Genomic DNA, 56466 nt, shown 5'->3' with positions numbered 1-56466 from the left:
GGTCTCGGGGAACAGTTCGTCCGTGCGGGTGGTGACGGCCAGGTCCCGGGAGGCGAGGGCGGGCAGGAGCGACGGGGCCTCGGCGGCGACGCGGCGGGACGTCGACGCGAGGCGGGCGCCCAGCCGGTTGGCGTACGCGAGCAGGAAGGACTGCCGGAAGGACTTGGTGCGCTTGCGGCCGCCCGCCCGCTGTTCCGCCTCCGCCCGCGTCATCGCCGCCGTGCCCTGGACGAGCAGCGACGTGTAGAGCAGCTCCACCGGATCGAGGTCCGCCTCGAAGCCGATCACGGTCGAGAAGCCGTACGTCTCGTTCCACACGGCCCGGCAGTGGTTCGCCGTGGCGACCGCGTCCAGCAGGATCGCCTTCGCCTGCTCGTACGGCGGCTCCACCCCGATCCGGATCGCGCCGGGCGTCTCCGGCGTCGGCGCACCCGCGGCGAGCGTCGCCTCGTCGAGGCTGTGGCGGGCCATGAGCTCCTGGGCCTTCGCCGTGAGCGCCTCCGCCTCCTCGGGGTAGCCGGTCGCCTCCGCCTTGGCGAGGAGCGCCCTGATCCGGGTGAGCATGCGGGGCTCCCCGGCGGCCGCCGGCGGCAGCGCGTCGCCCGGGGCGGGGCCGACGGCGTCGAGCCGGGGCAGCCGGACCAGCAGGCGGTACAGCTCCAGGACGGTCGTCGCGTACGAGAACCGGTCCGTCGGCCGGGCGGCCGTGTCGTCCAGCTCGTCGAGCTGCGCCCGCCAGCGGTGCGGCAGCCTGGCGTACCCGGCCGTCTCCGTCCTGACGAGGGCGGACAGGAGGCGGACGTGTTCGTCCGCCAGCTCGCGGCGGACGGTCCGGGCGAGGTCGGCGGGCTGCCAGCCGCGGCCCCAGAGGGTGCGGAGGAACTCCTCGCCGCGCCGGGCCAGTTCCCCGTCCGCGCCCCGGTCGGCGGCGAGCAGCGACGCCGCCGTGTCGAGCGATCCGTCGTCGCTCGCGTACAGCGCCTCGAAGGCCCTGTCGATCGTGGTGCTCATGCCGTCCTCGCGTCCCATTCCTCGCGCGACCGGGCGATGACCGCACGGTGGTCGAGCGACCAGTCGACCAGCCGCTTGATGAGGTGGGTCATGCTGTGGCCGGTCTCCGTCAGCGCGTACTCCACCTGCGGCGGGGCAGTCGGGTACACCGTCCGCGAGACGAGGCCGTCGCGTTCGAGGCGGCGCAGGGTCAGGGTCAGCATCCGCTGCGAGATGCCGGTGACCAGGCGCTGGAGTTCCCTGAACCGCCGCGGCCCCGAGGCGAGTTCGACGACCACGTGCACGGTCCACTTGTCGCCGAGACGGTCCTGCACGTCCCGCACGCCACAGTCCTCCGCGCAGCTCACCAAGGGCTCGGTGGTTACCTCCGTGTGCCCCTCCGACATCGATGTGCCTCCTTCCGCGATTCCGTCCGTCCCCCCACGATGATCTCAGCCGTCACGACCTCTGGGGGAAAACATGCTGCTCGTCACCGGTGTCTCCGGCGCCCTGGGCGCGCTCGTCGCCGAACGGCTGGCCGGCCGCGACGACGTCGTCCTGGGGACCCGCGCCGGGCTGCCCGGCACCCGCCGGCTCGACTTCGACGCGCCGGAGACCCTGCCGGACGCCTTCGCCGGGGTGGACACGCTGCTCCTGATCTCCGCCGGGTACGGCGAGGACGACACGGTCGTCGCCCGCCACGAGGCCGCGATCTCGGCCGCCGAGCGGGCGGGCGTCCGGCACGTGGTCTACACGAGCCTCTCCGGCGACGGCGACCATCTCGCGTACGCCCTCGCCCACCGCTGGACCGAGCGGCGGCTTCGCCGGTCGGCCACGCTCGACTGGACGATCCTCCGCAACGGCCTGTACGCCGAGTTCCTCACCTGGATCGCCGCGCCCGACGCCGGGAACCGGATCACCGGGCCCCTCGGCGAGGGACGGCTCGCCGCCGTCGCCCGCGCGGACCTCGCCGACGTCGCCGTCTCGGTCGCCACCGATCCCGCCGCGCACCGCGGCCGGGTCTACGAGCTCGTGGGCGAGCGCCCCCTCGGCGGCGCCGACCTGGCGGAGGCCCTGGGCGCCGTCTACGCCCCCGGGACGCTCGCGGACGCCCGTGCCGCCGTCGCCGCGTCCGGGGCCGTCCCCTTCCAGGTCCCGATGCTGGCGAGCACGTACTCGGCGATCGCCCACGGCTTCCTCGACGGCACGGGGGTCGAGAGCGACCTGCGCGCGCTGCTCGGCGGGCGCGAACCCCTCGACGCGCTCGACGTGTTCGTGAAGGCCGTACGGAAGGGGTAGGGCCAGGCATACCCCGGGGACGCCCCTCAGCGGTCGTGATCCGAGCGGGCCGAAACGGTTCGCTTGAGCCATGACCACGACTACCGCCGCCACCGCCGCCGTACGGCTCCGCGGGCTCACCCGGCACCACCGGGACGTCCGCGCCCTCGACGGCGTCGACCTCGACTTCGCCGCCGGGACCTTCACCGCCGTCATGGGCCCCTCGGGCTCGGGCAAGTCCACGCTCCTCCAGTGCGCCGCCGGTCTCGACCGGCCCACCGCCGGCAGCGTGGCGGTCGGCGGCGTCGCCCTGGACGGGCTGAGCGAACGGCGCCTGACCCTGCTGCGGCGCGAGCGCATCGGCTTCGTCTTCCAGTCCTTCAACCTGCTGCCCTCCCTGACGGCCGCGCAGAACGTCGCCCTGCCGCTCCGGCTGGCGGGCCGCCGCCCGGCCCGTACGGAGGTCCGGGAGGCACTCGCGCGCGTGGGGCTCGCCGGGCGGGAACGCCACCGGCCCGGCGAGCTCTCCGGCGGGCAGCAGCAACGGGTCGCCATCGCACGGGCGTTGATCACCCGGCCGGCCGTCCTCTTCGGCGACGAACCGACCGGCGCGCTCGACTCGACGACGAGCCGCGAGGTGCTCGGCATGCTGCGGGAGCTCGTCGACCGGGACGGACAGACGATCGTCATGGTCACCCACGACCCGGTGGCCGCGTCCCGCGCCGACCGCGTCGTCTTCCTCGTCGACGGGCGCGTGGCGGGCGAACTGCAGGCCCCGACGGTGGAGGCGGTCGCGGCCCGGATGGCGGGCCTGGAGGACGGCGACGGGGCGGGAGCGCCGCCGGGGCCGGGCGCCCGCGCCGGGTCGGACGCGGAGACGGATACGGAGGCCGAGGCGGAGGCCGAGGCTCGGGCGGGAGCGGTGACGACGGCGGGTGCCGGTGCCGGCGCGGTCGTGGGGGGTCCGGCGTGCTGACCGTCGTGCTGACCGGGCTGCGGGCCCGCTGGGCCTCCTTCCTCGGGGGATTCGTTGCGCTGGCCCTCGGGGTGGGGCTGCTCACCACGATGGGGCTCGGGCTGGCCGCGACGCTTCACGCGCCCCCGCGTTCTCCCGAACGGTTCGCCTCGTCGCCCGTCGTCGTCCTGGGCCACGACCGGCTGGTGCTCGACGTACGGCGCGGGCCCGACACCGTGCCCGTGGCGCGGCCGCTCGACCGTCCACAGCCTGTGGACAGTGGATTGCTGCGCGAGCTCCGGGCCCGCTGGACCGTCACCGCTCCCCCGGGCGACGGCGCCCCCGACGCCGTCGGCGTGGACGCCCCCGCCGACGAGGTCCGGGCCCTCGTCGGCCGGCGAGCGCAGGTCCTCACCGGCGCGGAGCGGGTACGCGCCGACCCCGACCCCGAGCGGGACACCCGGGCGCTCACCGCGCTCAACGCCCTGCTCGGCACCTCCGGCGGTGTCACCGCCTTCGTCTCCGTCTTCGTCGTGGCCTCCACGTTCGCGTTCGCCGTGGCCCTGCGCCGCCGCGAGTTCGGGCTGCTGCGGACCGCCGGGGCCACCCCCGGACAGGTCCGGCGACTCCTCCTCGGCGAGGCGGCGGCGCTCGGCGTGCTCGCCTCGGCCGCCGGGTGCGCGCTCGGCGGCCTGGGAGCGCCGGTGCTGGCGCGAACCCTGGTCGACGGCGGCCTCGCCCCCGCGTGGTTCACGATCGGCGAGGCCGCCTGGCCGTTCCACGCCGCCTTCTGGACAGGAGTGACGGTCGCCCTCACCGGGGCCGTCGCCGCCTCGCGGCGGGCCGGAAGGGTGGGCCCGACGGCCGCGCTGCGCGACGCGGACGTCGACACCGACGTCCTGCCCCTGGGCCGGGCCGTCCTCGGGACCGGACTGCTCCTGGCCGGGGCCGGGATGCTCGCCTGGACGTACGCCACCGAACCGTCCGAGCTGCTCAAGCGGAAAACGTACACGACCCTGCCGATGCTGCTCACCGGGGGCGTCGCCCTGCTCTCCCCGCTCCTGGTGCGGCCGGTGGCCCGGCTGCTGCGGCTCCGGGGGGCCGTGGGGACGCTCGTACGGGAGAACAGCGCGGCCTCCGTGCGCCGTACCGCCGCCATCGCCGCGCCCGTCCTGGTGACCGTGGCGCTCGCCGGGACCCTCTTCGGCTCGGCGACGAGCGTCACGCGCACGCGTGAGGCCGAGGCACGGGAACAGACGACCGCTCAGTACGTGGTGACCGGGGAGAAGTTGCGGGCGGTGACGGCGCCGGCCGGGGCCCTCGTGTCCGCCACCGGGGCGACCTCCGTCTTCGTACGGGACGGGGCCGAGGCCGTGGTGAAGTACGGGGCGCGGGCGGTCGCCGACCCGGCGGCCTTCGCGGAGCTGGCCCGGCTGCCGGTGGTCGCCGGGGACCTGCGGGACCTGGACGACCGGTCGATCGTCATCAACGAGGAGTTCGAGCGGCACCGGGTCGGCGAGACCGTCGAGGTCTGGCGGGCCGACGGCAGCGGGCCGGTGCGGCTGCGGGTCGCGGCCGTCCTCGCCCTCGGCACCGGCGACAACGGGCCCTACGTCACCCGGGCGAACGCTCCGGGCGCAGCCCTCGACCGGATCGACGCGAGCGGCGGCGGCGCGGCGACGGCACGGGCCCTGGAGGCGAGCGGCGGGACCGTCAGGACCGCCGACGCCTGGGCCGACGCCGGCCACCGGGCGGGCAACCCGCAGAACCGGCTCGGCATGATCCTCGTCCTCGGCATCGCGCTCGTCTACACGGTGATCGGTCTCGCCAACACCCTGCTGATGGCGACCTCCGTGCGGGGCGGCGAGCTGGCCTCGCTCCGGCTCGCCGGAGCCACCCGCGCCCAGATCCTGCGGGTGGTGGCGGGCGAGGCGGCGCTCGCCGTCGCCGTCGGCGGCCTCCTCGGCCTCGCCGTCACGGCCGCCGTCCTCGGCACCCTGGGCGCGGGCCTCGCCGCCCTCTCCGCCCCCGTCGCCCTGGCCCTGCCGTGGGCCCCCGTCGGCGCGGCGGCGGCCGTGTGCGCGGTGGTCGCCGTCGCCTCTTCGGCCCTCCCCGCGTGGCGCCTCACGCGCTGAGCGGCCATGGTGGGAGACGGGGCGGTGACAAGGGTCGGAGCCGGGTCACCGCCCCGTCCCACCACGCCCGCGCGCCCCCAGACCCGCCTCAGGCCCACGGGGCGTCACGCGGGCACGGCCTCATACCCACCCGGCCTCACGCGCGCGCGTGAGGCCGGGTGCCGTCTAGGCGCCGGCCCCCTTGCGCCACTCCGGCGCGAGGACCGACCAGACCTCCTGGTCGTGGAGGGTGCCGCGGCAGGGGTAACTCTGGCGGAGGACACCGTCCTTCGTCATGCCGAGACGCCGGGCCACGGCGATGCTGGGCTCGTTGTCGGAGTTGACCACCCACTCGACGCGGTGGATCCCGCGCACCTCGATCGCCCAGCCGATGAGGGCGCGGGCCGCCCGGGTCACCAGGCCCCTGCCGACCGCCGCCGGCTCCAGCCAGCAGCCGGCCTCGGCGTTGCCGTTCTTGACGTCGAGCGTGCGGAGGATGACGGCGCCGACCAAGGTGCCGTCCGACCAGATGCCGTGGATGCGGCCCGTGTCGGCCGCCACCTTCTCCGCGTACAGGCGGAGGAACGCCCGGCTCGACTGCAGGTCGGTCACGACGTCGGGGAGCCCGTTGCGGGCCCCGATGAACTCCCGTCCCCGGTCGATGTGCGCCAGGAACTCGTCGGCCTGCCACGGTTCCAGCGGGCGCAGCTCCGCGCCGTCGTCTCCCAGGGACATCGCGTACATCGTCGCCGCCTTCCACGTCGCACAGCACTCACGGTCGGGAGGGATCCTCTCACCCGGCGGCGCCCGTGGAGCGGGCCCTACGGGACGAGGACCAGCTTGCCCCGTACGTGGCCCGTCTCGCTCAACTCCTGCGCGCGGGCGGCCTCCTTGAGGGGGAGGGTGTCGGCCAGGCGGACCGTGAGGGCGCCCTCCGCCGCCAGGCGGGCCTGGGCTGCGAGCCCGCGCCGCACGTCGTCCGGGTCCCCCGAGACGCCGGAGAAGACGATCCCGAACTCGGCGGCGTCCGTGGCGGCGATGGTCGCGATCCGCGCCTTGTCCGCCGTCCCCTCTCCGCCGAGGAGCTCGATGGCCACCGGCAGCACGCCGTGGCCGGCCGCGTCGAAGACCGCGTCGACACCGCCCGGTGCTGCCGTCCTGACCCGGTCGGCCAGGCCGTCCCCGTACGCCACGGGGATCGCGCCGAGTTCGCGCAGGTAGGCGTGGTTGGACTCCGAGGCGCTGCCGACGACCGTGATCCCGGCCGCGACCGCGAGCTGGACGGCCACCGAGCCGACGACGCCGGCCGCGCCGTGGAGGAACAGCGTCTCGCCCTTGCGTACGCCGATCAGGTCCAGGACCCGCTGCGCGGTCTCCCCGGCCACCGGGAGGCTCGCGGCGCTCGCCCAGGAGAGGCCGGCGGGCTTGGGGGCGACGATGCCGGCGATGGCGTACTCGGCGTAGGCGCCGGTCTTCGTCCAGCCGAGGACCTCGTCGCCGACGGCCAGGCCGGTGACGCCCTCGCCGAGCGCGTCGACGGTGCCGGCGAACTCCAGGCCGGGCACGGCGGGGAAGGTCGTCGGGTAGAACTCCTCTACCCAGCCGTGACGGCGCTTCCAGTCCACCGGGTTGAGACCGGCCGCCGCCACCTTGACCCGGACCTCGCCGGGGCCGGGCTCGGGCACGGCGACGCCGGTCGCGTGGCGCAGCACCTCGGGCCCGCCGAACTCCTCGTACACGATCGCTTCCATACCGGCCATCTCTGCCTCCAGCGCTGCCTGTTCGGTGATCCCGCTCTTCGATGTGCTCCAGCCTGCCTCCCCCGTCACGGGCTCCCCGCCCTCCCAACGGCCAGTCCCACCTGTCCGAAAGACCGGCCGCCGGCCGTCCTCCCGCGATTACGCTGCACGGCATGGACGCGCTCACGCTGACCACCGTGTACGAGATCCTCCGGCAGCCGCTCGGGGAGATCCTCCCCAAGGTCTCGGCCGCCCTCGCCCCGCTGGTCCCGCACGTGGACGCGGCCGAACTCTCCACCCACTGCGCCCATTCGCCCTTCAAGACGACCGGCGGAACGGAGGGGCCGACCGCCGCCGAACTGGCGCCGCTGCTCGCGGCGGGCGTGCCCGGCAGCCCCTGGCAGGGCGTGGCGACGATCGGCGGCCGGGAGCGCGAGGTCGTCGCCGTCAGCAGTCACGCGACCCGGCGCGGCGCGCTCCTCGTGCTCGTCCGGGAGGACGGCGCGGACCCGGACGCCGCGGACCCGGCCGGACTGGCCGTCGCCCAGGCGCTCTGGGACCTGGTGACCAGCCACTTCGACCGGTTCGCCGCCGAGGCGATGCCGGGCGCCCTGGCCCGCTCGCGGGCCGCCGCCGACACCCGGGCCCGGGTGATCGCCGAGCTCACGGCCTCGCACACGGCCGCGCTCTCCGGGGTCCTCGGGGTGCTGCGCAGCCGCGCCCTCGATGACACGACGGCCCGGGCGACCGCGACCGACCTGGCCGCCTCGGCGCTGATCGAGATGCGGGCGGCGCAACGCCGGGACCGGGCGCTCGCGGAGGAGCCCGCCCAGGACGCCTTCGAGCGTCTCGCCGGCGAACTGCGGCCGATGCTGCGCCACAGCCCCGTCCGCCTCGACCTCGGCGCACCCGACTCGGACCGCTCCCTCGCGGCGGACGTCGCCCACAGCGCCCGGGCGATCGTCCGGGCGCTCCTCCTCGTCGTCCTGGAGCAGGACTCGGTGCGGCGGGTCCACGTCGGCTGGCAGCTGACCGAGCACGAGCTGCGCGCCTCGGTGCGCGACGACGGCGCCGGCGCGCTGGCCCCCTGCGACCTCGGGGCCGGCACGGTCCGCGACCGCGTCGACGTCCTCGGCGGCCGCCTCGACATGGACATCGTGCCGGGCTGGGGCACGACCATCACCGCGGTCATCCCGCTCGCCACCCCCGAGGCGCCCGTCGAGGCCGCCCACCCGCTCACCGGGCTCGGCGAACGCGAGGTCGAGGTGCTCCGCCACCTCGCCCTGGGCCACCGCAACCGACGCATCGCCGAGGAGCTCCACATCAGCGAGTCGACCGTCAAGTTCCACGTCGCCAACATCCTCGCCAAGCTCGGCGTGGACTCCCGGGGCGAGGCGGCGGCCCTCTTCCACGCGGCCGCGTAGCGCCCGTCTCCGGGGCCGCCGGGGCGGCTTCCGGGGTTTGTCAGTGGCGGGTGCCAGACTCGGACGCATGAGCGAGAGATGGGCGCTGGCGGCCGAGGCGGAGGGGGACGGGGCGCTGCTCGTCCCCCTCCGCCCGGACGGCGCGCCCGTGGGGCCGGTGCGGCGCGAGCCGGACCTGGTGGCGGCCGTCCGGGACCGGCCGGAGGTGGCCCGCTGGGTGTGGCGGTCGACGGCCGAGGTGTATCCGCGGCTGCTCGCCGCGGGTGTGCGCGTCGAGCGGTGCTACGACGTGGAGGACGCCGAGCAGCTGCTCCTGGGGCACGAGGGACGGCTCGGGGAGCCCCGGTCGGCGGCGGCGGCCTGGGCGCGCCTGCGCGACGCCCCGGTGCCGCCCGATCCGCCGCAGCGCAGCGCCGAGCCGGGTTCGCAGGACTCGCTCTTCGAGCCGCGCCCGGTGGTCTCGGTGCCGTTCGAGGGCTTCCTCGCGGTCTACGCGGAGCAGCTGCGCCGGCACGAGCGGGCCGAGCATCCGGGTCGGATGCGGCTGCTCACGGCCGCCGAGTCGGCCGGGATGCTGGTGGCCGCGGAGATGCACCGGGACGGGCTGCCGTGGCGGGCGGACGTGCACCGGGAGCTGCTGCACGAGCTGCTCGGCGAGCGGTACGCGGGCGGGGGCGAGCCGCGCCGGCTCGCCGAGCTGGCGGACGAGGTGTCCGCCGCCTTCGGCCGCCGGGTCCGGCCCGATCTGCCGGCGGACGTGGTGCGGGCCTTCGCGCAGGCCGGGGTGCGGCTGAAGTCGACCCGCCGCTGGGAGCTGGAGGAGGTCGACCATCCGGCGGTGGAGCCGTTGATCGCGTACAAGAAGCTGTACCGGATCTGGACGGCGCACGGCTGGTCGTGGCTGTCCGACTGGGTCAGGGACGGTCGTTTCCGGCCGGAGTACCTGCCGGGTGGCACGGTCAGCGGTCGCTGGACGACCAACGGCGGCGGGGCCCTGCAGATCCCGAAGGTGATCCGGCGGGCGGTGGTCGCCGACGAGGGCTGGCGGCTCGTGGTCGCCGACGCCGACCAGATGGAGCCGCGGGTGCTCGCCGCGATCTCCCGTGACCCGGGGCTGATGGAGGTCGCGGGGCATCCCGACGACCTGTACACCCGTCTCTCGGACCGGGCCTTCTCCGGCGACCGCGATCACGCCAAGATCGCGCTGCTCGGCGCGATCTACGGGCAGACGAGCGGTGACGGCCTGAAGAACCTGGCGGCGCTGCGGCGCCGCTTCCCGCGCGCGGTGGCCTATGTCGACGAGGCGGCGAAGGCGGGCGAGGAGGGCCGGCTCGTGCGGACGTGGCTGGGCAGGACCAGTCCGCGGGCGGTCGGCTCGGGCGACGACGGCGAGGCGGGACTTCCGCAGGAGTCCGGCGAACCGGAGCCGGAGAGCGGCGAGTTCGTCCCGGGGTACGCCTCCGGGAACGCCCGGGCGCGCGGCCGGTTCACCCGTAACTTCGTCGTGCAGGGCAGTGCCGCGGACTGGGCGCTGCTGATGCTGGCGGCGTTGCGGCGGTCCCTCGCGGGGATGCGGGCGGAGCTGGTGTTCTTCCAGCACGACGAGGTGATCGTGCACTGTCCGGCGCAGGAGGCCGAGGCGGTCACGGCGGCGATCCGGGCGGCCGGGGACGAGGCGGGGCGGATCGCGTTCGGCGAGACGCCGGTGCGCTTCCCGTTCACGACGGCCACGGTCGAGCGGTACGCGGACGCCAAGTAGACGCGCGGCGAGGGGCGGCGGGTCGGCCCGCCACCCCTCTCCCCCGTGCGGAGCGGACTACTTCACGGGCAGCTTCTGCCACTTGGGGCTGAGCGCGATGGCCTTCAGCTGCGCCAGCGTCAGCGCGGGCTCGGCGCGTGAGGCGTCCTCGTGCTGGGCGCCGGTGTTGAAGGCGGAGACGACGACCCGGAAGCCCTCGGGCGTGATGGTGTCGGCGGTCCACCAGACGACGCCGGCGCCGCCCTTCTCACCGGGCTGCTGGGTGAGCTTGACCTTGCGGCCGTCGGGCAGCGTGGTGACGTTCCCGCTGCCGAACAGCTGGCCTGCCACGTCGCCCATGTTCGGCTGGACGTTGATCTGGACGAGGCTCTTGCCCTTGCCGTCGTCGACGACGAGGAAGCCGCCCTCGCCCTCGCCGCCCTTGTCCGTGACCTTCAGGCCCTTGGGGAGCAGCGCGTGCAGGGTCGTCCGGACCGAGGTGCCGGCCGGCTCGGCGGGCTGCTGGGGCTCGTTGCCCGGGGTGACCTTCGACGGCGACAGCTGGGGCAGCTGCTTGAGCAGCGGACGCCAGGCGTCGGCCGTGACGAGGGCCTTCAGCTGGGCCGGGGTGAAGGGCGGGTTCTCACGGCTGACGGGGGAACCCTTCTCGGCGGCGGCGTTGTACTCGCTCGCGTCGACCAGGAAGCCGTCCTTGGTGAGCAGGACCGCCCGCCACGCCTTGGTCTCCTCGCGCTTGTCGGGGTACTCGTACCCCTGGAGGATCATCAGCCGGGCGCCGTTCGGCAGCCGCTCGGTGGTGCAGTCGTCGTAGGGGACGTAGACCTTGCTCGGGCACTCGACCTGGTCCGAGCCCGCCTCGCCGCCGGTGCCGGCGCGGTAGAGGCCGACGGAGACGGCCGACTTGCCGTGGCCGTCGTCGTACACGCCGGCGACGGACTGGCCCGTGCCGTCCAGGTCGGCGAACTCCCACCGGCCGGCCGGGGTGCGGGCCTTGAGGACGGCCGCGAGGTCCTTGACCGGGATCTGCGCCTGGCCCGGCTTCTGGGGGGTGGCGGTGCCGGAGGCAGGGCGGGGCTTCGGGGCCGCGGCGACGCTGGTGGGCTTCGTCTTGCCTTCGGAGCCGATCAGGGACCCTCCGTAGGCGCCGCCGATGCCGACGGCGGCGAGCGCGAACGCTCCGCCGGCCACCGCGAGGCGGCGGCGCACGAGGCGGCGGCGGCCGCGGGAGAGTCCACCGGCGACGAGCTCGCGCCGGCCGTCGACGGAGAAGCCGTCGCCGGTGCGGCGCAGGACCGCGCCGAGCTCTTCCTCGAATCCCCCGCCCTGGGGGTCCTCGTACGGGAGACCTTCGTTCTGGGGCATGCCGAAACCACCGTTTCCGGTTCGTGGGTGGGAAGTCTGTCAGGGGAGTACGAGCTCGGGTCGCGGGCTCAGCGGGCGGCGAACTCCGTGATGCTGCCGCCGAGCCGTTCCCGGAGCTTCGCCAGCGCGCGCACGGAGCGGGTGCGCACCGCGGCGGAGCTGACGTGCAGGGCGTCGGCGGTCTCCTCGATGCTGCGGTCCTCCCAGTACCGCAGCACCACGACCGCCCGGTCCTTGGGTGCGAGGCCGGCCAGCGCGTCGAGCAGCGCGATCCGGAGCGCGGGGTCCTCGCCGTTGTCGGGCGCGCGGTCGGGGAGCTCTCCGAGCGGCCGCTCGGTGGCGGACCGGCGCCGCTGGTGGCTGAGGAACGTGCGCACCAGCACGGTCTGGGCGTAGGCGGCGGGGTTGCCGACGCGGGCCATGCGCCCCCACAGCGCGTACATCCGGCCCAGCGTCTCCTGGGTGAGGTCCTCGGCGAGATGGGTGTCGCCGCTGGTCAGCAGGCAGGCAGACCGGAAAAGGTGCCCCGTGCGTGCGGAGGCGAACTCCAGGAACTCGTCCGCGCGGGACTTTCTCATGCCCCTCCCTTCCCTCTCGGTCACATGGCGTGGTCGCCGTACACCTCATTGACGCGATGGGAGTGCGGAAATGTTTCAGATGGTCCCGGGTATTTCCGAGGGGATTGCCGCCCGACGTATCCGAAGAAGCGGAATCGGGTAATCCTGAAGGTATGAACACTCTCAGCGCAGCAGAGATCCTGGCCGCTGGGGTTTGGCAGTCAGGGCTTGGACAGGTTCTCGGCGGGCTCGTCATCGTCGGCGTGCTCATCGGCGCGGTCTGGCTCGGCTTCCGCGTCCGCGACCGCGAATCCGAGACACCCAAGCCGGAGGAGCAGCCGCACCGGCCCGACACCGGAGCGCTGCCCGGCGAATCGTCCGAATACCGCAGGGCGGCCGAGATGCCGCACACCGACGGCGAGCACCGGCTCATGCCGTACCAGCTCAAGGGCTCCGGGACGGAGACCTCCCCCGACCCGCCCAGCGAGGAGAAGCGCAAGTGGGGCGGGATCTCCAGCGGCGGCTTCGGCAGCGGGGGCACCGGACACGGCGACTGACGCCGGACGATCCCAGGGCCGTCGTCGGGACGGTCCCCCAGGGCACCCCGACGGCGGCCGCATCCCGCGTCACGGAGGTCACGCCCCGTGGATCACGACAACCACGACAGGGACGACCGGGCCGTCGCCGCCCGCTTCGACGAGGAGCGGCAGCGGCTGCGGGCCGTCGCGTACCGCCTGCTCGGCACGTTCGACGAGGCCGACGACGCCGTACGGGAGGCGGTGCTGCGCGCGGCACGGGAGGCCGTACGGGCCTCGGTGCGGCGGGGGGACCCGCCGACCGAGGTCGTCGGCCGGGTCTGCCTGGAGCGGCTCCGGGCCCGCGAGAGCCACTGGGGGAAACCATGGAACCCCTGGGACCCCTGGGCCGCCGGCGCACCGAACCGGCCGCGCCGGCCCGAGGAGGTCTCCGACCCCGGCCGGCGGGCGCTGCTCGCCGCCGACGCCGACACCGACGGTGCGGACCTCGCGCTGGTCCTGGACGGCCTGACGCCGTCCGAACGGCTGGCGTACGTCCTCCACGACCTGTTCTCCGAGCCCTACGAGGAGATCGCCGGCATCCTGGACCGCTCCCCGGCCGCCGCCCGACAGCTGGCCGGCCGCGCCCGGCACCGGGTGGGCGGCGCGGAGGAGATGCCGCACCCCGATCCCGCACGCGGACGCGAGATCGTCGCGGCCCTCCTGACGGCCGCGCGCAACGGCGACCTCGACGCCCTCCTCGCGCTGCTCGACCCGGACGTCGTGCTCCGGGCCGACGCCGCCGCCGTACGCGCCGGGACGGCCGCCGCGCACGGAGCCCCGGCGGTCGCCCGGCCGGTCGCCCGGCACGCGAGGGCGGCCCGCCCCGCCCTCGTGGACGGCATGGCGGGCCTGGTGGAGGGCGACCCCGCGGGCAGCGGCGACGCCACGACCGTCCTCGGCTTCACCGTCCTCCACGACCTGATCACCTCCGTCGACCTCCTGGCCGACGCGGACCACCTCAGCCGCCTGGACCTCCGGCTCCTCGACGGGAGGAACGCGGCCTGAGGACGGGACCGCCCCGCCCCGCCCCGGCAGGGTCTACGCGGCGTCCGTCGGGCGGCCCGCGCGGGAGGCGATGTGGGCCGGCGGGGCGAGTTCCGCCGGGAGGACGGGGTCGGCGACCGGCTCGCCGAAGGTCGTCACCACCGGGAGGACCCCCGCCCACAGGCCGAGCGCCGCGTCCTCGGAGTCGCCGTCGTCCGGCGGGCCGCTGCGGGTCTTCACGGACGCCTCGGTGAGGTCGAGCACGAGCACGGACGTCGCGGCCAGCTCCTTGCGGCTGGGCTGCCGTGCGTACTCCCACTGCCCCGGGGAGCTCTGCTCGGTGAGGGCCCGCAGGCCGCGCAGCTTCTCCTCCGGGTCGGTCACGATCCGCGGAACGCCGTAGACCATCGCGCAGCGGTAGTTGACGCCGTGCTCGAAGACGGACCGGGCCAGGACCAGGCCGTCGACGTGGGTGACGGTGACGCAGACGGTGGTGTCCGGGGCCTGGACCAGGCTGCGGCTGGCGACGGAACCGTGCAGGTAGAGCCGGTCGCCGTCCACTCCGTACACGGTCGGCACCACCATCGTCGTCCCGTCGACGGTGACCCCGAGGTGGCAGAGGAAGCCCGCGGCGAGCACGGCGTCCAGGTCGGCGCGGCGGTGGCTGCCCTTCTCCCGCATGCGGCGCAGCCGGGTCCGCTCGGTGACGGCCGGCCCGCCGTCGGGGGTGGCGGTGGTGGTGCTCATGGTTCCCTCTCGCTCCGCGTATCGGTGTGCAGGTGTTGTACGGGGTCTCAGCCCGTCACCGCCACCGGCGCCCGCCTGTCGGAACGGCGGTGCTCCGCGAGGGAGTCGCAGATCTCGCCGGCCCGGACGGCGGCCATCGACAGCAGGTTGGCCGTGATGCCGTGGGAGTGCTCGGTGCCTCCCATCAGGTAGATCCCGGCCTCCACGCCCGGCGCGGTCTCCACCCGGTAGTCGCGGCGCACCCGCAGCCGGCCGTCCTCGTCGCGCAGGCACGCGGAGTCCAGCTCGCCGAGGAGCCGGGTCGGGTCGGGCTCGCTGTAGCCGGTGGCGTACACGACGGCGTCGGCCGTCATCGTCTCCGTCTCGTCCGTCGCCAGGTTCCGCACCTCGACACGGACGCCGTCGGGGCCCTCCTCGACCCCGGTGAGCCGGGTGACGCCGAGGATCCGCAGCCGCTGCTCGCCGCGCACCTTCTCCTGGTACGAGCGGCGGTAGAGCTCCTCGATGAGGTCCATGTCGACCACGCCGTAGTTGGTGTTGCGGTGGTAGTCCATCAGCGTGCGGCGGACGGACGGGTCGGCGCCGTGGTAGAGGTCCACGGCCTCCGGGTCGAAGATCCGGTTCGCGTACGGGCTGTCGTCGGCCGGGCTGTACCCGTACCGGGTGTGCACGGCCACGACCTCGGCGTCCTCGTACGTGCGGTGCAGGTGGTCGGCGATCTCGGCGGCGCTCTGCCCGGCCCCGGCCACCACGAACCGGCGCGGGGCGCCCCCCGGCAGTGCGGCGAGCCGGTGCAGGAACTCACTGCTGTGCCACAGGCGTTCGGAGGACTCGACGCCCTCGGGGAGCCGGGGCACGAGGCCCGTGCCGATGACCAGGTTCCGCGCCCGGTAGGTGACGGCCTCCGCCTCGGAGCCGCTGCCGGCACCGCCCAGGGCGGCGACGTCGACCTCGACGACGGGGCCGTCCTGGCCCGCCCGGTCCGCCGGCCGGACGGCGGTCACCTCCAGGCCGTAACGGACCATGTGGTCCACGCCGTTGGCGGCCCACTGGAGATAGTCGTGGAACTCCTCGCGGGTCGGGAACAGGGCCTTGTGGTTGATGAAGTCGACCAGCCTGCCCCGGTCGTGCAGATACGGCACGAAGCCGAAGCGGCTCACCGGGTTGCGCAGCGTGGCGAGGTCCTTGAGGAACGAGACCTGCATGGTGGCGTCCGGGATGAGCATGCCCCGGTGCCAGCCGAAGCTCGGCTGCTTCTCCAGGAAGACGGCCGTCAGCTCCTCGCCGGGCGCGGCCCCCTCGTTGTACTCCTCGATGGCGATCGCGAGGGCGAGGTTGGCGGGCCCGAAGCCGACACCGACGACGTCGTAGACGGGGGTGGTGGTCTCGTTCATGGCGGAAACCTTTCGGGGAATCGGAGAGTGGTTCAGGAGGTACGGGCCCGGGTCGCCGTCAGCGCGACGCAGAGGGCGGCGAGCGCCAGGGCGAACAGCAGCCCCGTACCGGCGAAGGAGAGGAACACGGCGGCGATCAGCAGCGTCACGGCGGCCGTCACGCGCAGCGCGCGCCCGGTGCCGCGCGCCCTCAGCGCGGCCGCGGCGGCGGCCACGTACAGCAGCAGGAAGGCGCTGCTGGTGACGACGAGCACCAGCTCCTCGCCGGTGCCGGCGAGGGTCAGGCCGCCGAGCACGGCCGCGTAGGCGAGGGCCAGCGCGACCGTGGCGGGCACCGGGCGGGCGGCCAGGCGCCGCGGCAGGATCCGCTCGCGGGCGGCGGCCCGGACCACCCGCGTCGCGCCGAGGACCCACGCGTTGGTCGCGACCACCGCGAGCCCCAGGGCCAGCAGGTCGCCGGCGATCGCGCCGCCCTCGCCGAGCGAGGCGCCCAGCAGGGCGGTGATGACGACGGGCTCGTTCCCGGGCACGGCGAGATAGGCGGCCGTCACCGCCGCGTACAGCAGACCCACGATCGGGACCGCCCAGCGGATCGCCCGCCGGTAACTCCGGGCCGGGTCGTCGACCTGCTCGGCGAGCGTGGAGACGTTCTCCCAGCCGAGGAAGGAGAAGAAGGCGGTCACGACGGCGATGCCGACCCCGCCCCAGCCGTGCGTGACGAACGGCGTGTACTGGCCCGCGTCGAAGCGCGGCACCGCGAGGACCACGGCCCCGCCGAGCCCGAGCAGCAGCACGACCAGCGCGGCGGCCTGGACGCGGGCACCGGCCGTGAGACCCAGCAGGGTGAACGCGGCGGACAGCGCCATGAAGCCGATGGCGAGCGGGTACACCGGGCCGTCGGGCGCGCCGAGCAGGCCCAGCAGGCAGCGGGCCGACACGATGCCCATCACCGGGTTCCCGATGACGTACGTCGCCACCAGCAGCAGCGCCGCCGCCCGCCCCGGCCGCCGGCCGAACCCGGCCTCCACCATCGCGGCCAGCCCCGAGGCGTCCGGCCGCCACGCCGACATCTCCGCGAAGAAACGCGCGAACGGGTACGAGCTGAGCGCCAGCGCCAGCCACGCGAGCAGTGCGGCGGGGCCCGCCTGCCGCTCCGTCAGCCCCGGGACCAGCAGAATCCCCGTCCCCACCAGACTGCTGACGTAGAACACCACCAGAGCCCGCACCCCGAGCCCCGAGCCCTTCCCGACCGCCTCCGGCCGAGCCACGACATCCGTCACAACGTCACCTCCATACCGCCCCACACCGACACCGGACCTTCCGCGGCCCCCTGGGGCCGCACCGCCACCCCGCCTCCCGGCACCGCCGCTGCGGGCGGGCACGGGGGCGGGGACTCACACACCCGTCAGCACCTCCATGGCTTCGGCGGCGGCGAGTTCCGCCGCGGCGGGGGCGGTCTTGAAGCCGGCGCCGGACCAGCCGGTCGCGAGGACGACACGGCTGCCGGCGTGTTCCCGGCCGAGGTGGGGCCGGGAGTGCGGGGTGTAGAGGTCGACGCCCTGCCGGCCGGCGAGGAAGCGGGTGGCGGGATCGGCGAGCCAGGGCCAGCGCACGGCGGCCCCCTGGCGGATGTACGCCACCTGCTCGTCGGTGAGCGTCTCGTCGCCACCGGGGGGTACGTCCCACTCGTCGACGGGCCGCCCGGCCATGTACCCGCCGGCCGCCTCCCCGCTGAGCTGGGGCCTGCCCCACACGCCGGTCACGAGGTCGACGACGGTCGGCAGGCCGGCCGTGGCGGGGTGGTGGAAGAAGCCGTACCGGATGCTCTTGGTGCGCCCGGCGTCCGCACCGCTGAGCCGGTGCCCCGCGATGTCCCCGGTGCCGCCGCCGGCGGCCAGGACGATCGCGCGGGCCTCGACGGGACCCCCGGGTTCGAGCAGCACCCGGACCCGGTCCGCCCCGGGCGGGGCGACCAGTTCCCGGACCCGCGCGGGCAGCAGCCGGGCCCCGTGGGCGAGAGCCCGGTCGCGGTAGGCGCGGGCGGTGCGGGGCGGATCGGCGTAACCGGCCTCGGGCTCCCAGACGGCGGCGGTGACCCCGTCGACGGCGAGGCCGGGGAAGCGGGCCGCGATCTCGTCGGGCGCGAGGAGTTCGGCGGGCACGCCCGCGCCGTTGATCTCCGCGACGCCCTTGCGGGCCTGCTCCAGGTCCGCGTCGCCGCACAGGACGAGCGACCCGGTGGTCATGAAGCCGTACGGCCCCGACGCCGGCGCGGCCGGCCCCCAGGCGAGCTGGTGGCTGCGCAGGGCGAGCCCCCGCAGATACGGATCGGGCTCGTAGGACCGCACGAGCCCGCCCGACATCGCGGTGGCGTGGTCCTGGCTGCCGTCCATGGGCGCGACCAGCGCGACCCGGGCCCCGTGCCGGGCGAGCACCGACGCGGTGGCGGCGCCGACGACCCCGGCGCCCACGATGATGACGTCGTAGGCACGGCCGCGGCCGTGTCCCGGCGCCCGGACGTCCGGCGCCGCCGGTACGGGCACGAGGTCCCATCCGACGCTCCCGGGCTCCGGCTCCCCGCGCGCGGTGAACCCCCGGTCGGCGTGGGCCCGTACGGCGGCGACCAGGGTCCGGCCGGTCCGCCCCGGCTCCTCGGCGAGGGCCGCGGTGGCGGCGGCGAACGCGGCGTCCACATGGGTCTCCGGGCCTCCGCGCATCCGCGCCACATGGGCGGCACGCCTGCCGGGCGGCTCGGCGAGCAGAGCGGCGAACTCGTCCACCGCGCAGTCGTCGGTGAAGTAGAACGCCCCGGCGAACCCGGCGGCCCGCCACTGCCTCCCCACCCGCGCCGCCCCGGCGTGGGTGCCGCACACGACGAGCGCGGTGATCCGGGCGGCGACCTCGGCGTCGAGCCCCTCGACGCCCTCGGGAACGGCATCGGCGGCGGCACCGGCCGGCCGGCCTTCCGGGCCTCCGGAGACGGCGGCCGAGGCCGCCCCCATCAGTGCCGCCGGCACCGCGCCCGCCCCCGTCGCGGGCCCGCTGCCGTCCGAGACCACCGCGCCCGACGGCAGCACGGGGCTTCCCGCCGCCGGGAACCGGGGTTCGCGTACGAGCCCGGCGAGGCGCTCCCCGTAGACGGAGCCGTCGTGGGCGACGGCGATCCGGGTGTGCCCCGCGTCCCGTACGGCCGCCAGCAGGTCGACGGCCTGCGCACGGTCGTCCGGGCACCAGCGCAGGATGGTGCCGGTGCTGTCCGCGAGCAGGTCGGGCGTGGTGGCCAGAGGCAGCAGGACGGGGAGCCCGGCCGCCCGATAGACGGGCAGGGCCACCCGCGCGCCGGCGCTGTTGAAGTGTCCGACGACCAGCGTGTGCCGGCCTTCGGCGACGACGGCCTCGGCGATCTGCAGGGCGGTCTCCGTCTCGCCCCGGTCGTCGTACAGCTCCCAGGTGACGGCGGACCCGTAGTGGGCGGCCGCCCGCTCCAGATGCTCGCCCCAGGCGGCCCGCTCGCCGGAGAACGGCCCGACGACGGCCCCGTGGGGCAGCGCGTCCGCCGCGGCCTCGGCCGCCGCGGACCGCAGGCCGGTCACGGCGCCGGCCCAGGTGCCGAGCGCCGACACGACACCGCCCGGAGTGACGACCGCCGAGGCGTCCCCGGCCACGGCCTCGGTCTCGATCGGGCCCGGAACCTCCGCCCCCGGCCCGATGTCCCACAGGAACTCAGGCACTGAAGACCGCCCCGGGCCAGGCCGCCACCCGCGTGCCCGGGACCAGGGGCGCGAGGGCGTCCGCGTCCACCCGCCGGGGCCCGGGCGCGAGACCGAGGAGGGCGGCGAGACGGGCGGAGCCGTACGGCAGGGCGGGCGCGGCCCAGGCGGACAGGGCCGCCGCGACGGCGAGCTGCGCGGCGAGGGCGGCGCGGTGGGCGGGACCGCCGGACGGACGCTCCCGCTCGAATCCGGTCACGTACCCGAAGTCCTCGGCGAGGCCGACGATCTCGTCGAGCAGCGCGATCGCGCGCCGCGCGTCGTACCCCTCGACGCCGTACGCGTCCCTCAGCTGGCCGACGGTCCCGGCGAGCCGGTCGCGCAGCCGCTCCCACTCCCGGCCCTGCGGCGCCTCGGCGGGGGCGAGGCCGTCGGTGTCCTCGGCGACGGCGGCGAGGAGGCGGCCGAGCCAGCCGTCCCAGCGGTCGGCGAGGCGGGCGCGGCTCACTTCGAGGGCGGCCGAACTGAAGCTGGTCTGGCGGCCGTTGGGCCGATCGGCCAGCACGTGGTAGCGGAGCACGTCCGCGCTCGTGCGGGCGAGCTCCTCGTGCGCCCAGATGGCGTGGCGCCGGCTGGTGGAGAACTTGAGCCCTTCCAGCCGGTAGAACTCGTTGACGACGAAGGCCCGCGGCAGCGCGATCTCGGGGTCGTACGCCCGGAAGGCGGCGGGGAACAGGAGAGCGTGGAAGTAGCCGTTGTCGAAGCCGAAGAACTGGACGGGCGCGGGCGCGGGCCCGGTGCCGCCGGCGCCGGTCCACTCCAGGAGGTAGCCGGGGGCCATCTCGAACCAGACGTAGATCCGCTGGTCGGTGAAGCCGGCGACCGGGACCGGCACGCCCCACTCGGAGGGGTGGCTGACGGCGATCTCGGGGAGCCCCTCGGCCCGCATCCACTCGCACAGGGACCGCAGGTGCGGCGGCATGTCGACCTGCTCCCAGAAGTCGGCGAGCTGCTGCTCCCAGGGGGCGAGGGGGAAGTAGAGCCGTTCGCAGTCCCGGAGTTCGGGCGTGGCGCCGCAGCCGGTGCAGACGGGGTTCGCCAGGTCGGCGCAGTCGTTCGGGCGGCCGCAGGGCTCGCAGGCGTTGCCGTTGGAGCCGGAGCCGCAGTGCGGGCAGTCGCCCTTGAGGTACGCCTCGTACAGCCAGCGCTCGCAGCCGGTGCAGTACGGCAGCGGTGTCGTGCGGGCGACGATGTGCCCGGCGTCGTACAGGCGCTGGAAGAACTCCTGGACGGCCGTCAGGTATCCGACGTCGCGGCGCGGGCGGACGATCGCGTCGAACTCGGCGCCGGCGCGGCTCCACACGGACTCGATGGAGGCGCCGTAGCCGTCGGCGACCTCCTCGCCCTTGCGGCCGCCGTCGTTGATGCCGCGGACGGGGACGTAGCTCTGGTGGTCGTCGAGGCCGGTCGTGTAGCGGACCGGTCCGGTGCCCTCGGCGGCGAGGAAGCGGCGCAGGACGTCACCGGCGAGGTAGGGGCCGGCGAGGTGGCCGATGTGCAGGTCGCCGTTGGGGGTGGGCGGGGTGGCGGTGATCCACTGGGTCGTCACGTTGTCGCTCATGCGGCAACCTCCTTGTTCTCGTCGGTGTCGTCGGTGCTGTCGTCACGGTCGGTGCCGTCGGTGCCGCCGGTGGGCAGGCCGGGCTCGCGCAGCGGCCAGTAGAGGGAGACCCAGCTCAGCTCGGCGTCGCCGGTGTTGTGGACGACGTGCTCCTGGTTGCGCGGCAGGACGACGATGTCGCCGGCGCGGAACGGCGGCTCCAGCACGCCGTCGAGGGCCACGGCACCGGAGCCGGCCAGGATGATCATGACCTCGTCCTGGTTGTGGCAGTCGGGGTCGGAATCCCCGCCGGGCCGCAGGAAACAGGCCATCGCCCCCACGGGCGTCTCCTCGCCGCCCGGCCACGGGATAAGGCGCTGGCACGCCAGCCCGAACTCCTCCGTGGCGGAACTGCGGTCGATGCGGAAGCGGTTGGCCATGGCGGCGGCTCCGGGGGTTCGGGGGAGATCGCGGTACGGGGTCGGTGCGAGGGGCTGTTCTCCCGGCGGCGGGATGGGCGCGGTGAAGGGCATACGGGTCTCCTCGGACGGGCGACGGGCGGCGGGCGGCGGGCGGCGGGCAGGGCGAATCGCGGCACGGCGGCATGGCGACGCGACCGGGAGGGGCTTGGGACTCGAGCCGGGGGCTTCGGGCTTCGGGCCACGGGCTTCGGCTGGGGCTACGGCCGGGGCTTCGGGCTGGGGGCTTCTGGCCTGGGGAGCCGGTCGGCTCAGGGGCCGGTGTGCGGGTCCAGGCCCCGCACCGCGGAGACCGGGATGCGGGCGAGACCCGCCATGACCTGGCGGGGCCCGGCCCCCCACCCGTACCGCTGCTTCAGCGGAGCGACATGGGTGGCGATGAGGGCGAGCAGAGGGGTGAGGTCGGCGGGTGCGGCGCCGAGGAGGGCGAGCAGTTGTTCGGTCCGGGTCAGCCCGGCGCCCGGACCGATCCCGTGCACGGCGCTGTCCTGCCAGGTGGCGCCCGCGCTTCCGGCGACGGCCGTGTTGTGCAGGGCGAACCCCTGGTTGTCGTGGGCGTGGATGCCGACGGGGGCGGTGACGGCGGCGCGGGCGGACTGGACGAGTTCGATGACCCGCTCCGGGCGGAACGAGCCGAGCGAGTCGACGAGGAACACGGCGTCGAGGGGGCCGAGCGCCGCGGCCTCGCCGAGACAGCGGTCGAGTTCGCGGTAGGAGGCGAGGTCGATGTCGGTGAGGAACAGACAGACGCCGAGCCCGGCCTCCCGCAGGCGGTGCAGCGGGGCGGCGACGCGGGCCACCCGGTCGTACCGGACGGCGAGCCGCACCAGACCGACGGGCACGGAGCCGGCGGCCAGCGCCTCGGCGATCCGGCCCGCGGCGGCCGCCGCGGCGGTGTCCGTGACGGGCAGGAGGGCGGTGTCGAGCAGGACGGAGAAGCGCGGACCGTACCGCTCGTCGTGGTCGTCGGGCAGCGCGACCGGCAGCAGTTCGCCGAACGGCGCTCCGGGGCCGGCGGGGTCGTGGACGGTGCCCAGCTCGACGATGTCGACGCCGATCCGCGCGCAGACCGCGAGGTAGTCGGCGGCCAGCGCGGGGGGTACGGAGCCGCCGGTGAGCTGTCCGCCGGTGCGCAGGGTGCAGTCGAGCAGGGTCATGCTCATCCCCAGCCGGTGTCGTTCGTGCCCGGACCGGCGACCGGCGCGCCCCGTCCGGTGCCGTCGATGCCGTACGTACCGCTCAGCACGCCCGCGCCCCACCCGGTGTCGTGGGCGCCGGTACCGCCAGCGACCTGGGCCACGGTGACGGTGGTCAGGCCCGCGAGGCCGGTGATCAGCGTGGTGGCGAGGAGGCTGCTGCGGATCCGCCGCTTCATGTCGGGATGTCTCTTTCCGGGAGGGGACGTCGCGAGGACGCCGCGAGGAGGGCACGAGGAGGTCGTGTTGGTCTGTAACGGCTTGCGAGCTTCACGGGCTGTGCGAGCTTTGGTGAGCTTTGACCTTGCGGGCGGTGGGATGAACGTATCCCGCGAGTGCATGCCCAGGGGCTCGACCGCATGGCTCATGAGGCTGCATGGCAGCAAGAGGACGCCATGACAAACGGGGGACAAGGTGTCGATAACCGACAATCGGCAGGCCGTCAGGACCAACCGAGGAGCCCGGGAGGCCCCACCGGGGACCGCCCTCACCGCACCGCCCGCCGCCGGACCGGCCGCCGGACCGACCGCCGCGGAGGACCCGCTGACCCGCGTCTACGGCTGCGTCCTCGACCGCGATCCGGCACGGCCCGCAGCCCACCCCACGGAGCTCGCGGAGGAACTGCGCCTTCCTCTCGCCCGGGTGGAATCGGCCGTCTCCGCCCTCCTCGACATGGGCCTGCTGCGCCGCACCCCGGAACGGACCGTGCTGCCCGTCGCACCCGACGAGGCGGTCCAGCGCACCCTCGGCCCCCTCGAACGCGAGATGCGCGCCCGCCGCCGGCACATGGAGCACAGCCGGGAGCAGCTCATGGCCTTCATGCCGCTCTACGAATCACACCTGCGGCGGCTGACCCACCTGCGGCAGGCGGAGTACGTCGAGGTGCTCACCGACCTCCGTTCGGTACGGGAGGCCATCACCGAACTCGGCCGCACCTGCGAACGCGAGGTCCTCACCGCCCAGCCCGGCGGAGGCCGGCGCGCCGAGGTCCTCGAAGAGGCCGTGGCCCGCGACGAGGAACTCCTGCGCCGCGGCGTCCGCATGCGCATGCTCTACCAGCACACCGCGCGCTTCTCCGCGGGCACCTGCGCCTACGTCGAGCGCGTCGGCCGGCTCGGCGCCCAGGTCCGCACCCTGGACGACGAGTTCATGCGCATGCTCGTCTTCGACCGCTCCACCGCCGTCGTCCCGGTGCCCGACGACCCCCAGGCGGCCGTCCTCATCCGCGAACCGCACGTCGTCGCCTTCATGGTCGGCGCCTACGAACGCCTCTGGCTCGAAGCCCTGCCGTTCGAGACCGAGTGGGACCGGCAGACCATCATGGACATCTCCGACGAGCTCAAGCAGACCATCATCCGCCTCCTCACCGAGGGCCTCACCGACGCCGCCATCGCCCGCCGCCTCGGCCTCTCCGTCCGCAGCTGCCGCCGCCACGTCGCCGACGTCATGTCCGCCCTCGGCGCCGAAAGCCGCTTCCAGGCCGGCTACCTCCTCGCCCAGCAGGACCGCGAACACCCCGCCCCCGCCCCCCATCCGGGCATGAAAAAGCCCCAGGTCACGGCGAGTGAGTCCTGAGGCTAATCCGAGCCGCCTTCGGGATTCGAACCCGAGACCTACGCATTACGAGTGCGTTGCTCTGGCCAGCTGAGCTAAGGCGGCGTGCTGTGCAGACCCATCGTGGGTGCAGCAGCGCGGCCAAGTCTACACAGTTTCCGGGGGTGCTCCGACCAGGGGCGGTTCGGGCCGGGGCGGGGGCTATGAGCAGCGCTTTCCGTCGTTCGGAGGGGTGCCTTCCAGGAGGTAGGCGTTGATCGCGGTGTCGATGCAGTCGCTGCCGCGGCCGTAGGCGGTGTGGCCGTCGCCCTCGTAGGTGAGGAGGGTGCCGGAGGAGAGCTGGTCGGCGAGGGAGACGGCCCACTGGTACGGGGTGGCGGGGTCGCGGGTGGTGCCGACGACGAGGATGGGGGCGGCGCCGTCGGCGGCGATGCGGTGGGGGGTGCCGGTGGGCGGGGTGGGCCAGTAGGTGCAGTTGAGGGCGGCCCAGGCGAGGCTCTCGCCGAAGACCGGGGACGCCTTCTCGAAGGACGGGACGGCCTGACGGGCGCCGGCGGGGCCGGTGTAGGCGGGCGGCAGGTCGAGGCAGTTCACGGCGGCGTTGGCGAACATCAGGTTGGCGTAGGTGCCGTCGGCCTCGCGCTCGTAGTAGCCGTCGGCCAGGGCCAGGAGGCCCGAGCCCTCGCCGCCGATGGCGCGGGTGAGGGCTTCGCGCAGCTGGGGCCAGGCACTCTCGTCGTACATCGCGGCGATCACGCCGGTGGTGGCGAGGGACTCGCCGAGCTCGCGGCCTTCGTCGGTGGGCACGGGCTTGGCGTCGACGTCGCGGAAGAAGCGCTTCAGCGCCGCGCCGGCCGCCGGGACCGACTCGGTGCCGAGGGGGCAGTCCGGCATGCGGACGCAGTCGGCGGCGAAGGCCCGGAAGGCGGTCTCGAAGCCCGCGGTCTGATCGCGGTTGAGGTCGACGGCGGGGAGGGAGGGGTCCATCGCGCCGTCGAGGACGAGGCGGCCGACCCGGTCGGGGAAGAGTTCGGCGTAGGTGGCGCCCAGGAAGGTGCCGTACGACGCGCCCACGTAGGTGAGCTTCCGGTCGCCGAGCACCGCCCGCAGGACGTCCATGTCGCGGGCCGTCTCGACGGTGGAGACATGGGGAAGGGCCGTGCCGGACTTCTTCGCGCAGCCCGCCGCGAACTCCTTGAAGGAGGCGCTGAGCGCGTTGATCTCCGCCGTGTCGTCGGGAGTCTGGTCGACCTGGGTGTACGCGTCCATCTGCGGGCCCGTCAGGCACTCGACCGGCTCGCTGCGGGCGACCCCGCGCGGGTCGACGGCCACCATGTCGTACCGGGCGCGGACGGGCGCGGGGTAGCCGATGCCCGCGTACCCCTGGAGGTAGCCGACGGCGGAGCCGCCCGGCCCGCCGGGGTTGACCAGGAGTGATCCGAGCCGCTTGCCGGGGCCGGTGGCCCGGATCCGCGAGACGGCCAGTTTGACGTCGCCGGCCTCCGGCTTCGCGTAGTCGAGCGGGGCCAGCAGGGTCGCGCACTGGAAACCCGGGACTCCGCAGTCGCGCCAGGCGAGCTTCTGCGCGTAGTACTTCTTCAGCGCCGCGGCTCCGGGCGAGGCGGCGGAACCCACCGCCGGGCGCGCGGACGGGGTGGTGCGGGACGCGGCGGCGTCGCCTCCGCCCGTGCAGCCGGAGAGGATCAGTCCGGCGGCCGCGAGGGCCGTGGCGGACGTGCGGAGCAAACGCCTGGAGTCCATCCCCGGAGCGTATCGGGACGAGTACGGAGCGTGTCCAATCGCCCGAGCCGGGCGGGACGGGCCGAACACCCTGACAGGCCCTAGCCGCGCAGTGCCATCGTCATCGCCTCGACCGCGAGCAGCGGGGCGACGTTCCGGTCGAGGGCCTCGCGGCAGGCGAGGATCGCCTCGATGCGGCGCAGGGTCCGCTCGGGGGTGGTGTCGCGGGCGATGCGCTCGATCGCGTCCTGGACGTCGATGTTGGCCAGGGCCGAGCGGGAGCGGAGCTGGAGGGCCAGGACGTCGCGGTAGAAGCCGGTCAGGTCGGTGAGGGCGAGGTCCAGGCTGTCGATCTGGGTGCGCCTGCGGCGGCGCTTCTGCTGCTCCTCCAGGTCCTTCATGACGCCGGCGGTGCCCCGGGGCATGCGGCCGCCCTGGACGGCGCCGAGGGCCGCCTTCAGCTCCTCGGTCTCCCGGGTGTCGACCTCCTCGGCGACCTGCTTGGCGTCCTCCGCGGCGGTGTCGATCAGCTCCTGGGCCGCCTTGAGGCAGCCGCCGATGTCGTCGGTCCGGAGCGGCAGCCTGAGGACGGCGGCCCGGCGCGCGCGGGCCGACGCGTCGGTGGCGAGCCGCCGGGCCCGGTCGATGTGACCCTGGGTGGCGCGGGCGGCGGCGTGGGCCACCTCCGGCTCGACGCCGTCGCGCCGGACGAGGACGTCGGCGACCGCCTCCACCGACGGCGTGCTGAGGTTCAGGTGGCGGCAGCGGGAGCGGATCGTGGGGAGCACGTCCTCCAGAGAGGGCGCGCAGAGCAGCCAGACCGTGCGCGGGGCCGGTTCCTCGACGGCCTTCAGGACGGCGTTGGCCGACTTCTCGTTCAGCCGCTCGGCGTCGGTGACCAGGATGATCTGCCAGCGGCCGTTCGCGGGGGACGTGTACGACTTGCGGACGGTGTCGCGCATGTCGCGGACGAGGATCTCGGTGCCGACGGCGGAGATCGTGTTGACGTCGGCGTGGGTGCCGACCAGTGCCGTGTGGCAGCCCGTGCAGAACCCGCAGCCCGGCACGCCGCCCATCGCCCGGTCGGGGCTCACGCACTGGAGCGCGGCGGCGAACGCCCGCGCGGCGGTCTCCCGCCCGGACCCCGGCGGGCCGGTGAAGAGCCAGGCGTGGGTCATCTTCGAGGCCGCGGGGTCGGGCTCTCCGGCGGCATGGGCGGTCACGAGCGCGTCGGCGTCGCGCGCGGCGGCGGCGAGCTGCTCCTCGACCCGTGTCTGTCCGACCAGGTCGTCCCATACGGCCATGTCTGCCCCTCCTCAGGTACGCCTTCCATTGTGGGGCAGTCCTCTGACAACCCCGCCAACCCCGCCCGGCACCCGGGCGGCCGCGGGGCGGGCCGCGGGGTTGTCAGACCGCGTCGCGGGCGCGGGTCAGCCACAGGCCGACCGCGGAGCCGAGGACGGCCACACCGGAGCAGGCGCTGGCGACGACGTGGGCGGCGCCGGTGAAGTCGGCGAAGGTGTTGACGTAGGCATTGCCGAGGACGGCCGCCGCGAGCAGAAGCCAGAGCAGGAACCTCATGGGGAACCTCCGGGGGTAGCGGGAAAAAGAAGCGAAGGGGGGCGGGAGCGGTACGGATTCGATCTTCGTCGCCGGGCCGCCCGCGCACAGCGGTGCCCGCCCCCGGACCGATGGTGGAGCCTGCTCCACCGTGCCGGTCGGGCCTCCCGCCTAACCTGGCCGCATGCGTGAAGCGATCAAGGAAGCGACCCGGGCGTGGTTCCGGCTCCTCACCGGGGCCGGGATCGCGGTCGTCTGCATGCTGCTCGCGGGGCTCGCCGTCTTCACCGCCTTCCTCACCCTCACGGTGATCGGCGCCGGGGTGCTGCCCGAGAGCGTGCTGGTGCTGCGCCGGATCGCCGGGTGGGAACGGCGGCGGGTGGGCGCGTGGACCGGGACGCCCGTCCCCGAGGCGTACCTGCCGCTCGACGGGCCGCTCCCCGCGCGCGTGCGGACGGCCGTCACCGACCCGGGCACGCACCGGGACCTCGTCTGGGCCGCCGCGTACGCGGTGTACGGCATGGCGCTGTGGTGCGCCTCGCTGGTGCCGGCGGTGTGCGCGGTGGCGGTCGACGGGGTGTGGACGGGGCTCGCGGGGCAGCGGCCGGTGGCCCTCCCGCTCCTGGGGCGCCTCGCCGACCTGGGGTGCGACTGGTCGCGCGCGCTGCTCACCCCCGCCCCCTCGGCCGCCCGGGACGCCGCGCTGGCCGCCCGTATCGAGCAGCTGACCGCCACCCGGGCGGGCGCGGTCGCCGCGCACGGCGCCGAGCTGCGCCGGATCGAACGCGACCTGCACGACGGGGCGCAGGCCCGTCTGGTGGCGCTCTCCATGAGGATCGGGCTGGCCAGAAGGGCGTACGAAACCGATCCCGCGACCGCCCGCAAGCTCCTCGACGACGCCCAGACGCAGGCCGAGGAGGCGCTGGCCGAGCTGCGGCACGTGGTGCGCGGCATCCACCCGCCGATCCTCACCGACCGCGGGCTGACCGGCGCGGTCCGGGCCCTCGCCGCCGGCAGCGGGCTGGACGTGGCGGTGACCGTGACGGGCCCGGAGGAGCACGGCCCGGACGGCCACGGCCCGCGCGCGCCCGCCGCCGTGGAGGCCGCCGCGTACTTCGTCGTCGCCGAGGCCCTGACCAACGCCGCCAAGCACAGCGGGGCGGACCGCGCCTCCGTCGCCCTCACCCGCGAACGGGCCGCGCTCCGCGTGCGCGTGCGGGACGAGGGCCGGGGCGGGGCCGAGGCGGGCGAGAGCGGCGGTTCCGGGCTGACGGGCATGCGCCGCCGGGTCGCCGCGCTCGACGGCACCGTACGACTGACCAGCCCCGAAGGGGGCCCGACCGTGATCGAAGTGGAGCTTCCGTGCGTGTGGTGATCGCCGAGGACAACGCCCTCCTGCGGGAGGGCCTGGTGCTGCTGCTGGCCTCCTCCGGCCACGAGGTCGCCGGGGTCGCGGCCACCGGGCCCGAGATCCTGCCGCTGCTCCTGGAGCACCGTCCGGACGTCGCCGTCCTCGACGTACGGCTGCCGCCCGGCTTCCGCGACGAGGGGCTGCGGGCGGCGCTCGCGGCCCGCGAGCGGCTGCCGGACCTGCCGGTGCTCGTCCTGTCCCAGTACGTGGAGGAGACGTACGCGGCCGAGCTGCTGGGCGGCGGCGCGCGGGGCGTCGGCTATCTCCTGAAGGACCGGGTGGGGCGGGTCGACGAGTTCCTGGACGCCCTGGAGCGCGTCGCCTCCGGGGGTACGGCCCTGGATCCGGAGGTCGTCACCGAGCTGCTGGCCCGCCGCCGCGACGACCCGCTGGACTCCCTCACGCCCCGGGAACGCGAGGTCCTGGAACTGATGGCGCAGGGCCACGACAACGGCACGATCGCCCGCTCGATGGTGGTCACCGAGCGGGCCGTGCACAAGCACATCGGCAATGTCTTCGCGAAGCTCGGCCTGCCGCCGAGCGACAGCGGCGGCCACCGTCGGGTCCTCGCCGTCCTCGCCTATCTCGACGCCTGACGGGCCCCCCGGATCACCGGCCGGCGGGCCCCCGCCGCCCGGGTCAGGGCCGACCGGTCCACGGCGCCCGGGTCACCGGTTCGGCCGCCGCCCCGAGGCCGGCAGGAACACTCCGGCGGCCACCGTGACCACCACCGTCCCGGCGATCAGCCCCGCCTGCGCGGGCGCCAGACCGGGCAGTCCGCCGGTGAGGGCCCAGGCGAAGGCGGTGAGCGGCAGGGCGGCCACCACTGCCCCGATGAGCAGCCCGGTGGCGGTCAGGAAGCCCGCCTCCAGGCCGAGCATCCGGCGCAGCTGACCGGCCGAGGCGCCCACCTGGGCCAGCAGAGCCAGCTCGCCGCGCCGTCCGGCGCCGATGAGGGAGAGGGTGCTGAGGACGGAGAGGACGGTGAGCCCGCCGATGGCGCCGACGACGGCGACCGAGACGATCCCGTTCAACTCGGCCCCGGGGAGCGCCACCTGTTCGGGGAGGACGGGGGCCCGACCGTCGGGGGCCCGACCGTCGAGAGTCTGACCGGCGGGCGTCTGACCGGCGGGGGACGGGCCTCTCGCGGCCAGTACGCGCACGGGGTACGGATCGCTCATGTGCGGGGCCAGTTCGGCCTTCGGCAGCAGGAACTCGCCGAGGGCGAGGGAGCGTTCGTAGACGGCCACCACCCGCAGCCGCTTCGGGGTCCCGTCGCCGAGCCGCAGCTCGACGGTCGAACCGGGCCCGGCGTCCAGGGAGTCGGCCATGTCCGCGCCGACCGCGACCGTGCCGGGACGGGCGAGGCCGGACAGGTCGCCCGAGAGCACACCCGGGTCGAGCGTGCCCGCCAGGCCGGCGGCGTCCACACCGAGGACGGGGAGCCGGTCGAGGCGCGGCGTGCCGGCCTGCGTCCGGGCGACGACGACCGTCGAACGCAGCACGTCCGTGGCCGACTTCACCCCCGGCAGCCGCCGTACCCGCTCCGCCGTCGTGCCGGAGAACGCGAGGTCGGCGGTGGTGGCGGTCCGGGCCTGCGCCGCCGCGGCGCGTTCCATGGTCGTGCCCGCCGAGAGCTGCACCAGCGCGAAGGCGGTGACGAGGACGACCGGGACGAGAGCGGCGCCGAGGCGGCGCGAGTGCGCGGTCGCACCGGCGGCCGTGAGCCGTCCGGGCGCGCCGCCGAACCAGCGCAGCGGTCGGTCGAGGACCGTCATCGCGGCCCGCGCGATCCACGGGCCGAGCAGCGCGCACCCGGCGACCAGCGTCACCGTGGCCGCTCCGGCGGCGGCACCGGCCGCTTCGCCGCCCTGGGTCGTGGCGGTGCCGGCCGCGGCCGTGCCGGCCACGAGCAGCGCGATCCCGGAGACCCGCCGGACGACACCCTTCCCCGGGCGTCCGGACCGCCGGGTCGCCCCGAGGGCCACGAGCCGGGCGAGGCCCACGACGACGGCGGCGATCACGAGCGTGCCGGCGAACAGCCAGGGAGGCGAGGGAAGTTCGAGGCCGTCGGGGACGACTCCGGTACGCCCCTTCAGCGCCGACCACAGCCCCAGGAACGCCGGTACGGCCGTGAGCGCGCCGAGCAGCGCCGCCGCACCCGCGACCCGGCTCACCTCCCGGCCCGCCGCGGCCCGCACCTGACGGGGCGTCGCACCGGCCGAGAGCAGCAGTTCCCGCTCGGCCGCGCGCTGGTGGAGCGCCTGGGCGACCAGTGAGGCGAGCACCAGGACGGCGACGAGGACGACGGTCCCCGAGACGGCGGCGAGCAGCTGGAGGAGGTCGGCGCGCGCGGGCCGCGCGGCGAGGTGTTCGGCATCGCCCCGGCCGTCGCCGGTGAACGCCCGGAGCGACTGCCCCGCGGCGGTGTCCTTCAGGCCCGCGGTGTCCAGCGCCGCCCGCACGCGCGCGTGGAGGGTGTCCGCGGGCACGCCGGGCTCGGCGAGGACTCCGACGGCGTCCACGGCCCCGGGATGCCCGGCGAGCTTCCGCGCCTCCCCCTCGGTGAAGTACAGCGCGGCCGGCCCTTCGGCCACGCCGACGACCGTCCGCCCGGCGACGGTGTCCCCGACCCGGACGCGGCTCCCGGCAGCGGCCCCGACGCCGGCGACCACCTCTCCGGCCCGGCGCGGCTCCCGCCCGTCGACCAGCCGGTACGGGGCGAGCGCGGCGGCCTCCCAGGACCGCCCGGTGCGGGTCCGCGCACCGGCGCCCGGCTCCCCTCCGGAGGCATCGGCGACGGCGCCCGCCTGCGCCCCGGAAACGACGCCTCCCTGCTCCCGGACGACGAACGTGTCGTCCGGTACGGCGGCCCGGACGCCCGGGACCTCGCGGATGACGTCGACGGCCGCGCGCGGGACGCGCACCCGCTCGGTGAGGGCCGCGGTCTGGGTGGTGGGCTCGCCGCCCCACGGGGTGGCCGTCCAGCGGATCTCCTGGTCGCCGGCGACGACGACGGGCGCGGCCGCGTACCGCTCCACGCGCGCGTGGCCCAGCCCGGCCGAGCCGAGGGCGAGGGCGAGGGTGCCGAGCAGCGCGGAGGTGACGGCGACGGCCGCGAACACGGCCGCCCATGCCGTGCGGTGCGCCCGCAGCGACCGTGCGGCGAGCAGCGCCACGGCCGGGTCGCCGAGCCGGCTCATCGCGTCACCGCCAGGGGGCGCCGGGCCTCGGCGCGGGCGCCCAGGGCCTCTCGGACGCCGGCCTCGTCCGGGCGGTCGAGGCGGCCGACGAGCCGGCCGCGCTCCAGGAACACGGCCTCGTCCGTCCAGGCGGCGGCCACCGGGTCGTGGGTGACGAGGACGACCGTGCGCCCCCGTTCGTCGACGGCGCGGCGCAGCAGGGCCAGGACCCCGGCGGCCGTGACCGGGTCGAGCGCGGCGGTCGGCTCGTCGGCGAAGACGACCTCGGGCTCGTTGACGAGGGCCCGGGCGATCGCCACCCGCTGGCGCTGGCCGCCGGAGAGGTGCTCGGGGGTGTCCTCGGCCCGGTCGGCCAGCCCCACGGCGGCGAGGCCGTCCAGGGCGCGGGCGTCGAGCGCGCGGCCGCCGCGGGCCCCGGCGAGGAGCAGCGGCAGGGTGACGTTCTCGCGGACGTTCAGGGCGGAGACGAGGTTGAGCGACTGGAAGACGAAGCCGATCCGGTCCCGTCGGAGCCGGGTGAGCCCGGCCGTCTTCAGCGTGGCGAGGTCGGTGCCCCCGATCCGTACCGTCCCGGCCGTCGGCCGTTCGAGCCCGGCCGCGCAGCGCAGCAGCGTGGACTTGCCGGAGCCCGACCGGCCCATCACCGCCACGAACCGGCCGTGCGGCACGGTCAGGCTCACGCCGTCGAGCGCGGGGGCGCCGTCTCCGTACGTCCGGCTCACCCCGTCCAGGGCGAGGGCGGGACCGCTCTCCGTCACTGCTGTCGTCATCATGCCGACAACGCTAGAAAAGCGCAGGTCACAACGGTATGGGGCTGGCTGCCCGGTGGAAGGTGGAGCTGGCTACACCTTCCACCGGGACACCTCAGCGGCGGCGGCCGTCGCTCTCGTCCTCGTGGGGGCCGAACAGCTCGTCCGCGAGGGTCGGCAGGTCGTCGAGCGGGGTCTCCTCGGCCCAGTCGGAGCGGCGGCGCGGCCGGCCGTGCTCGTCGAGCTGGGGCAGCTCGCGGGTGCGCTCGTTCGCCCCGTGCGGCTCGTTCTGGCCGCCGTGCCCGGCGGCCTCGTCGCGGAAGATGTCCTGCGGCACCCGGTCGGCGGGGTCGGACGCGCGGGCGCCGCGGGCGGGAGCGGTGTCCCGTACGGGCGGCAGGACGGCGGTCTCGTCGGCGGCCCGGTCCTCCCGGATCGTCGGCAGGACGGCCGTCGCGTCGGTCTCGGGCCGCACGATCGGGGTGGCCACGGTGATCTCCTCGGGCGAGACCTCCGGGACGTCCGGCTTCACGACCGGCGTCGCCACGGTGACCTCGTTCGCCGACACCTCGGCGGAACGGGCCACCCGCTCGGCGGCAACCTTCTCCGCGGCGGCCTTCGCCGCGGTCGCCTGCTCCGCCGCGGCACGCTCCTTCGCGGCGGCGGCCTTCTCCGCGGCCGCCTTCGCCTGGGCCGCCTTCGTGGCGGCGGCCCGCTGGGCGGCGGCCTGCTCCGCCGCGGCCCGTTCGGCCGCGGCCTTCTCGGCGGCGGCCTTGGCGGCGGCAGCGGCGGCGACCTGCTCGGCGGCGGCCCTCGCCGCGGCCTCCTCGGCCGTCTTCGCGGCGGCGGCGGCCTCGGCCATCCGGCGGGCCTCCTCGGCGCGGAGCAGGGCCTCCTCGGCCTTGCGCTGCTTCTCCAGGCGGCGTTCCTCGGCCTCGGCCCGCAGCCGGGCCTCCTCCTCGGCCTCCCGGCGGATCCGCTCCTGCTCCTCCTGGCGGGCCTTCTCCTCGGCCGCCAGGCGCTTGCGCTCCTCCTCGGCGGCGAGCTCCGCGGCGATCCGGGCCTCCTCGGCCTGCCGACGGGCCTCCTCGGCCTGACGCTCGGCCTCCAGGCGGCGCGCCTCTTCCTCCTCGCGGCGCTTGCGCTCCTCCTCCTCGGCGCGGAGCTTGGCGAGCTGGGCCTGCCGCTCGCGCTCCAGGCGCTCCTCCTCGGCCTTGCGGGCCGCCTCTTCCTCGGCCTGGCGCCGTGCCTCCTCCTCGGCCTTCCGGCGGGCCTCCTCCGCGGCCTTCACCTCGGCCTCGGAGAGCGGCAGCATCCGGTCGAGCCGGTGGCGGACGACGGTGGTGACGGCCTCCGGCTCCTGGCCGGCGTCGACGACGAGGTAGCGGCTCGGGTCGGCGGCCGCGAGGGCGAGGAAGCCGGCCCGTACGCGCGCGTGGAACTCCGGCGGCTCGGACTCCAGGCGGTCGGGCGCCTCGGTGAACCGTTCCCTCGCGGTCTCCGGGGAGACGTCGAGCACGACGGTCAGGTGCGGGACGAGCCCGCTGGTCGCCCACCGCGAGATACGGGCGATCTCGGTCGGGGACAGGTCGCGGCCCGCGCCCTGGTAGGCCACGGACGAGTCGATGTACCGGTCGGAGAGGACGATCGCGCCCCGCTCCAGGGCCGGCCGGACCAGGGAGTCGACGTGCTCGGCGCGGTCGGCCGCGTACAGCAGGGCCTCGGCGCGGTTGGAGAGCCCCGCCGACGACACGTCGAGGAGGATCGAGCGGAGCCGCTTGCCGATCGGGGTGGCACCGGGCTCACGGGTGACGACGACCTCGTGGCCCTTGGCGCGGATCCATTCGGCGAGCGCCTCGACCTGGGTCGACTTGCCGGCTCCGTCGCCGCCCTCCAGGGCGATGAAGAAGCCGGTCGGGGAGGGCGCCTGGGCCGGGTCGGAGCCGCGCAGCGCGTCGCGCAGGTCGCGGCGGAGCGGGACCCCGGCGCGGTCGTCGGTCTTCGCGAGGACGAGCGCGGCGACCGGCAGCAGGAGCGCGCCGACGAGGACGAGCGTGAAGGCCGCCCCGCCGTGCGCGAAGACGAAGTCGCCGGAGGCGAGCCGGTGCGGTCCGATCGCGGCGGCCAGCAGCGGGGCGGCGAGCGCGCCGATGCCCATGCCGACGCGGACGGTGGCCTGGAGGTGTTCGGTGGTGCGGGCCCGGCGGGGCTCCTCGGTCTCCTGGTCGACGAGGTGGTGGCCGGTGTTCGCGGCGACCCCGGCGGCGTACCCGGCGAGGGCGGCGAGGAACAGCACGGTCGCCGTGTCCGGCACCAGGCCCATCGCGATCAGGGCGACGCCGGTGACGGCGGTCACGAGGGCGAGCAGCCGGCGTCGGGACAGGACGGGCAGGACGGAGCCGGCGGTGCGGATGCCGACGGCGGTGGCGCCGCTGAGCGCCAGGACCAGGAGCGCGTAGGTGACGGGACCGCCACCCAGGTCGTACGCGTGGAGGACGGCGACGGATGCGGCTGCGGCGATCGCCCCGGCGACGGTGGCGCAGGTCAGCACGAGCAGCGGCAGGGCGCCGGTACGGCCCCGGTCGGCCGCGGCCTTCCCCTCCTCCGCGGCGGCCTTCGGGGCCGACGGCCGGCGCAGGCCCTCCAGGGGCGAGCGGGGCCGGGGCGTCTCGCCGCCGGGCAGCGCCATCGCGTACACGACGGTGACGGAGGCGGCGAAGAGCCCGGCGGCGACGTACGAGCCGAGGGCGGCCTGGTGCAGCGAGAACCAGTCGAGTCCGGCGCCGAGCAGGTTGCCGACGAGGGTCGCGACGAGCAGGACGGCGGCCGCGGCCGGTACGGCGAGGAAGGCGGTGCGCTGGGACAGCCGGCGCAGCGCACCGAGGTGGTCGGGCAGCGGCCGGACGGCGGTGCCCTCCAGCGGCGGGGCGGGCAGCAGCGCGGGCGCGGCACCCTCGCGGCCGATCGTCCAGAGCCGCTCGGCCGCGCCGGTGACGAAGACGGTGCCGAGGAGGTACCAGAGGGCGTTCTCGGGGGTCCAGTCGATCCACAGGGGCGCGATGACGAGCAGCGCGATCCGCACGCTGTCGGCGCCGATCATGGTCCAGCGCCGGTCGAGCGGGCCGCCGGGTCCGGTGAGCGCGGTCAGCGGTCCGAGGAGGACGGCCCCGAAGGTGACGGAGGCCAGCAGCCGTACGCCGACGACGGCGGCCACGGCGAACGCGGCGCCCCGGTAGCCGCCCCCGAGCGCGTCCGCGGCGACGGCCGCCTGCAGGCCGAGGAGGACCAGGACCAGGAGGGCGAGGACGTCACCGGTGCTGCCGAGCGCGTGCGCGCTCCACAGCCGGCGCAGCGGTTGATGGCGCAAGAGGGCGCTGACGGCGCGCTCCCGGGAATCCGCGACGAGTGCGGCGTCGGAATCGCCGAGGCGGTCTGGCTGCTCTGCTCGCGTCATCCGTCCACCCTATCCGGACGGCTTCGCTCACTGCTGCCTCCTCCCGAACACGAGGCCGAACGGACGGAGGGGCGGGAGCATCCGCTCCCGCCCCTCCGTCCGCGCCGCGGGACGACCCGCGTGCGCCGTGCCGCTACTCCGGCTTGGCCGCCGCCGTCTTCTTGGCGGCCGTCGTCTTCTTGGCCGTCGTGGTCTTCTTCGCGGCCGTCTTCTTGGCGGTGGTGGTCTTCTTCGCCGCCGTCTTCGTGGCCGTCTTCTTGGCCGGGGCCTTCTTGGCGGTCTTCTTCGCCGGGGCCTTGGCCCGCTTCTCGGCGAGCAGCTCGTAACCGCGCTCCGGCGTGATGTCCTCCACGCTGTCGCCGGTCCGCAGGGTGGCGTTGGTCTCGCCGTCCGTCACGTACGGGCCGAAGCGCCCGTCCTTGACGACCACGGGCTTCTCGCTGACGGGGTCGGTGCCCAGCTCCTTCAGCGGCGGCTTGGCCGCGGCCCGGCCCCGCTGCTTCGGCTGGGCGTAGATCGCGAGCGCCTCTTCGAGGGTGATCGTGAAGAGCTGCTCCTCGTCGGTGAGCGACCGCGAGTCCGTGCCCTTCTTCAGATACGGGCCGTAGCGGCCGTTCTGCGCGGTGATCTCGACGCCCTCGGCGTCCGCGCCGACGACCCGCGGCAGGGACATCAGCCGGAGCGCGTCCTCCAGGGTGACGGTGTCGAGGGCCATCGACTTGAAGAGGGAGGCGGTGCGCGGCTTCACCGCGTTCTTGCCGGTCTTCGGGGTGCCCTCGGGCAGGATCTCGGTGACGTACGGGCCGTAGCGGCCGTCCTTCGCGACGATCTGGTTGCCGCTGACCGGGTCGGCGCCCAGCTCGAAGTCGCCGCTGGGCTTGGCCAGCAGTTCCTCGGCGTGCTCGACGGTCAGCTCGTCGGGCGCGAGGTCTTCGGGGACGTCGGCGCGCTGGTGGCCCTCGGCGTCCTTCTCGCCGCGCTCGACGTACGGGCCGTAGCGGCCGACGCGCAGCACGATGCCGTTGCCGACGGGGAACGAGGAGATCTCGCGGGCGTCGATGGCGCCGAGGTCGGTGACGAGCTCCTTGAGGCCGCCGAGGTGGTCGCCGTCGCCGTTGCCGGCGTCCGCCGCACCGCCCGAGGCGCCCGCACCGGCTTCGCCCTCGCCGAAGTAGAAACGCTTCAGCCACGGCACGGACTTGGCCTCGCCGCGCGCGATGCGGTCGAGGTCGTCCTCCATCCGGGCGGTGAAGTCGTAGTCGACGAGCCGCCCGAAGTGCGTCTCCAGGAGGTTGACGACGGCGAAGCTCAGGAAGGACGGCACGAGGGCCGTGCCCTTCTTGAAGACGTAGCCGCGGTCGAGGATGGTGCCGATGATCGACGCGTACGTCGACGGGCGGCCGATCTCGCGCTCTTCGAGCTCCTTGACCAGCGAGGCTTCGGTGTAGCGGGCCGGCGGCTTGGTCGCGTGCCCGTCGACCGTGATCTCCTCGGCGGAGAGCGCGTCGCCCTCGGCGACCTGCGGCAGGCGCCGCTCGCGGTCGTCGAGCTCCGCGTTCGGGTCGTCGGCGCCTTCGACGTACGCCTTCATGAAGCCGTGGAAGGTGATCGTCTTGCCGGAGGCGCTGAACTCGGCGTCGCGGCCGTCGGCGGCCCGGCCGCCGATCTTCACGGTGACCGAGTTGCCGGTGGCGTCCTTCATCTGGGAGGCGACGGTCCGCTTCCAGATCAGCTCGTAGAGACGGAACTGGTCGCCGGTCAGGCCGGTCTCCGCCGGAGTGCGGAAACGATCACCCGAAGGACGGATCGCCTCGTGCGCCTCCTGCGCGTTCTTGACCTTGCCCGCGTAGACGCGCGGCTTCTCCGGCAGGTAGTCGGCGCCGTACAGCTGCGTGACCTGCGCCCGGGCCGCCGTGACGGCGGTGTCCGAGAGGATCGTGGAGTCCGTACGCATGTAGGTGATGAAGCCGTTCTCGTACAGCTTCTGCGCCACCTGCATGGTCGCCTTCGCACCGAAGCCCAGCTTGCGGCTCGCCTCCTGCTGGAGGGTGGTGGTCCGGAACGGCGCGTACGGCGAGCGGCGGTACGGCTTGGACTCGACGGAGCGCACGGCGAACGCGGTGTCGGCGAGGGCGGCGGCCAGGGCTCGCGCGTTCGCCTCGTCCAGGTGGAGCACGCTCTCGGACTTCAGCCGGCCGTCGGCGCCGAAGTCACGGCCCTGCGCGACGCGCTTGCCGTCGACCGACGCCAGGCGTGCGACCAGCGTGGACGGGTCGGACGCGTCGCCGGAGCGACCGGTGCCGAAGGTGCCGGTGAGGTCCCAGTACTCGGCGGACCGGAAGGCGATGCGCTCGCGCTCCCGCTCGACGACGAGCCGGGTGGCGACGGACTGCACGCGGCCGGCGGACAGCCGCGGCATGACCTTCTTCCACAGGACCGGCGAGACCTCGTAGCCGTACAGCCGGTCGAGGATACGGCGGGTCTCCTGGGCGTCGACCATGCGCTGGTTCAGCTCGCGCGGGTTGGCGACGGCCTCGCGGATCGCGTCCTTGGTGATCTCGTGGAAGACCATCCGGTGGACCGGGACCTTGGGCTTCAGGACTTCCTGGAGGTGCCACGCGATGGCCTCGCCCTCGCGGTCCTCATCGGTGGCGAGGAAGAGTTCGTCGGACTCGGCCAGGAGCTCCTTGAGCTTCCTGACCTGCGCCTTCTTGTCGGCGTTGACGACGTAGATGGGCTGGAAGTCGTGCTCGACATCGACCCCGAGGCGGCGCACCTCGCCGGTGTACTTCTCCGGCACCTCGGCGGCACCGCTGGGAAGGTCGCGGATGTGCCCGACGCTCGCCTCGACGACGTAGCCAGGGCCGAGGTAGCCCTTGATCGTCTTCGCCTTGGCGGGCGACTCGACGATGACGAGTCGGCGGCCGCCGGGTGCGGTCTCGCTGGTCGGGGACAACTTCGCTCTTCTCTCCGGGATCGACGCTCTGTGGCACGTACGGCACTGGCACGCACGGGAGCGGCACGGACGGTGACGCTCCCGTCGCTGCGGAGTGTGACGGTACAACCCGCCCCCGTGTCAAACGGCGAAAGCCCGCAACGGCCACTCGAACGGTAACCCGAGTTTTGGCATTCCTGCCGCCCGGACTCCCGGACGGGCGGGGCGGACGCTCGGGCCGGTGCCGTCACCGGAGGGAGCGCGAGCCGGATCCGGGAGGGGTCAGAGGCGCCCGAAGCACCAGAGGCCGAGGGCCAGGAACGCGGTGCCGGAGAGGCTGGTCAGCGCGACCGCGGTGCGCGGCGCGACCCCGTGGGCCACGGGCTCACGGTGCAGCGAGCGCACGGTGGTCCACAGCAGCAGCGCGCCTCCGAACAGCGTGAACGCCGCCCCCGCGAAGATCGCCGGCCCGCTCTCCATGCCCGTACCCCGTTCCGTCCACGTGCGGTGTTCGTCCCCCGGGCCGAGGCTGGCACCTCCGGGCGTCGTGGGCGCGAATTCCGGGTGAACGAAGCGGGGCGCCTCGGGCGGTGTCACGAAGATGGCCGGTAGTGACCCATTCCTCACCCCTCCTCTCTCCTCCGTCACATCGTGTCGAGCGTGGCCCGGCGCCGGCTGCCGCGCTCGAAGAGTCCGAGCAGGGCGACGGCGAGCAGGCCCCATCCGGCGCCCACCGCCAGCTCGGCCCCCAGCAGCGCCCCGTCCAGGCCGGTGCCCGCGGTCAGCCCGCGCGCCGCGTCCGCCGCGTGCGTGAGCGGCAGCAGCTCGCCGACGGTCCGCATCCATCCGGGCAGCGTCTCCCGGGGGACGGCGGCGCCCGTCAGGAGGAGCAGACCCGAACTCGCCACGTTCGACACGAGGAACACGTCACGGAAGCGGAGGCCGAGCGCGCCGAGCGCGAGCCCGAAGGCCGAGCAGGCGCCCGCCGCGACGAGCAGCACCAGACCGAGCCCGGGCAGCGCCCCGGCGGGCACGGGCAGCCCGAGCAGCAGCGAGGCCGCGGTGAGCACGAAGGCACTGACGAACAGGCCGTTGAGGACGTACGGCAGGGCGCGGCCGAGCCACAGCGGGACCCGGTGCCGGGGGGAGAGCAGGACGGCCCCGAGGGTGCCGTACCGGCGCTCGTTGGCGACGGCCATCGTGCCGCCGTACACGCAGGAGGCGGAAGCCGCGAGGACGGCGTTTCCGACGAGGTGGAAGCGGTCGTCGGCGACACCCAGTTCCCTGCCCAGGAAGACGAAGAAGAAAACCTGGAGGAGCGGCCCGACCAGCAGGGTTCCGATGAACATCGGCGGGGTGGTCCAGTTGAACAGGGCCCGGTAGGAGATCGCCCCGCCGACGACGACGAGCCGGGCGGTGCCGAGGAAACGGAACATGTCTCTCTGGCCTTTCGAGTGAGGTCGCTCAGGTGAGGGCGAGGGTGGCGGCGGCGCGCGCCCGGCGCTCCACACGGCCGAGGACGAGGACGGCGGCCAGCGCGTATCCGGCGCCGAGCGCCGCGGCCACGAGCATCGGCGCGACCACGTCCCCGCCGGAGGTCGCGGCGTGCACGGCCCGCGCGCCCCAGGTCGTGGGCAGCGCCCACGAGATCGGATGGGTCCAGGCGGGCAGCACCGTCACGGGCACGAGCAGCCCGGACAGTAGCCAGACGGGGGTGTCGAGCGGGTTGGCCAGCGCGTTGGCGTTGCGCAGCAGGACGAAGGTGGCGGCGAGCAGCAGCCCCGTCATGCCCAGCGCCAGGACGCAGACCGGGACGGCGACCAGGAACAGCAGCGGGTGCGCGAAGTCGAGCGGCACGTCGAAGAGGAGGACGCCCCACAGGACGGTCGCCCCCATCGCGTACGTGCCGATGACGGCGGTCGCCAGGGTGATCGGGAGCAGGACGAGCGCGAGCGGTGTCGGCGCCACGACCAGGGTCTCCAGGGTGCCGAGCCAGCGCTGGTTCTGCACCGCGCCGCCCGAGCCGAAGAGCACCGACCCCCAGATGCCCATGAGCCCGGCCCCGACGGAGGCGGTGAGCAGCCGGTCCGGGTCGCCGGCGGCGCGGAACAGGTAGACGGCCAGGGTCGCGTAGACGAGCGGCACGAGGACGGCGAAGGTGATCTCGATCGGGGAGCGCGACATGTACGAGACATGGGTGCGCACGCCGACGAGGATCAGCCGCGGCAGGCGCCTCATACGGACACCTCCTCGGCCACGGTCCCGGGCGTGCCCGCCGTCTCCTCCACGATCGCGATGTAGGCGTCCTCCAGGGACGGTTCGCGGCTGGTGACCCGCCCGATCCGGATGCCCTCCAGCGCCGCCAGGACGGGTCCGTGCAGGTCGGCGGCCCCCCGCCCGGTCTGTACGGTCACGGTCTGGAGCGCGCCCCGGTCCTCGGCCGACACGCCCCGCACCCCGGGCACCCGCCGCACCCGGTCGAGCCGCTCCTCGTCGACGCCGTACGCCTCGATCTCCAGCACGTCCCGTTCCCGCACGAGGGACTTGAGGCTGTCGGGGGTGCCGAGGGCCCGGATGCGGCCGCCCGCGATGACGGCGATCCGGTCGCAGAGCTCGTCGGCCTCGGCCATGTAGTGGGTGGTGAGCAGCACGGTGGTGCCGGCCGCGGCGAGGTCGGCGACGGTGCGCCGCAGGTCGCGGGCGGCGACCGGGTCGACGCCGATGGACGGCTCGTCGAGGAAGAGGACGTCGGGGCGGTGCAGCAGGCCGCGGGCGATGTGGAGGCGCTGTCGCATGCCGCGCGAGTACCCCTCGACCCGTTCCCTCTCCCGGCCCGAGAGGCCGACCAGGTCGAGGAGTTCGGCGATGCGCCGCTTCTGGTCGCGGGCCGGGACGCCGTACAGCTCGGCGAAGTAGCGGAGGTTGTCGAGCGCGGAGAGCCGGTCGTAGAGGCCCCGGTCGCCGCCGAAGACGTACCCGATCCTGCGGCGTACGGCGACGGGGTCGCGGGCCACGTCGTGGCCGAACACCCGGGCCGTGCCGGAGGTCGGCAGGAGCAGGGTGTTGAGCATCTTGATGGTGGTGGTCTTGCCGGCGCCGTTGGGCCCGAGCAGGCCGAACAGCTCCCCCGGCGCCACCTCGAAGGTGACCCCGCGCACGGCCTCGGTCTCGGTGCGCCGGGACTTCGGCCATCCGGTCCTGCTGGTGTAGGTGCGGCGCAGCGCGTCCGCCTCGATTGCGAGCATGCGGCGGACGGTAGGAGCCGTCGGCAGGTCGGGGCCATCGATTCGGGAGCCCCCGAATCGTCGGACCGCGGCCTCACGCCACCGCGCGCAGCACGTCCTGTCCGGTGAGCAGGGCGAGCAGCGAACGTCCGGTGTCGGTGAGTTGGTAGTACACCGAACGTCCCACGCGGTGCCGGGTGACCACGCCGGCCTCGGAGAGCACCGACAGGTGCTCGGAGACCGTGCTGGGCGCGAGGCCGAGCCGGTCGGCGAGGCCGGCCGTGGTCAGCGGGCCGCCCAGTTCGCGCAGGACGGCCGCGCGGCCCCGGCCGAGCATCAGCCCGAGCCGGTCCTCGGCGACGGGCTCGGGCGGTTCGCGCAGCGCGGCGGCGCCCCTGGCCTGGAAGCTGAGCGCGAAGACCTCGGGGTCGTCCGTCGAGTACAGCCGGCAGCCCTCGGCGAAGACCAGCGGGACGAGGACGAGGCGTCGTTCCCCCGGCGCGTACACGGCGTCGACGTGCTTGGTCAGTTCGAGTACGGGCGGCTGCCACCGTCCGCGGGTCTCCAGGCCGGCGAACAGCGCGTCGACGCCCTCGGTCGCGAACGTCCTGGCCCGGACGAGCACTTCGTCCTCGACGAGCCGCCGCATCGTCGGCCAGTACGGCTCGATCGCGCCCTCCCAGTAGGCCGCGTACGCGTCGGCGAGCGCCGCGCAGGCCGCCTCCGGGTCCGTCAGGTAGGGCCGCAGGAAGGGCGCGTCGGCCATCCCCGGGTAGCAGACGGCCACCTGTTCGCGTACGAACTCCGGGTCGGTGGCCCGCAGCGCGGCCAGTTCCTCGTGGACGTGGACCGTGCCGAACGGGCGGGGCAGCAGGAAGTCGGAGACGTCGTACCGCCCCTCGGCGAACAGGTCCCACAGCGGGCGGAGCCGGTCGTCCTCGCGCCACACCTCGCGCGCCTGCCCCACCCACTCCTGGTACGGCCAGGAGGGGTGGCGCGACGGCAGCGCGAGGTGCATCGCGCAGAACGCGTCACGCAGGGGGCTGATGGCGATCCTGGTCGCCCCCAGCGACGCCTCGTCCAGCTCGATCCGTATCAAGCGCCGTGCTCCCCGGCGCTCTCCGCTCCGGCCGGGAGCAGGAAGCCCTCCTCCACGAGCAGCCGGATCGCCTGCGGCGTGCGGTCCCGCAGGACGACCGGGTCCTCGCCCATCAGCTGTCCGATCGCGTCGAGGATGCGGCCGGCGCTGAGCGTGCCGTCGCAGACGCCGGCGAACCCGGCCCCGACGTGGTCGACCTTGGTGGCGCGGCGCATCCCGCGGTTCTGTCGGAGCACGACGTGCTCGGGGTCCTCGGCGCCGGGCAGACCGACCTGCTCCTGCATCACCTCGGGCGCGAGCGTGAACCGGTCGGCGAGGAGGGCGGCGTCGTCACGGGTGCGCAGGTAGTCCTGGCGCTCGAAGTGGGCGCGGACGGTGGGCCCGAGGGGCTGCTCGACCGGGTGCGGCCACTCCTCGATCAGGATCGACGGCTCGACCGCGCCGGACGCCACGGCGTCGTTCCGCCGGATCGTGATCCAGCCGAAGCCGACCGCGCGCGTCTTGCGGGCCTCGAACTCGTCGAGCCAGCGCCCGTACGCCACCCGGTACGCGTCCGGGTCCCCGCGGTGGTCGCCGCTGTCCCGCAGCCACAGCTCGGTGTACTGGGCGATGTCCTGGACCTCGCGCTGGACGATCCAGGCGTCGCAGCCGCGCGGCACCCAGGAGCGCAGCCGCTCCTGCCACTCCTCGCCCTCCACGTGCTGCCAGTTGGCGAGGAACTGGGCGTACCCGCCGTCGTTGAGCCGCTCGCCCGCCTCCTGCACGAGCGTGCGGCACAGGTCGTCGCCGCCCATCCCGCCGTCCCGGTAGGTGAGCCGGGCGCCGGGGGAGATGACGAAGGGCGGGTTGGAGACGATCAGGTCGTACGTGTCGCCGTCGACGGGCTCGAAGAGCGAACCGGTCAGCAGCTCGGCCCCGCGGGCCCCGGAGAGGGCGAGCGTGAGCCGGGTGAAGTCCAGTGCGCGCGGGTTGAGGTCGGTGGCGGTGACCAGGGTGGCGTGCTGGGCCGCGTGCAGCGCCTGGATGCCGGAGCCGGTGCCGAGGTCGAGCGCCGAGGAGACCGGCGTACGGATCGTGATGCCGGCGAGGGTGGTGGAGGCACCGCCTACGCCGAGGACCACTCCTTCGTCCTTCTTGCCGATGCCGCCGGCGCCGCCGACGGCGCAGCCCAGGTCCGAGACGATGAACCAGTCCTCACCGTCCGGGCCGCCGTACGGCCGGATGTCGACCGTGGCGAGCACGTCGTCGTCCTCACGGACCACCCAGCCGTCCTCGATGGCCTCGTCCAGCGGAAGCGCGGCGACGGCGCTGTCGTGTCCGACGGGCCGCTGGAGCAGGAAGAGGCGGACGAGGACCTCCAGCGGCGAGTCGCCGCGGGTGGCGCGCAGGGCGGGGACGGTCTCGCTGCGGGCGAGCGCCGAGTAGGCCGGGGCGCCGAGCAGGTCGAGCAGTCCGTCGGCGGTGAAGCCGGCGGCGAGCAGCGCCTCGCGCAGACGGGTGGCGTGCGCGGGCACCGGGAGGCGGGGAGGCAGGCTGGTCGTACTCACCGCTCCATTGTGACGGCCGCCGGCGACATCCGGGCGGCCGACCCGGCGGCGGGCGGCCGACCGCCGCCGCCACCGGGTCCGCCGGGTGCCGTTTCCTACTCCTCGGTCTTGCTCACCGCGGCCTTCTTGGTGGGCTTGGCGGAGGGCTTCTTGGCCGGGTCCGAGGAGCCGGAGTCCGTGCCGGAGGTGTCCGTACCGGAGGTGTCCGTGCCGGAGTCCGAGCCCTTGGCCGACGAGGTGGAGCCGGCCTTCGGGGAGGCGGAGCTCTTCGGCGGGACCGAGGCCGTGGGCTTCTGGCAGCCGGGCTGCTTGGCCATCGCCTGGCCGAGCTCGCCCTCCTCCAGCTTGGACAGGGCGTTCTGGTCCATCTTCTCGATCTTGGTCAGGCCGTCGGCGACGCCCTGGAGGCCGTCCGCGAACTTCTGCTGGTTCGTCGGATCCAGCGCGTCGACCTGCTTCTTGAGCCCCTCGTACGCCACCGCGGTGGCGTTGAGCTCCTTGATCGCGTCCTGCTGGACCTTCTCGCCGTTCTCGACGGGCGGGGCGCCGGCGGCCTCGACGGCCTTGGCGAGCGCCCGGTCGGCGTCGGCGATGTCCTGGAACGCCTTCGAGTCGGCGGCCTGGATCTCGGCCGGCTTGCTGTCGGCCGCGGTCGAGATGATGATCTGGTGGGCGTCGGCCCGCTTCTGGATCTGAGGCTTGGCCTGGTCGCAGAAGGTCTTCGCCCAGTCACCCACCTTGTCGCCCTCGTCGTCGCTGCAACCGGACAGCGCGAGCACCAGTACCGCGCCGCCGGACAGTGCGGCCGCAAGCTTCTTGTTCAACGGATCGGTCCCTTCCAAGGCTCTCGGCCCCGGAACATACACGCCGAACGGGCTACTTCCACCTTTCGTGGTACTGATTCATCCCATATTGCAGTCTTTTGAACCATGCGATGGGGCGCGATACCGCCCCCGAAACACCCGGGAATGAGACGGACGACACGTCAGGAGACGGCCACCGAACGCTTCTTGGAGGCCCGGACCGCGGCGACGACCACGACGAGCGCGACCCCCGCGACCGCCGCCCGCAGTCCGGCGCTCGCGTCCTCCCCGTAGCCGAACCGCACGACGGCCGGGGCGATCAGCAGCGCCACCAGGTTCATCACCTTCAGGAGCGGGTTGATCGCCGGACCCGCCGTGTCCTTGAACGGGTCGCCGACCGTGTCCCCGATGACGGTCGCCTCGTGCGCCTCGCTGCCCTTGCCCCCGTGGTTGCCGTCCTCGACCAGCTTCTTCGCGTTGTCCCAGGCGCCACCGGAGTTGGCGAGGAACACCGCCATCAGTGCACCCGCGCCGATCGCCCCGGCGAGGTACGAGCCGAGCGGGCCGACCCCGAGCGCGAAGCCGACCGCGATCGGGGCCATCACCGCGAGCAGCCCGGGCGTGGTGAGCTCGCGCAGCGCGTCCTTGGTGCAGATGTCGACGACCCGCCCGTACTCCGGCTTCTCGGTGAAGTCCATGATCCCGGGGTGCTCGCGGAACTGCCGCCGCACCTCGTAGACCACCGATCCCGCCGAGCGGGAGACCGCGTTGATCGCGAGCCCCGAGAAGAGGAAGACCACCGCCGCGCCGAGGATCAGCCCGAAGAGGTTGTTGGGCTGCGAGATGTCCATCGAGAGGGTCAGCGCGTCCGCCTTCCCGCCGAGCCCCCCGACGTCGGCGACCGAGGTCGCGATGGCGTCCCGGTACGAGCCGAAGAGCGCCGAGGCCGCCAGGACGGCCGTGGCGATGGCGATGCCCTTGGTGATGGCCTTCGTCGTGTTGCCGACCGCGTCGAGATCGGTGAGGACCTGCGCACCCGCGCCCTCGACGTCCCCGGACATCTCCGCGATGCCTTGCGCGTTGTCGGCGACCGGGCCGAAGGTGTCCATGGCGACGATCACCCCGACGGTGGTGAGCAGGCCCGTCCCGGCGAGCGCGACCGCGAACAGCGCCAGCATGATCGAGGTACCGCCGAGCAGGAACGCCCCGTAGACGGTGAGCCCGATCAGCAGGGCCGTGTAGACGGCGGACTCCATGCCGAGGGCCACGCCCGCGAGGACCACCGTGGCGGGCCCGGTGAGCGAGGACTTGCCGATGTCCCGGACCGGCCGCCGGCTCGTCTCCGTGAAGTAGCCGGTGAGCTGCTGGATGAGCGCGGCGAGGACGATGCCGAGGGCGACCGCGACCAGCGCGAGGACCCGCGGATCGCCGCCGTGGTCGTGGATGCCCGGCTCGGTGACGCCGTCGAGCTCGGCGTACGAGGACGGCAGGTACGCGAAGGCGGCGACGGCCACCAGGGCGAGCGAGACCACCGCCGAGACGAGGAAGCCCCGGTTGATCGCGCTCATGCCACTGCGGTCGGCGCGCCGCGGCGAGACCGTGAAGATGCCGATCATCGCGGTGACCACACCGATCGCCAGGACGATCAGGGGGAACGCGAGACCGTGGTCGCCGAAGGCCGCCTCGCCGAGGATCAGCGCGGCGACCAGGGTCACGGCGTACGACTCGAAGAGGTCGGCCGCCATGCCCGCGCAGTCCCCGACGTTGTCGCCCACGTTGTCGGCGATGGTGGCGGCGTTGCGCGGATCGTCCTCCGGGATGCCCTTCTCGACCTTGCCGACCAGGTCGGCGCCGACATCGGCGGCCTTGGTGAAGATGCCGCCGCCCACCCGCATGAACATGGCGATGAGCGCGGCCCCCAGCCCGAAGCCCTCCAGGACCTTCGGCGCGTCGGCGGCGTAGACGAGGACGACGCACGCGGCCCCCAGCAGCCCGAGACCGACGGTGCACATGCCGACGACCCCGCCCGTGCGGAAGGCGATCCGCGTCGCCTTGTGCGCGATCTCGGTCAGGTCCTTCTCGGGCTCACCGGGCCCCGGAGTGGCCTCCCGGGCCGCGGCGGCGACCCGCACGTTCGCCCGTACGGCGAGCCGCATGCCGATGTACCCCGTGGTCGCCGAGAACAACGCCCCGACCAGGAAGAACAGGGAGCGGCCGGCCCGCTGTGACCAGTTGTCCGCGGGCAGCAGCATCAGCAGGAAGAACACGGCGGCCGCGAAGACGGCCACGGTCCGCAGCTGCCGCGCGAGATACGCGTTGGCCCCCTCCTGCACGGCGGCGGCGATCTCCCGCATCCGCTCCGTCCCCTGCCCGGCCGCCAGCACCTGCCGGACGAGGAGCCGCGCGACGACCAGCGCGGCGAGGGCGACGGCGGCCACGACGATCACGATCGTCCGGTTGCCGCTCGTGAGCACCGCTGCGGCGAGGGGTGTGGGGTACATGGGGACGGATCATAGGGAGACCAACCGCCTCATTCCGGGACCCCGCGAACCCCCGCGCGGATGCACCAATCCGGCGCCGCCGGGCCTGGGGAAACGGGAAGAGGCCCTGCAGCCGCAGGGCCTCTTCCCGTTCACGTGTACGACAGGACGGTGCGTCCGCCGGTCAGGACAGGACGTCCGCCGAGTTCACCGGCCACGCCATCCGGATGGTGCCGCCGGCCTCGCCGGCGCTCACCTCGACGTCGTCGACGAGCCCGCGGATCACCGCGAGGCCCATCTCGTCCTCACCGTCGGCGTCGTCGAAGTCCTCGGCCGGAGCCGCGGCCCGCGCGCCGGGGACACCGGCGGCGTCGGCCGCCGCCACCCCCGCGCCCGGCACCTCGTCGCCGACCTCGATGGAGAAGGTCTTCTCCTCCTCGGTCAGCACGACCCGGATGGGGGTCGTGACGCCGTTGCTGCGATGCAGCCCGACCGCACGGGAACATGCCTCACCGACGGCGAGACGCACCTCGTCGAGGACCGCCTCGTCCACCCCCGCCCGGCGCGCCACCGCGGCCGCCACCAGGCGGGCCGTACGGACGTGCTCGGGCTGAGCGCTGAATCGGAGTTCAACGGTGGCCATGCGAACCCCCTGGGCTCAGTCGACGGCGTTGACGGCCTCGTCGACCGAGGTGTGGATCGGGAACACCTTGGTGAGGCCCGTGATCCGGAAAATCTTGAGAATGCGCTCCTGGTTGCAGACGAGACGCAGCGAGCCCTCGTGCGCGCGAACGCGCTTCAGGCCGCCGACGAGCACGCCGAGGCCGGTGGAGTCGAGGAAATCCACGCCCTCCATGTCGACGACCAGGTGGTAGCTGCCGTCGTTCACCAACTCGACCAACTGCTCGCGCAGCTTGGGCGCGGTATACACATCAATCTCGCCACCGACCTCGACGACCGTACGGTCGCCACCAGCGCCGGACACATTGCGAGTCGACAGGGACAGGTCCACGGATCCTCCAGCACCTTGCTATCGGGCGATCGCCCCCTCGGGCCTCCCGGGCGGAGCCAGGGAACTGATCGCCAGCCGCGATGGCATTCAATCACTTACCAGCAGCCATGCACGACGCCTTGGAAGCATTGTCCGTCATGGCAGTGACACACTCGGTGCCGATGGCCAAGAATCAGCGCCCCAGTCGACCGCCCGGGGACACGGGCAGTCGCCCCTCCCCCGGCGTGGTCCTCGACCGGCTCGCCGCGGGCGAGAGCCGGTCTTCGCGCATCACCCATACGGAGCACATGCCCGCCCGGGAGGGCCGTCATGCCGTCTGGCCGCACCGCATCCGTCCCGAGGTGATCGCGGCGATCACGGAGGCCGGGATCGAGCACCCCTGGGCACATCAGGCGGAGGCCGCCGAGCACGCCCTGGACGGCGAATCCGTGGTGATCGCCACGGGAACCGCCTCGGGCAAGTCGCTCGCCTACCTCGCCCCGGTCCTCACGACCCTCCTGGACGGCTCCGAGGCCGCCAACGGACGCGGGGCCACCGCCCTCTACCTCTCGCCCACCAAGGCCCTCGCCGCCGACCAGCGGCGCGCCGTGCGGGAACTGGCCGCCCCGCTCGGCAACCGGATCCGCCCCGCCGTCTACGACGGCGACACGCCGGTCGAGGAACGCGAATGGGTCCGCCAGTACGCGAACTACGTGCTGACCAACCCCGACATGCTGCACCGGGGCATACTCCCCTCCCACCCCAGGTGGTCCTCCTTCCTGCGCGCCCTGCGCTACGTCGTGATCGACGAGTGCCACACCTACCGGGGCGTCTTCGGCTCCCACGTCGCCCAGGTGGTGCGACGCCTGCGCCGGATCTGCGCCCGGTACGGCTCCGAACCGGTCTTCCTGCTCGCCTCCGCGACCTCCGCCGAGCCCGCGCGCGCCGCGGCCCGCCTCACCGGCCTGCCGGTCACCGAGGTCTCCGACGACGCCTCCCCGCGCGGCGAGCTGGTCTTCGCCCTGTGGGAGCCGCCGCTGACGGAGCTCCACGGCGAGCGCGGCGCGCCGGTGCGGCGCACCGCCACCGCCGAGACCGCGGACCTGCTCACCGACCTGACCCGCCAGGGCGTCCGCTCGGTCGCCTTCGTCCGCTCCCGGCGCGGCGCCGAGCTGATCTCGGTCATCGCCCAGGAGCGGCTGGCCGAGACCGACCGCGCGCTGGCCCGCCGCGTCGCCGCCTACCGGGGCGGCTACCTGCCCGAGGAGCGGCGCGCCCTGGAGCAGGCCCTGCACTCCGGCGAGCTCCTCGGCCTGGCCGCCACGACCGCCCTGGAGCTGGGCGTCGACGTCTCCGGCCTGGACGCCGTCGTGATCGCCGGGTACCCGGGCACCAGGGCCTCCCTGTGGCAGCAGGCCGGCCGCGCCGGCCGCTCCGGCGAGGGCGCCCTCGCCGTCCTGGTCGCCCGCGACGACCCGCTGGACACGTTCCTGGTCCACCACCCGGAGGCGATCTTCGAACAGCCGGTCGAGTCGACCGTCCTGGACCCCGACAACCCCTACGTCCTCGCCCCCCATCTGTGCGCCGCCGCCGCCGAGCTCCCCCTGACCGAGCCCGACCTGGCGCTCTTCGGCCCGGCCGCCCCCGGCCTGCTGCCCCAGCTGGAGGGGGCCGGGCTGCTGCGCCGCCGCGCCACCGGCTGGTACTGGACCCGCCGTGAGCGCGCCGCCGACCTCACCGACATCCGAGGCGGCGGCGGGAGCCCCGTCCGGATCGTCGAGTCCGGCACCGGCCGGCTGCTCGGCACGGTCGACGAGGCCGCCTCCCACAGCGCCGTCCACGAGGGCGCCGTCCACCTCCACCAGGGCCGCACCTACCTGGTGCGGGAACTCGACCTCAAGGACTCCGTGGCCCTCGTCGAAGAGGCCGTCCCGCCCTACTCCACCACCGCCCGCGACACCACCTCCATCACCGTCCTGGACACCGAGACCGAGATCCCCTGGGGAGCCGGCCGCCTCTGCTACGGCTCCGTCGAGGTCACCAACCAGGTCGTCTCCTTCCTGCGCCGCCGCCTGATCACGGGCGAGGTCCTCGGCGAGACCAAGCTCGACCTGCCGCCGCGCACCCTGCGCACCCGGGCCGTGTGGTGGACGGTCACCGAGGACCAGCTCGACGCCGCCCGGATCACCCCGGAGATCCTCGGCGGCGCCCTGCACGCCGCCGAACACGCCTCCATCGGCATGCTGCCGCTCTTCGCCACCTGCGACCGCTGGGACATCGGCGGCGTCTCCGTGCCGCTCCACCCCGACACCCTGCTGCCCACCGTCTTCGTCTACGACGGCCATCCGGGCGGCGCGGGCTTCGCCGAGCGCGCCTTCCACACGGCCCGCGCCTGGCTGACCGCCACCCGCGAGGCCATCGCCTCCTGCGAGTGCGACGCGGGCTGCCCCTCCTGCATCCAGTCCCCCAAGTGCGGCAACGGCAACGACCCCCTCCACAAACGCGGCGCCGTCCGCCTCCTCACGGAACTCCTACGGTCCGCCCCGCAGGCGGAGGATCCGAAGGGACCGGAAGCCCCGGGAGCCCCGGAGGGCCCGCCCGCGACCTGATCTCCGGCCGGTAGGGGCCGCGCACGACCCGGGCGGTCACCTCCGCGACCTCGCCGCGCAGCGCGCACCCCACCAGCTCGGCACCCTGCGCGCCGGCCACCCGCGACGCGGCGGCACACGCCTCGCTCTCGCCCCACAGGGCCCGGTCCGCGGCGGCGAGCGCGGCCAGATCCGCCGCCCCACCGGCCCGGTGCCTGGCCGCCACCGCCTGCCCAAGCGCCAGCACCGCCCCGAACACCACACACAGCGCACAGGCCGCGAACGCCGCCCACACGGTCGCCGCACCCCGATCCCGCGCCCTCCCGCCGTACCGGCCCGGGGAGCCGCCCTGGCTCGGGAAGCCCCGGCCTCGGAAACCGTCCCGGCCCGGATCACCCCCGTCCTCGCGGCCACCCCGGTCGCGGTCACCCTGGTCTCGGCCACCCCGACCCCGCCCGGCGTCACGGCCTCCGTATGCCCCACGGCCTCCGCATGCGTCACGGCCTCCGCGGAGGTCGTGCCTCCGCTGACCGCCGGCCGTCACGGCGGACCTCCAGCGGCGGGGACCTCAGCCGACGGGATCCCGGTGACGGTGTCCTCGGCGAGGGCCGCCGCGCCCGCGCGCAGGGTGATTCCCATGCCCCGGGGCCCGGGGGCCGCGGCCTCGACCGTCACCCGCCAGAGGTCCCCGTCCCGCGCCACCGACACCCGTGCCCCCTCGGGCGCGGCGGCCCGGGCGGCCGCCGCGGCGGAGGCCGGGGGTTCCGAACGGGCCGCCGCCCGCGCCCCCGCCCGCGCCGCGTCCACGCACCGGATCTGTGCGGCGGCCGCGGCCAGCGCCCAGAGCAGGGTCACCGTGAACAGGGCGAGGACCGGCAGCACCATCGCTGCCTCCACGGTCACGAAACCCCGGTCAGAACGGCGCATCGAGAGCCTTCCCGATCACCGATTCCAGGGCTCCCGAGACCGTCTCGCTGGTCACGATCTTGTAGAGCACCGCGGCGAAGGCCGCCGCGGCGATCGTCCCCACCGCGTACTCGGACGTGGTCATCCCTTCGTCGCGCCGCGCCGCCACCCGCAACGCCCGCCACCATTCGCCCAGCCGCACCTTGATCGTCATGCCGACCTCCTCGTCCGTTCCCGCCTCGTCCTGCCGTGCCTTGCCATGCCGTGCCATGTCCCGCCCCGTCCTGTTGCGCTGTGCCGTGTCGCCGTATCCCGTCGTGTGCCGTCGCGCTCATCCGTCCAGCAGCCCCGTCGCGAGCCCGATCACCACCGGGGCGACGCCCACCGCGAGGAACGCGGGCAGGAAGCAGAGACCCACGGGAGCGCTGATCAGAACCTGCGCCCGGCGTGCCCCGGCCGCCGCCGTGCGGGCGCGGGCGGCGCGCAGGGCGGCCGCGTGCCGGGCGACGGCCTCCGCCGCGGGTGCTCCCGAGGAGCCGGCCCGTTCCATGCAGCGGGCCAGTCCTTCGGCGCCCGGTATCGCGCCGAACCTCCCCCACACCTCGGCCGGTTCGCCGCCCAGGCGGAGTTCGGCCGCCGTGCGGGCCAGCCGGTCGCCGAGCGGGCCGCCGAGCGACCTGCCCACCGCTTCCGCCGCCTCGGCGGGCCCGGCGCCTGAGGCGGCGCAGGCGGCCAGCAGATCGGCCGCGAGCGGAAGGTGACGGGCCGTCTCCTCGTCATCGGCCTGCGGGGCTGCTCGTCTGGCGAGCGCCTGCCGGGCTCCGAGCGCCACCAGGACCCCGGCGCACAGACCGGTGATCCCGCCGAACAGCACCCATCCGATGCCGACCCCCACGAGGGGCACCCCCCAGAGCCCCACCCACGACGGCATTCCGGTCCACCCCTTCCGGGGGTGCGGCGCCGACAGGTCGAGGAGGACCACGGCCCGCCGCTGCGTCCGGTGCGCCCGGAGCCGGCGCAGCGCCTCCATGGCGCCCTGCGCGCACAGGATCACCGCCAGGGCGGGAAGCCCGGCCGCCCGAAGGACGTCCAGTCCCTGCTGAACAGGGTTCGTCGTCACGCCCGCTCACCTCCTCGTACGATCCGCGCGGCCCACCAGAGCCCCGTCGCCTCCAGCGCCCCGCCGACGGCCAGGCAGCCCAGCCCTGCCTGGGTGTGCAGCAGGACCCGCAGCGGTTCGGCGCCCAGCGCCGCGCCGAGGGCGAGTCCGGCCGCCGGGAGGAGCGCGAGTACGGCCACCGTCGCCCAGGCGCCGGCCAGTTCGGCCCGCAGGCGGTCCCGCTGTTCGCGGTGGTCACGCAGAGCCGCCTCCAGCCGGTCGAGTCCGGAGGCGAGTCCCGCACCGCCGTCCACGGCCACCTGCCAGCAGGCCGCCATGCCGGCGAGCCCGTCGGCACCGTCCTGCCGGGCCGCCCGCCGCAGGGCCTCCGGCACGTCCCCGCCGAACCGGGCCGCCGCCAGCACGGGCGCCTCGGCGGTGCCCAGGGCGCCCGTCTCCCTCGCCGCGAAGGCCAGCGCCTGCGCCGGCTGCCAGCCGGCCCTCAGCTCGCCGACGACCGCCCCGCAGAGGGCCGTCACCCGCTCGGACCGTGCCTCGCGTTCCTTCCGGCGGCCCGCAGCCCGCAACCGCCGCCCGACCAGCGGCATCGCGAGCACTCCCGCCACCAGCGGCAGCGGCGACTCGCCCACCAGCGCGAGGGCCCCCGCCACCGGCAGACAGAGCCAGGCACGCCGCCCCCGCAGCGCGGCCCACCCCCTCTCGGCCACCAGCGGCCAGACCCAGCCGCCACCAGGCCCGTCGAGCCCGCCGCGCCCACCGGAGAGACCGAGGAGACCGGGAAGCCCAGGGGCACCGGAGACGCCCTGCCTCCCGCCCGCGAGCAGCGCCCGCGCCCGTCCCGCCCAGCGCCGCCTCTCGACCGCCCACCAGAGCGCCAGCACCGCGCAGAGCGCCGCCGTCCCCTGTGCCGCGCCCCGCGCGGACAGCAGTCCGTCCGTCACCGCACTCCCCCTCCGATCAGCGACCTCAGCCGCTCCCAGCCCCGCTCCCGCTCGAACCCGGACGCGCCCCACCGCAGCGCGGGGACCGTCCGCACGAGCCCGTCCCGGTCCCGCTCCAGCACATGGACCTCGGCGATCCGCCGGCGCCCGTCCCGGTCCCGTGCGACGTGCAGCACGACCGAGAGCCCGGCACCCAACTGGCTGTGCAGGGCCGACCGGTCGAGCCCGGCCGCCGTGCCCAGGGCCTCCAACCGGGCGGGCACGGCCGCGGCCGTGTTGGCGTGGAGGGTTCCGCAGCCTCCCTCGTGGCCCGTGTTGAGGGCCGCGAGCAGGTCCACCGCCTCCACTCCCCGGACCTCGCCGACCACCAGCCGGTCGGGGCGCATCCTCAGCGCCTGACGGACCAGGTCCCGCAGGGTGACGAGCCCGGCGTTAGGAACAGTTCCGGTGTCTCAGCGGCTGCTCTGTATCAGTCGGATGGGCTCCGCTGCCCGTCCGGTGCCCTCGCCTGAAGGGCGGGAGGTGTCTCAATGCGTCCCGGATTCTTTACGTTTTCTTGACTGCCTTATGTGGGTCATCGCTGGCCCGTAGGCACTGTCCGCGACCCTCCCGTGAGCGTTGGCCCTGTGTGCCATCCTGGCGCGACGAGCGAGAGCACCGCCGTGGTGCGGACGAGTAGGGGGCCTGATGAGCGATTGGCTCAACCGCACGATCCGAGACGGGCACCGGGCCAAGGGTGACCTGCACGAATACGTGTATGAGATCCCTGTTCGGGCTGACCCTGAGGAGACAGACCCTGCCGGAACGGTGCTGCTGCGCCTGACCTCCGAGCCGGTTCCGTTCTTCGGTCAGGCGCCGGATGAGGGAGGCCCGAAGCGGCCTGAGGTCGTCTGGAAGTACGTGCTGCGGACGCGTCTCAAGTCGGATCGCGGCGTCGTCGTAGCGGAGCCGTTCGAAGGCGGTCTGCCGTTCGTCGTGTCAGGAGTCGGTCCGTGGGATCCAGAACCCGACGGTGGTTTCCAGCCGGACGTGTTGGCTGCCCGTCTCCTGGCCTTCGTCTCGGACTGGCGTGGCCCAGAGGGGCCGCTCACTGATGATCAGCGTGAATGGTTCAGCTGGCTCGGCACGGAAGTCAACGCCATGCTGCCCCGCGAGGAGACGGCCGCGGCGGAGTGGATGAACGGGCGGCGAGTCTCCGGCTCGTAGAGGTCCGGAATGCGGGTGGCGCGCCCCCCCTGGGGGGGGGCCCCCCCCCATTTAAAGGCGAAACAGGTCACTAGCGGCCCGGGAGCCGG

The 56466-nt window shown here is 74.7% G+C and carries 48 protein-coding genes, 1 tRNA gene and 1 pseudogene (1 of these 50 cut by a window edge); 12 read left to right on the top strand and 38 right to left on the bottom strand.

Annotated elements, in window-relative coordinates; genetic code table 11:
* Both ACFVZH_RS16880 and ACFVZH_RS16875 read right to left on the bottom strand, forming a co-directional pair.
* On the bottom strand, positions 1–1011 hold the 5' portion of the coding sequence (locus tag ACFVZH_RS16880; RefSeq protein WP_384897924.1) for a DUF2786 domain-containing protein. 120 nt of this gene lie to the left of the window's left edge; the window shows 1011 of its 1131 coding nt (coding positions 1–1011); the start codon lies at positions 1009–1011; its stop codon lies beyond the left edge, outside the window.
* On the bottom strand, positions 1008–1397 hold the full coding sequence (locus ACFVZH_RS16875) for a winged helix-turn-helix transcriptional regulator (RefSeq protein WP_384897922.1): 390 nt from the start codon (positions 1395–1397) through the stop codon (positions 1008–1010). The genes ACFVZH_RS16880 and ACFVZH_RS16875 overlap by 4 nt, the downstream gene beginning before the upstream one ends.
* Before the next feature lie 73 nt (positions 1398–1470).
* On the opposite strand from ACFVZH_RS16875, the gene ACFVZH_RS16870 reads away from it, so the two are divergent.
* The 3 genes from ACFVZH_RS16870 to ACFVZH_RS16860 all read left to right on the top strand — a co-directional run bounded on the left by ACFVZH_RS16870 (position 1471) and on the right by ACFVZH_RS16860 (position 5358).
* Positions 1471–2289 (top strand): NAD(P)H-binding protein, encoded by an 819-nt coding sequence (locus ACFVZH_RS16870; RefSeq protein ID WP_384897920.1) that lies wholly within the window; start codon positions 1471–1473, stop codon positions 2287–2289.
* 70 nt (positions 2290–2359) lie between these two features.
* A complete protein-coding gene (locus tag ACFVZH_RS16865; protein WP_384897918.1) occupies positions 2360–3244 on the top strand; it encodes an ABC transporter ATP-binding protein in 885 nt (294 codons plus the stop codon).
* Positions 3238–5358, top strand: a complete 2121-nt coding sequence (locus ACFVZH_RS16860; RefSeq protein WP_384897916.1) for an FtsX-like permease family protein — start codon at positions 3238–3240, stop codon at positions 5356–5358. Before ACFVZH_RS16865 ends, ACFVZH_RS16860 begins: the two co-directional genes overlap by 7 nt.
* Positions 5359–5523: 165 nt before the next feature.
* Here ACFVZH_RS16860 and ACFVZH_RS16855 read toward each other — a convergent pair whose 3' ends face one another.
* Positions 5524–6081 (bottom strand): GNAT family N-acetyltransferase, encoded by a 558-nt coding sequence (locus ACFVZH_RS16855; protein WP_384897914.1) that lies wholly within the window; start codon positions 6079–6081, stop codon positions 5524–5526.
* Positions 6082–6158: 77 nt separating this feature from the next.
* Positions 6159–7088 carry an NADP-dependent oxidoreductase gene (locus ACFVZH_RS16850; RefSeq protein WP_384898073.1) on the bottom strand — a complete coding sequence of 310 codons (930 nt, stop codon included), beginning with the start codon at positions 7086–7088 and terminating at the stop codon, positions 6159–6161.
* 161 nt (positions 7089–7249) lie between these two features.
* Between ACFVZH_RS16850 and ACFVZH_RS16845 the strand changes: the two genes are divergently transcribed.
* Together ACFVZH_RS16845 and ACFVZH_RS16840 are read left to right on the top strand one after the other, a co-directional pair.
* A complete protein-coding gene (locus tag ACFVZH_RS16845; RefSeq protein ID WP_384897912.1) occupies positions 7250–8500 on the top strand; it encodes a LuxR C-terminal-related transcriptional regulator in 1251 nt (416 codons plus the stop codon).
* Positions 8501–8567: 67 nt separating this feature from the next.
* A complete protein-coding gene (locus ACFVZH_RS16840; RefSeq protein ID WP_384897910.1) occupies positions 8568–10259 on the top strand; it encodes a bifunctional 3'-5' exonuclease/DNA polymerase in 1692 nt (563 codons plus the stop codon).
* Positions 10260–10316: 57 nt separating this feature from the next.
* On the opposite strand, the gene ACFVZH_RS16835 is transcribed toward ACFVZH_RS16840, so the two are convergent.
* Together ACFVZH_RS16835 and ACFVZH_RS16830 are read right to left on the bottom strand one after the other, a co-directional pair.
* Positions 10317–11621, bottom strand: coding sequence for a hypothetical protein (locus ACFVZH_RS16835; RefSeq protein ID WP_384897908.1), 1305 nt, complete (start codon positions 11619–11621; stop codon positions 10317–10319).
* 68 nt (positions 11622–11689) lie between these two features.
* The gene (locus tag ACFVZH_RS16830) at positions 11690–12199 is read right to left on the bottom strand and encodes a SigE family RNA polymerase sigma factor (protein WP_384897906.1); all 510 of its coding nucleotides are present in this window, start codon (positions 12197–12199) and stop codon (positions 11690–11692) included.
* Positions 12200–12351: 152 nt separating this feature from the next.
* On the opposite strand from ACFVZH_RS16830, the gene ACFVZH_RS16825 reads away from it, so the two are divergent.
* Complete coding sequence (locus tag ACFVZH_RS16825) at positions 12352–12735, top strand: DUF6479 family protein (RefSeq protein ID WP_384897904.1); 384 nt, start codon at positions 12352–12354, stop codon at positions 12733–12735.
* A gap of 87 nt (positions 12736–12822) precedes the next feature.
* Positions 12823–13761, top strand: coding sequence for a sigma factor-like helix-turn-helix DNA-binding protein (locus tag ACFVZH_RS16820; protein ID WP_384897902.1), 939 nt, complete (start codon positions 12823–12825; stop codon positions 13759–13761).
* A 33-nt stretch (positions 13762–13794) separates the two neighbouring features.
* Here the strand turns inward: ACFVZH_RS16820 and ACFVZH_RS16815 are convergent, their stop codons facing one another.
* From ACFVZH_RS16815 to ACFVZH_RS16780, 8 genes are all read right to left on the bottom strand, one after another.
* On the bottom strand, positions 13795–14487 hold the full coding sequence (locus tag ACFVZH_RS16815; protein ID WP_384897900.1) for a pyridoxamine 5'-phosphate oxidase family protein: 693 nt from the start codon (positions 14485–14487) through the stop codon (positions 13795–13797).
* 47 nt (positions 14488–14534) lie between these two features.
* Positions 14535–15881 carry a lysine N(6)-hydroxylase/L-ornithine N(5)-oxygenase family protein gene (locus ACFVZH_RS16810; RefSeq protein ID WP_384897898.1) on the bottom strand — a complete coding sequence of 449 codons (1347 nt, stop codon included), beginning with the start codon at positions 15879–15881 and terminating at the stop codon, positions 14535–14537.
* 32 nt (positions 15882–15913) lie between these two features.
* The gene (locus ACFVZH_RS16805; protein WP_384897896.1) at positions 15914–17161 is read right to left on the bottom strand and encodes an APC family permease; all 1248 of its coding nucleotides are present in this window, start codon (positions 17159–17161) and stop codon (positions 15914–15916) included.
* 114 nt (positions 17162–17275) lie between these two features.
* The gene (locus tag ACFVZH_RS16800; protein WP_384897894.1) at positions 17276–19612 is read right to left on the bottom strand and encodes an FAD-dependent oxidoreductase; all 2337 of its coding nucleotides are present in this window, start codon (positions 19610–19612) and stop codon (positions 17276–17278) included.
* Positions 19605–21212 (bottom strand): class I tRNA ligase family protein, encoded by a 1608-nt coding sequence (locus tag ACFVZH_RS16795; RefSeq protein ID WP_384897892.1) that lies wholly within the window; start codon positions 21210–21212, stop codon positions 19605–19607. Before ACFVZH_RS16795 ends, ACFVZH_RS16800 begins: the two co-directional genes overlap by 8 nt.
* Positions 21209–21724, bottom strand: coding sequence for a cupin domain-containing protein (locus tag ACFVZH_RS16790; protein ID WP_384897890.1), 516 nt, complete (start codon positions 21722–21724; stop codon positions 21209–21211). Before ACFVZH_RS16790 ends, ACFVZH_RS16795 begins: the two co-directional genes overlap by 4 nt.
* 197 nt (positions 21725–21921) lie before the next feature.
* Positions 21922–22833 (bottom strand): hypothetical protein, encoded by a 912-nt coding sequence (locus tag ACFVZH_RS16785; protein ID WP_384897888.1) that lies wholly within the window; start codon positions 22831–22833, stop codon positions 21922–21924.
* Positions 22830–23045, bottom strand: coding sequence for a hypothetical protein (locus ACFVZH_RS16780; protein ID WP_384897886.1), 216 nt, complete (start codon positions 23043–23045; stop codon positions 22830–22832). The genes ACFVZH_RS16785 and ACFVZH_RS16780 overlap by 4 nt, the downstream gene beginning before the upstream one ends.
* A 235-nt stretch (positions 23046–23280) precedes the next feature.
* On the opposite strand from ACFVZH_RS16780, the gene ACFVZH_RS16775 reads away from it, so the two are divergent.
* Positions 23281–24441, top strand: coding sequence for a LuxR C-terminal-related transcriptional regulator (locus tag ACFVZH_RS16775; protein WP_384897884.1), 1161 nt, complete (start codon positions 23281–23283; stop codon positions 24439–24441).
* A 10-nt stretch (positions 24442–24451) separates the two neighbouring features.
* On the opposite strand, the gene ACFVZH_RS16770 is transcribed toward ACFVZH_RS16775, so the two are convergent.
* The 4 genes from ACFVZH_RS16770 to ACFVZH_RS16755 form a co-directional block, all read right to left on the bottom strand.
* Positions 24452–24525 (bottom strand) — tRNA-Thr (locus ACFVZH_RS16770).
* A gap of 96 nt (positions 24526–24621) precedes the next feature.
* On the bottom strand, positions 24622–26181 hold the full coding sequence (locus ACFVZH_RS16765) for an alpha/beta hydrolase (RefSeq protein ID WP_384897882.1): 1560 nt from the start codon (positions 26179–26181) through the stop codon (positions 24622–24624).
* A gap of 80 nt (positions 26182–26261) precedes the next feature.
* A complete protein-coding gene (locus tag ACFVZH_RS16760; protein ID WP_384897880.1) occupies positions 26262–27464 on the bottom strand; it encodes a DNA polymerase III subunit delta' in 1203 nt (400 codons plus the stop codon).
* 103 nt (positions 27465–27567) lie between these two features.
* Positions 27568–27741 carry a hypothetical protein gene (locus ACFVZH_RS16755; protein ID WP_384897878.1) on the bottom strand — a complete coding sequence of 58 codons (174 nt, stop codon included), beginning with the start codon at positions 27739–27741 and terminating at the stop codon, positions 27568–27570.
* 163 nt (positions 27742–27904) lie between these two features.
* On the opposite strand from ACFVZH_RS16755, the gene ACFVZH_RS16750 reads away from it, so the two are divergent.
* Positions 27905–29095: a sensor histidine kinase gene (locus ACFVZH_RS16750; protein ID WP_384897876.1), complete on the top strand. Its 1191-nt coding sequence runs from the start codon at positions 27905–27907 to the stop codon at positions 29093–29095.
* A complete protein-coding gene (locus tag ACFVZH_RS16745; protein WP_384897874.1) occupies positions 29083–29727 on the top strand; it encodes a LuxR C-terminal-related transcriptional regulator in 645 nt (214 codons plus the stop codon). The genes ACFVZH_RS16750 and ACFVZH_RS16745 overlap by 13 nt, the downstream gene beginning before the upstream one ends.
* A 72-nt stretch (positions 29728–29799) precedes the next feature.
* Here the strand turns inward: ACFVZH_RS16745 and ACFVZH_RS16740 are convergent, their stop codons facing one another.
* The 14 genes from ACFVZH_RS16740 to ACFVZH_RS16675 form a co-directional block, all read right to left on the bottom strand.
* On the bottom strand, positions 29800–32334 hold the full coding sequence (locus tag ACFVZH_RS16740; protein WP_384897872.1) for an ABC transporter permease: 2535 nt from the start codon (positions 32332–32334) through the stop codon (positions 29800–29802).
* A complete protein-coding gene (locus ACFVZH_RS16735; protein ID WP_384897870.1) occupies positions 32331–33107 on the bottom strand; it encodes an ABC transporter ATP-binding protein in 777 nt (258 codons plus the stop codon). The genes ACFVZH_RS16740 and ACFVZH_RS16735 overlap by 4 nt, the downstream gene beginning before the upstream one ends.
* A 91-nt stretch (positions 33108–33198) precedes the next feature.
* Positions 33199–36537, bottom strand: a complete 3339-nt coding sequence (gene tmk, locus ACFVZH_RS16730; RefSeq protein ID WP_384897868.1) for a dTMP kinase — start codon at positions 36535–36537, stop codon at positions 33199–33201.
* Positions 36538–36670: 133 nt separating this feature from the next.
* Positions 36671–39493, bottom strand: a complete 2823-nt coding sequence (gene topA, locus ACFVZH_RS16725; protein ID WP_384897866.1) for a type I DNA topoisomerase — start codon at positions 39491–39493, stop codon at positions 36671–36673.
* Positions 39494–39754: 261 nt separating this feature from the next.
* On the bottom strand, positions 39755–39952 hold the full coding sequence (locus ACFVZH_RS16720) for a hypothetical protein (RefSeq protein ID WP_384897864.1): 198 nt from the start codon (positions 39950–39952) through the stop codon (positions 39755–39757).
* Between the two features lie 164 nt (positions 39953–40116).
* Entirely contained in the window at positions 40117–40908 is a 792-nt protein-coding gene (locus ACFVZH_RS16715) for an ABC transporter permease (protein WP_384897862.1), read from the bottom strand.
* 28 nt (positions 40909–40936) lie between these two features.
* Entirely contained in the window at positions 40937–41710 is a 774-nt protein-coding gene (locus tag ACFVZH_RS16710) for an ABC transporter permease (RefSeq protein ID WP_384897860.1), read from the bottom strand.
* On the bottom strand, positions 41707–42717 hold the full coding sequence (locus ACFVZH_RS16705) for an ATP-binding cassette domain-containing protein (protein ID WP_384897858.1): 1011 nt from the start codon (positions 42715–42717) through the stop codon (positions 41707–41709). Before ACFVZH_RS16705 ends, ACFVZH_RS16710 begins: the two co-directional genes overlap by 4 nt.
* 73 nt (positions 42718–42790) lie before the next feature.
* Positions 42791–43795, bottom strand: coding sequence for an ArsR/SmtB family transcription factor (locus ACFVZH_RS16700; protein WP_384897856.1), 1005 nt, complete (start codon positions 43793–43795; stop codon positions 42791–42793).
* A complete protein-coding gene (locus ACFVZH_RS16695) occupies positions 43792–45342 on the bottom strand; it encodes a methyltransferase (protein ID WP_384897854.1) in 1551 nt (516 codons plus the stop codon). Before ACFVZH_RS16695 ends, ACFVZH_RS16700 begins: the two co-directional genes overlap by 4 nt.
* Before the next feature lie 95 nt (positions 45343–45437).
* Entirely contained in the window at positions 45438–46166 is a 729-nt protein-coding gene (locus tag ACFVZH_RS16690) for a small secreted protein (protein WP_384897852.1), read from the bottom strand.
* 161 nt (positions 46167–46327) lie between these two features.
* Positions 46328–48646 (bottom strand): sodium-translocating pyrophosphatase, encoded by a 2319-nt coding sequence (locus ACFVZH_RS16685; RefSeq protein ID WP_384897851.1) that lies wholly within the window; start codon positions 48644–48646, stop codon positions 46328–46330.
* Between the two features lie 163 nt (positions 48647–48809).
* Positions 48810–49268 (bottom strand): ATP-binding protein, encoded by a 459-nt coding sequence (locus ACFVZH_RS16680; protein WP_384897849.1) that lies wholly within the window; start codon positions 49266–49268, stop codon positions 48810–48812.
* Positions 49269–49283: 15 nt separating this feature from the next.
* Positions 49284–49637 carry an STAS domain-containing protein gene (locus tag ACFVZH_RS16675; RefSeq protein WP_015034520.1) on the bottom strand — a complete coding sequence of 118 codons (354 nt, stop codon included), beginning with the start codon at positions 49635–49637 and terminating at the stop codon, positions 49284–49286.
* Between the two features lie 80 nt (positions 49638–49717).
* On the opposite strand from ACFVZH_RS16675, the gene ACFVZH_RS16670 reads away from it, so the two are divergent.
* On the top strand, positions 49718–52225 hold the full coding sequence (locus ACFVZH_RS16670) for a DEAD/DEAH box helicase (RefSeq protein ID WP_384897847.1): 2508 nt from the start codon (positions 49718–49720) through the stop codon (positions 52223–52225).
* Here ACFVZH_RS16670 and ACFVZH_RS16665 read toward each other — a convergent pair.
* The 6 genes and pseudogenes from ACFVZH_RS16665 to ACFVZH_RS16640 form a co-directional block, all read right to left on the bottom strand.
* Positions 52137–52499, bottom strand: a complete 363-nt coding sequence (locus ACFVZH_RS16665; RefSeq protein ID WP_384897845.1) for an Rv3654c family TadE-like protein — start codon at positions 52497–52499, stop codon at positions 52137–52139. The two genes, ACFVZH_RS16670 and ACFVZH_RS16665, sit on opposite strands and share 89 nt — an antisense overlap.
* Before the next feature lie 245 nt (positions 52500–52744).
* Complete coding sequence (locus ACFVZH_RS16660) at positions 52745–53107, bottom strand: TadE family type IV pilus minor pilin (protein WP_384897843.1); 363 nt, start codon at positions 53105–53107, stop codon at positions 52745–52747.
* A 10-nt stretch (positions 53108–53117) separates the two neighbouring features.
* On the bottom strand, positions 53118–53324 hold the full coding sequence (locus tag ACFVZH_RS16655) for a DUF4244 domain-containing protein (protein ID WP_384897841.1): 207 nt from the start codon (positions 53322–53324) through the stop codon (positions 53118–53120).
* A 117-nt stretch (positions 53325–53441) separates the two neighbouring features.
* Entirely contained in the window at positions 53442–54230 is a 789-nt protein-coding gene (locus ACFVZH_RS16650) for a type II secretion system F family protein (protein ID WP_384897839.1), read from the bottom strand.
* Positions 54227–55171 (bottom strand): type II secretion system F family protein, encoded by a 945-nt coding sequence (locus ACFVZH_RS16645; RefSeq protein WP_384897837.1) that lies wholly within the window; start codon positions 55169–55171, stop codon positions 54227–54229. Before ACFVZH_RS16645 ends, ACFVZH_RS16650 begins: the two co-directional genes overlap by 4 nt.
* Positions 55168–55602, bottom strand: a pseudogene (locus ACFVZH_RS16640) (ATPase, T2SS/T4P/T4SS family); the annotation flags it as partial. The pseudogene ACFVZH_RS16640 and the gene ACFVZH_RS16645, both read right to left, overlap by 4 nt.
* A gap of 256 nt (positions 55603–55858) precedes the next feature.
* On the opposite strand from ACFVZH_RS16640, the gene ACFVZH_RS16635 reads away from it, so the two are divergent.
* Positions 55859–56377: a hypothetical protein gene (locus ACFVZH_RS16635; protein WP_384897835.1), complete on the top strand. Its 519-nt coding sequence runs from the start codon at positions 55859–55861 to the stop codon at positions 56375–56377.
* Positions 56378–56466 lie beyond the last annotated feature (89 nt).

Source organism: Streptomyces sp. NPDC059534 (assembly GCF_042743475.1).
Classification (GTDB): domain Bacteria; phylum Actinomycetota; class Actinomycetes; order Streptomycetales; family Streptomycetaceae; genus Streptomyces.
Note: the sequence above shows the minus strand (reverse complement) of the source record. Positions and strands in the feature narration are given on the sequence as shown.

Excerpts from the sequence above, each read along its gene's own strand:
- tmk (WP_384897868.1), bottom strand. The coding sequence starts at position 36,537 with ATGACGCGAGCAGAGCAGCCAGACCGCCTCGGCGATTCCGACGCCGCA.
- ACFVZH_RS16815 (WP_384897900.1), bottom strand. The coding sequence starts at position 14,487 with ATGAGCACCACCACCGCCACCCCCGACGGCGGGCCGGCCGTCACCGAG.
- ACFVZH_RS16715 (WP_384897862.1), bottom strand. The coding sequence starts at position 40,908 with ATGTTCCGTTTCCTCGGCACCGCCCGGCTCGTCGTCGTCGGCGGGGCG.
- ACFVZH_RS16710 (WP_384897860.1), bottom strand. The coding sequence starts at position 41,710 with ATGAGGCGCCTGCCGCGGCTGATCCTCGTCGGCGTGCGCACCCATGTC.
- ACFVZH_RS16875 (WP_384897922.1), bottom strand. The coding sequence starts at position 1,397 with ATGTCGGAGGGGCACACGGAGGTAACCACCGAGCCCTTGGTGAGCTGC.
- ACFVZH_RS16780 (WP_384897886.1), bottom strand. The coding sequence starts at position 23,045 with ATGAAGCGGCGGATCCGCAGCAGCCTCCTCGCCACCACGCTGATCACC.
- ACFVZH_RS16795 (WP_384897892.1), bottom strand. The coding sequence starts at position 21,212 with ATGAGCGACAACGTGACGACCCAGTGGATCACCGCCACCCCGCCCACC.
- ACFVZH_RS16760 (WP_384897880.1), bottom strand. The coding sequence starts at position 27,464 with ATGGCCGTATGGGACGACCTGGTCGGACAGACACGGGTCGAGGAGCAG.
- ACFVZH_RS16705 (WP_384897858.1), bottom strand. The coding sequence starts at position 42,717 with ATGCTCGCAATCGAGGCGGACGCGCTGCGCCGCACCTACACCAGCAGG.
- ACFVZH_RS16740 (WP_384897872.1), bottom strand. The coding sequence starts at position 32,334 with ATGAGCCGGCTCGGCGACCCGGCCGTGGCGCTGCTCGCCGCACGGTCG.
- ACFVZH_RS16755 (WP_384897878.1), bottom strand. The coding sequence starts at position 27,741 with ATGAGGTTCCTGCTCTGGCTTCTGCTCGCGGCGGCCGTCCTCGGCAAT.
- ACFVZH_RS16735 (WP_384897870.1), bottom strand. The coding sequence starts at position 33,107 with ATGATGACGACAGCAGTGACGGAGAGCGGTCCCGCCCTCGCCCTGGAC.
- ACFVZH_RS16825 (WP_384897904.1), top strand. The coding sequence starts at position 12,352 with ATGAACACTCTCAGCGCAGCAGAGATCCTGGCCGCTGGGGTTTGGCAG.
- ACFVZH_RS16720 (WP_384897864.1), bottom strand. The coding sequence starts at position 39,952 with ATGGAGAGCGGGCCGGCGATCTTCGCGGGGGCGGCGTTCACGCTGTTC.
- ACFVZH_RS16865 (WP_384897918.1), top strand. The coding sequence starts at position 2,360 with ATGACCACGACTACCGCCGCCACCGCCGCCGTACGGCTCCGCGGGCTC.
- ACFVZH_RS16835 (WP_384897908.1), bottom strand. The coding sequence starts at position 11,621 with ATGCCCCAGAACGAAGGTCTCCCGTACGAGGACCCCCAGGGCGGGGGA.
- ACFVZH_RS16855 (WP_384897914.1), bottom strand. The coding sequence starts at position 6,081 with ATGTACGCGATGTCCCTGGGAGACGACGGCGCGGAGCTGCGCCCGCTG.
- ACFVZH_RS16785 (WP_384897888.1), bottom strand. The coding sequence starts at position 22,833 with ATGAGCATGACCCTGCTCGACTGCACCCTGCGCACCGGCGGACAGCTC.
- ACFVZH_RS16870 (WP_384897920.1), top strand. The coding sequence starts at position 1,471 with ATGCTGCTCGTCACCGGTGTCTCCGGCGCCCTGGGCGCGCTCGTCGCC.
- ACFVZH_RS16790 (WP_384897890.1), bottom strand. The coding sequence starts at position 21,724 with ATGCCCTTCACCGCGCCCATCCCGCCGCCGGGAGAACAGCCCCTCGCA.
- ACFVZH_RS16845 (WP_384897912.1), top strand. The coding sequence starts at position 7,250 with ATGGACGCGCTCACGCTGACCACCGTGTACGAGATCCTCCGGCAGCCG.
- ACFVZH_RS16810 (WP_384897898.1), bottom strand. The coding sequence starts at position 15,881 with ATGAACGAGACCACCACCCCCGTCTACGACGTCGTCGGTGTCGGCTTC.
- ACFVZH_RS16680 (WP_384897849.1), bottom strand. The coding sequence starts at position 49,268 with ATGGCCACCGTTGAACTCCGATTCAGCGCTCAGCCCGAGCACGTCCGT.
- ACFVZH_RS16830 (WP_384897906.1), bottom strand. The coding sequence starts at position 12,199 with ATGAGAAAGTCCCGCGCGGACGAGTTCCTGGAGTTCGCCTCCGCACGC.
- ACFVZH_RS16850 (WP_384898073.1), bottom strand. The coding sequence starts at position 7,088 with ATGGAAGCGATCGTGTACGAGGAGTTCGGCGGGCCCGAGGTGCTGCGC.
- ACFVZH_RS16635 (WP_384897835.1), top strand. The coding sequence starts at position 55,859 with ATGAGCGATTGGCTCAACCGCACGATCCGAGACGGGCACCGGGCCAAG.
- ACFVZH_RS16765 (WP_384897882.1), bottom strand. The coding sequence starts at position 26,181 with ATGGACTCCAGGCGTTTGCTCCGCACGTCCGCCACGGCCCTCGCGGCC.
- ACFVZH_RS16840 (WP_384897910.1), top strand. The coding sequence starts at position 8,568 with ATGAGCGAGAGATGGGCGCTGGCGGCCGAGGCGGAGGGGGACGGGGCG.
- ACFVZH_RS16685 (WP_384897851.1), bottom strand. The coding sequence starts at position 48,646 with ATGTACCCCACACCCCTCGCCGCAGCGGTGCTCACGAGCGGCAACCGG.
- ACFVZH_RS16655 (WP_384897841.1), bottom strand. The coding sequence starts at position 53,324 with ATGACGATCAAGGTGCGGCTGGGCGAATGGTGGCGGGCGTTGCGGGTG.
- ACFVZH_RS16670 (WP_384897847.1), top strand. The coding sequence starts at position 49,718 with ATGGCATTCAATCACTTACCAGCAGCCATGCACGACGCCTTGGAAGCA.
- ACFVZH_RS16750 (WP_384897876.1), top strand. The coding sequence starts at position 27,905 with ATGCGTGAAGCGATCAAGGAAGCGACCCGGGCGTGGTTCCGGCTCCTC.